Raw genomic sequence first — 57,671 nt, 5'->3', positions numbered from 1 at the left:
TTGAAAAATTTGTACCTCCCAGAAAGGGGAAGACACACGTTTTAAGAATTATTCGAGAAGTGTTATCTTTTGAACCCCAGGGCAACCAAACTAATCTGAAGCAAGCACTTGAATACTTTAATCACACAATCAAGAAAAAAGCAATTGTGTTTCTGATATCCGACTTTATGGATGGCGGTTATGAACAAATAATTAAAATAGTTGGCAAAAAACATGATCTAGTTGGATTGATACTACAGGATGAAAGAGAACATACATTATTTGATGCTGGATTATTAAAAATTCGTGATGCAGAAAGTGGAGCTGTAAGATACATTGACACAAGCGATAGAGAAGTAAGAGAATCTTTACATAAAGAGCAGAGACGACTAAAGCAGTATCGTAATTCTCTTTTTATATCGAGTCATATCGATACTATAGATATTACAGCATCATCATCATACATCAAACCGCTGGTTGATTTTTTTAAGTTACGGGAGAAGAGATGGTGAGAATTTTTAAGATACTTGTCTTCTTTTTATTGTTTGGGAGTTTAAATCTCAATGCTCAGAATATAACCATTTCCGCATCTACAGATACAACTCATTATAAGGTTGGGGATTTTATCCGGTACCAACTAGAAATAAAATATAATAAGTCGATTAGAATAACACCCCCCCCAATCAAGGATAGTATTAAGGTATTAGATTTTATTGAACAGCTTCCTTCAGAAAAAGTTGAGATTGATGGTAAAATTACAGAGAAGTTAAATTTTATTTTTTCAAAGTATGATTCTGCCGAAGTAATTATCCCTTCTATAAAAGTATTTTATAAAGTTGGTGGGGATAGTGCTACCAAGTATCTGGAATCACCCGAAATTAAAATTTTAGTTTCTACTCTGCCTGTTGATATGCAAAAAGATTTCGCGGATATTAAAGCACCACTCACAATTCCTCTTCCATGGTGGTTAATTCTTTTGATAATTCTAATTATTGTAAGTTTAATTTTAGGCGGTTATTTCATTGTTAAATATTATAAAAGGAAGAAACTACTTCAGTCTAATATTTTGCCACAAGTTGAAATCCCTCCTCATGAAATTGCTTTAACTGAACTGAATGAGCTGAAACAGAAAAAATTATGGCAAAGTGGAATGGTGAAAGAATATCATACGGAGATTACCGGGATAGTAAGAAAATATTTTGAGCTTCGATTTAATTTTAATGCGCTGGAGATGACTTCAGCGGAAATAATGGGAGTTATCAGCTATCTCGAAGATTCAAAACCAATAACCGAGACTGCTGATAATTTTTTTAGAAATGCTGATCTGGTTAAGTTCGCGAAATTTGAACCTCTCCCAGAAGTTAACGATGAAATGATGTCACAAGCTTTTGAAATAGTTAATAACACAATTAAGAAGAGGAATACTGAAGTGTCGGGAGAAATTTCAAATGTTTAATGATATTACATTCGCATATTCTTGGATACTTTGGTTTTTAGCTGTTATCCCTCTGCTAGCTTATTGGTATTTCAAGAATCACGATAGAATTTCTCCTAACTTAAATTATTCATCGTTACAGATTTTATCACGGGCGCCAAAAACAATTAAAGAGAAATTAGCTCATATGCCTGCCGTGTTAAGGTTAATGGCTCTGGCATTACTCACAGTCGCGCTCGCTAGACCGCAATCATATTCAAGCGGTCAAAATGTTTTTACCGAGGGAATTGATATTGCGATGGTGCTGGATATTTCCGGAAGTATGCTTGCTGAGGATTTTAAACCAAATCGGCTTGAAGCCGCAAAAAAAGTTACTTCCGATTTTATCAATGGAAGGACAAATGATAAAATTGGATTAGTAATATTTAGCGGAGAAACATTTACTCAATGCCCGTTAACAATTGATTACAGTGTTCTCCAAAATTTATTGCGTGAAGTAAAAAGTGGAATGATTCAGGATGGTACCGCTATCGGTAATGCCGTTGCCAATGGTGTTAATAGACTAAAAGATAGCAAAGCAAAAAGTAAGGTTATTATTTTATTAACTGATGGTGTAAACAATGCCGGGGAAATTGACCCAATAAGTGCGGCACAAATTGCGGAAAAATTTAATATTCGAATCTATGCAATTGGAGTTGGTACAATTGGAGAAGCTCCTTATCCATTTCAAACACCTTTTGGAATAAGATACCAAATGGTTCCCGTGGAAATTGATGAAGTCAGATTAAAAGAGATTTCTTCAATTACGGGTGGAAAGTATTTTAGAGCAACAAACAATAAAAAGCTTGCTCAGATTTATGAAGAAATAAATCAGATGGAAAAAACAAGAGTGGAAGTTACCTCATTCAGAAATGCAACAGAGCTTTATTACGGATGGGCTTTTGCCGGAATATTATTACTACTGTTTGAAGTAGTTTTATCAAAATTATTTCTAAAAAAATTACCATAAATAGATGATTAGATTTGCAAATAGCGATTATCTGTATCTCCTCTACTTCATTCCATTGATCTCGGTGGCGTTTTGGTTTATTGTGCAGAAGCAGAAAAAAGTTCTTGAAAAATTTGCTACCATAAACTTGCACAGTAAACTATTCCCCCAAAGGAGTATTGCAAAAATTTATCTGAAGTTTGTTGTCTTAATTTTTGCTCTTGCTTTGTTAATAATTGCGCTTGCAAATCCACAAATTGGTACAAAGATTGAGGAAGTAAAGCAGGTTGGAATTGATGTGTACATACTTTTGGATGTTTCAAAATCGATGGCGGCTGAGGATATTAAACCAAGCAGAATAGAAAAAGCGAAGTTCGAAATTGGTAGATTGATTCAGCGCTTACAAGGAGATAGAATTGGAATGGTTGTATTCGCCGGTCAAGCTTATATTCAATTTCCATTAACTACGGATTATGCTGCCGCAAATTTACTATTGAATGCAGTGGATCTAAACTCTGTACCACAGCCAGGTACGGCAATTGGTCCGGCAATCGATTTAGCACTCAAATCATTTAGATTTGAGGAGGAGACTAAAAAAGCAATTATAGTTATTACCGATGGTGAAGACCATGAGGGGGAAATCGAATCGGTAATAGATGAAGCGAGTTCAAAAGGTGTTCTAATATATACAATTGGCTTTGGTACTATCGCCGGTGTACCTATTCCATTTTATAACGATAGAGGAAATCAAGCAGGTTATAAAAAAGATAGAGATGGAAATATTGTCCTCACAAAATTAAATGAAGATATCCTGAAACAAATTTCTGATAAAACAAGTGGGAAATATTATAGAGGAAGTAACACTAGAGATGATCTTGAAAATATTTACAATGATCTAGCGAATATTGAGCAAACTGAATATGGATCCAAGCGAATTACTAACTTTGAAGACAGATTTTATTATTTTCTTTTGGCGGGAATTATTTTGTTGATAGGTGAATTTCTAATTTCTTCCAACAAGTCAAAATTTATGAGTATGCTGGAAAGATTGAAAGGAGTGAGGGGATGAAGTTGAGTCCATTTAAATATTGCATTATTCTTTCAGTTTTTATTTCGGGGATTATTGCTGGTCAATCTAACAGATCGTTAAATAATGATGGGGTGGATTTATATTCCAATAAAAAATATTCTGATGCCGAAGTAAAATTCAAAAAGGTACTCGAAAAAGATCCAAAATTATTTGAAGGGCATTTTAATTTAGGCGATGCTTACTATAAACAGGGTCGCTATGATGAAGCGCTCAGTTCTTTCAATAAATCTTTAGAATTTACTGATGATAAAAGCAATCGATCAAAAGTTTATCATAACATGGGAAATTCATTTTTGAAGGGGGAGAAATATAAAGAGGCAATACAATCATATGCGTCAGCATTGAAAAATAATCCGGATGATCTTGAAACTAAGTATAATCTATCCTACGCATTAAATATGATGAAACAAAAACAACAACAGAATCAACAAAACAAAAATGATAAGGATAAAAAGGATCAAAATAAGGATCAGCAGCAAAATCAAAACCAGCAGCAGAATAAAAATGACGATAAAAAGGATGACAAAAAAGAACAGCAGCAACAACAACAACAGCAAAAAAATCAAATTTCGAAAGAAGAGGCTGAGAGAATTTTAGAGGCACTTAAGAATAACGAGAAAGATCTGCAGAAGAAAATTCGAAAAATAGAAGGTAAAGCTAAAACAACAGAAAAAGATTGGTAATATCTTGCACCCGACATCAAAATAATTACGATAAAAATTTATATTAAAATGAAAAGCACCGATAGAAAAAAAGTATTATTAATAATGACCCTTATTCTTGGCTCATTTTTTATGAGTCGGATGAACGCTCAAACATTTTCAGCTTCCGTGGATAAATCTGTTGTTGGACAATATGACAGATTCCAACTGGATTTTGTGTTTGAGGGTGGAGATATAAATAATCTTTCTAATTTTAAACCACCAACTTTAACACAATTTAAAGTTCTAAGCGGGCCCAATCAGTCATCAAGTATGCAGATAATTAATGGAAAAGTATCCGGCTCACTAACTTTAACTTATATTCTTCAACCATCAAATTTAGGTGAATTTACAATTGGCTCGGCAGGAATAGAATATGCTGGCAAAACACATCTCTCTTCACCAATAAAAATAAAAGTTGAAAAGGGAACTCCGCAGCAGCAGAAGGAAAGTACGGGCGGTTATACAGAAGAAGAGCTTAAAAAAAATGTATTCATTGTTGCTGAGGCAAACAAGTCCAGGGCATTTCAAGGTGAACAAATCACTGTTACCTATAAACTTTACACAAAACTAAATATTGCTTCTCCGCAGGTTATAAAGCTTCCTTCATACGAAGGGTTTTGGGCTGAAGAAATTGGACCCATTAAAAACATCAATTTTGATATTGAGATGTATAGAGGCGAAAGGTACAGAGTAGCCAAAATTAAACAAGTTGCATTGTTCCCAAGTAAAACTGGAAGTCTGAGCGTAACTCCTTTTGAATTAAAAATTCCAATAATTATAAAAAAGAGAAGAACCGGCAATGATGTATTCGATGAGTTTTTTAATGATTCTTTTTTTGCCCGAAGTGAAACAATAGAATTTCCCGCTAAATCGAATACATTAAAAGTTGAATCAATTCCGCTGCCTGCAGGTGCACCAGAATCTTTCAGCGGCGCAGTTGGTAATTTTAACTTTAAAGCCGAAGTTGATAAAAAAGATATTACCCAAAATGAGAGTCTAACTTTACGAATGAGTTTAAGTGGAAGCGGTAATATAAAATTGTTGAATATTCCCGAACCAAAGCTTCCTGCAGGATTCGAAAAGTATGAACCAAAAACTATTGAAAATATTTCCCCTGGATCGGTTGTTAGCGGACAAAAAATTATTGACTATCTTGTGGTTGCACGTACTTCAGGAGCTAAAATAATTCCGGCAATTCAATTTAGTTACTTTAATCCGTCAACTAAGAAATATATCACTGTTAACTCGCCCGATTTTAATATAAACGTTCGACCGGGAGTTGGGGGAGAAGTGAGTTCATCTTCGTTTTCAAAAGAGGATATAAAATTGTTAAGTGAGGATATTAGATACATAAAAACATCTAACTTCAAATTGGAGCCGAAACAAAATTCATCATTAATGAAACCATGGTTTTGGATCTCTTTAATTGTTATTACGATAATATTTTCAGGGGTAATCGCATTCAAGAGAAGGCAAGACGCGATTTATAGCAACACCTCATTGCTCAAATATATGAAAGCGGAGAAATCAGCCAGGAAGAGACTCCATACAGCCAAATCGGCTCTAGATTTAAGAGATTATGAAAAATTCTATTCTGAAATTTCATTTGCGCTCTTTGGGTATCTCGAGGATAAGTTAGCAATACAGAAATCAGAATTTACTTTAGAATTAGCTGAGAGCAAACTTATTGAGAGAAATGTTTCTCGCAGTTTAATTGAACGTGTGAAAAAAATTGCTGAAAAGTGTGAATATGCTCGTTTTGCTCCTCAAGGTGAACTTACAGTAGAGTCGCCAATTTTATATGAGGAAACAGTTTCTGTAATTGTTGAAGTTGACGCAGAATTAGCGAGGAAGAAATGAAGATGAATATCATGACTAATAAACTTAACGGGTTAATGCTGATCGCTATAGTTTTTATCTCATTATTTCTAGCTCAAATAACAACGGCACAAACGCCCGATGAATTGATGAATAAAGCGTCTGTTGAATATCAAAACGAAAATTATGCTGGTGCAATTGAGTATTATAAAAATGTTTTGAAGCAGGGATTTGAAAGTGGTGTTCTCTACTACAATCTTGGAAATGCATATTTTAAAAATGGCCAATTGGGTTACGCAATTTTTAGTTTCGAAAAAGCTTTAAAACTTGAGCCGAATGATGAAGATATAAACTATAATTTGAGAATTGCTAACTCTAGAACAATGGATAAAATTGAGGAGGTCCCCTCAATATTTATTTTGAATTGGTGGAACGGATTAGTTACAATTTTCTCATTAAATACATTGGCAATATTTGTGTTATTATTCTATCTAGTATTACTTACAAGTATATTATTTTATTTGTACACCCGATCAGGATTTGTTCAGAAGCTTACTTTCTTTTCGGGTTCTATTTCGCTCTCAGTATTTATTTTATTTATTGTACTGTTCGTGGCGAGGTACAACAGAGAAGCAACAACTAATTACGGAATTTTATTCCAGAAAGTGTATAGTGTAAAAACATCCCCCGATCAAAAAGCGTCCGACGCATTTATTATTCATGAAGGGATAAAATTTACTATCGAGGATCATGTAAATAACTGGACTAAAATTAGATTAAATGATGGGAAAATTGGTTGGATCGAAGATTACTCATTTGGACGGATTTAGTATCATATGAGTGAGGGTAATCTTCCCGGCAGAAATGCCAAAAAGTATAACAATCTAAAATTGCTTATCGGAATTTCTAAAGGTATAATTTCATTCACTTTGTTAACTTTCTTCGTGGTACTGGGTTACAGTTTAGAACTTGAGCAATATTTATCGTCACAAATATCAAATTCGTATCTTCTTTTAATTGCATATACCGCTATTTTACTTTTTACTTTTAAGATAATTTTTTTCCCCGTGGAATACTACACAGAATATCATCTTGAACATAAGTATAGTTTGTCTAATCAGACATTTGGCAAATGGTTGTTTGAGGATTTAAAGGGAGGATTAGTTGGGATTCTAATAGGTCTTCCTTTACTTATAATTTTTTATTGGACTATTAGTTTATTTCAAGATTATTGGTGGATTCCTTTCGCTTTCATAACTTTTATTGTATCTGTAATTCTGGCTCAAATATTCCCAATTTATATTATGCCTTTATTTTATAAAATTTCTCCGGTCGAAGATGAGGAACTGAAACAAAGAATAGTTACCAGATCGATGGAGGCGGGTTTAAATATCAGTAATATTTTTCAATTTGATATGAGCAAAAACACCAAAAAAGCAAATGCCGCATTTACCGGGATTGGAAAAACGAAAAGAATTTTACTGGCTGATACGCTTCTCAGTAATTTCACAATCGATCAAGTTGAAACTGTTATTGCTCACGAATTAGGGCATTACAAAAGAAAGCATATAATCAAAAACATTATTCTTTCAACAATTAATAGTTTTGCGCTGTTTTTTGTAATCTCAATTTTGCATTCAAATTTTGTTACGGTTTTGGGATTTAGTTCTATTACACAAATCTCATCATTCCCTTTAATAGCTCTCTCCGCTATTCTGCTATCATTGGTTGAACAGCCATTCTTTAATGCTCTCTCAAGAAAATTTGAGTATGAGGCAGATGAGTATGCCGTAAAAGTAACCGGCAAAAAAGAAGTATTTATTTCAACACTTGATTATTTGACTGATCATAATTTGGGAGATAGAGAACCGAATCCGATTATTGAGTGGCTGTTTTATAGCCATCCGTCCATCAAAAACAGAGTGAACGCTATTAACATGTTATAGGGTTTCTGATTCACGTTTTTATAATTATATTTGGATTGTTTAATATAATGAAGAGTTAATGAATCATTTAGCCAAAATAGCATTATTGTTTTTTTTTGCAGTAGCAATAATATCTTGTTCGCTGGATTCCTCTTCAAGCCCGGAAGAAATAAATAATAAAACTACGCCAAATTCACCAAGTCCATCCGACAAAGCAACCAACGAACCCATATATCAATCGTTAAAATGGGAAAGTGAAAATGCACAGTCATTCGATGTGTACTTTGGAAAGACAAATCCTCCCACCACGCGGGTTGTTTCTAATTATGATAAAAAATCGTTTGTGATATCAAATTTAGAATATGCAACTGTTTATTATTGGCGTGTAATTTCAAAATTTTCAGATGGTACTCAAAGGGAGGGACCAATTTGGAGTTTTACAACATTAACCAATCCTAATCCTGCCGGTGCCGGCTTCGCAATGAAATTGGTTAAACTAGAAAAGAAACTTCCCGATATTGTGAATGTTTTGTTTCAGGTTGTTGATATGAATAGCATTGGGGTCCCTAATTTAAGTAAAGAAAATTTTGAGTTATTTGAGGATGGGGAACCTGTAACTTCGGAATCAAATATTGAGATTAAAAGAAATGATCAGCTTCCATATAAAATTAGAACTGTATTAATGCTCGATAATTCAACAAGTCTTGACGGCAAATATGATCAGATTAGAAATGCCGCAACTCAATTCATAAGTAATTTAAAACCAAACCAGGAAGTTGCAATCTACCAATTTTCGGAATCTCCCGAATTGATAATTGACTTTACTTCCAACAAGGATTCGTTATTAAAATATCTCGCAAATTATCGTAAAGGTTTTATGACTACGAATCTTTATGGTGCGGTTATTAAAGGTACCTCAAGATGGGAAGATAAATTTGCAGTTGATGATCTACTTCAGGGAGCTATGATTATTTTTACAGATGGTAAGGATACTCAAGGATCAAGCTCACTTGTAGAAGCTATGAATGCGGTGGGGAATAAAACTGTTTACACAGTTGGTTTAGCGGGCGCGGCGGATGGAATTGATGTGCCGGTTCTAACAGCAATTGGTACTAAAGGATTTTATCCCATTTCAGATATAAGTCAATTAACCGAAAATTTTAATAAAATACAGCAGTCAATTTTAAATTTTGCTAATAGTTTTTATCTGCTTACTTATAAGAGTCCTAAACGTGGAAATTTTGACCACTTTTTGACTATAAAAATTAAAGAGAATTCTTATTTGGGCAGTGATTCATACATCACTGGTATTTATAACAGCTCGGGATTTTATTCCGCTAATTGGACAAATTAATTATGTCGGTTACCAAAAAAGATGTTGAGTATATAGCAGCACTCTCTCATTTAAAATTTAATGAAGAAGAGCTGGAAAAATTTACACATCAGTTGAATGATGTATTAACTTATGTAGAAAAACTAAATGAACTGGATACAGAAAATGTTGAGCCTTTGTCTCATCCAATAGAAAATCAAAATGTATTTCGGGATGATAAAGCAAAGAACTCAACACCACGCTCAGAGGCATTAAAAAATGCGCCCGATAAGGATGATGAGCATTTCAGAGTTCCCAAAGTTATTAATCAATAAGCTCTTATATGATAGTTGGAATAATACCCGCAAGATTTGCCTCTACAAGATTAATGGGAAAACCCTTAGCTTCCATTGGTGGCAAACCAATGATTTATCATACTTACCAAAGCGCTAAAAAATCAAAACTGCTGGATAAAGTAGTCATTGCAGTTGATGATGATAAAGTTTTTAGGGTTGTGAAAGATTTTGGCGCGGAAGTTTTTATGACTCCAAAAGATTGCCCCAGCGGTTCGGACCGGATTGCAATTGTCGCAGAACAAATTGAAGAAGCAGACATCATCGTAAATATCCAGGGAGACGAACCATTCATAAAAGGTAAAATGATTGATCAAGCTATTGAGCCAATGTTGTTCGATAAAGATGTACAACTCTCCACTCTAGCCAAAAAAATTGAGAGTGTTGAGGAGATGAAAGCGGCTTCTGTTGTAAAAGTGGTTTTTGATTACAAAAATTTTGCTCTTTATTTCTCCCGTTCACCAATTCCATATGTGAGAGACGCGCGCACAAATTTGGAGAGAATACAATCGGGTGAAATATATAAACATATCGGACTTTATGTTTATCGCCGCCCCGCACTTCTAAAATTCACATCTCTGCGTCCTACCGATCTTGAGCAAATTGAAAAATTAGAACAGCTTAGATTTTTAGAACATGATATGAAAATTAAAATTGTGGTTACCGATTTTGACAGTCTTTCGGTTGATACACCAAAGGATTTGGAGGTTGCGCGTGTTTATTATGAGAAAAATTATAAAAAACATCAATAAATGAGATTCAATGGGTTCACAAAATTGTCTTTAAGATTTTCCATCCCTATTTTTGAGTAAAGAAAAATTCCCTTGAACCAAGGAGATACAATGAGTAGAAAAATTAGAGTTTTAGTTGCGAAAGCCGGGTTGGACGGTCATGATAGGGGGGCTAAAGTAGTCGCTGCCGCCCTTAGAGATGCCGGTATGGAAGTTATTTATACAGGATTGAGACAAACCCCAGAGATGATTGTCGAAGCGGCAATTCAAGAGGATGTGGATGCTGTTGGGATTTCGATTCTTTCCGGTGCTCACATGACTATCTTTCCACGAATTCTTAATCTCATGAAAGAAAAAGAATTGGATGATGTGCTTCTGTTTGGTGGTGGAATCATCCCCGAAGAAGATCTTTCAAAATTGCAGGCAATTGGTGTGGGGCATCTTTTTACCCCAGGCACCTCAACTCAGGAAATCATCAAATTTCTCAATGATTGGGTAGAAAAACATCCGCGTAATTAATTTTGAGGACTGGTTTTTTAAACAAAATCAGTCCGATTTATCCCCAAGCTTCTTTTAAAATATCCTCATCTTTGATTATTTTGTAAACAAAAAAGCCGCTATTATTGGAAAAGAATTCGTCCAGCAGAATTATATTCATTGATTTAATGCGTGCCTTCGCCGTTCTCATGATGGTTCAAGGGCACACGATTGATGCGCTTTTGAGCAATGAATTCAGAGATTATAACCATACCGGATATTATATTTGGCACACATTCAGAGGTTTTACAGCCCCCACATTTATGTTTATTTCCGGAGTGGTTTTTACTTATCTGCTCAGATTAAATCCAAAACCGTTTTTTTATAATCCCAGGGTACAAAAAGGATTTATAAGGTTTTTAACTCTAATCATAATTGGTTATTTATTAAGATTTCCAACTTATAATATTTTTGGTTACTACGAAGTAACTCATGCCCAATGGATGGGATTTTTCAAAGTTGACGCGCTTCATTTGATAGGGTGCGGAATACTTATCATTTTGATTGTAACCTACCTAGCTGAAGAATTTAAAATAAATCATTATATCGCCTACATCTTTAGTTCCTTATTATTATTTAGCATGATTTTTATAACCGAACAAATAAACTGGTCGAATTTTCTGCCCATCCCTTTTGCTGCATATTTTTACACAAAGACCGGTTCATTTTTCCCAATATTTCCATGGGCGGGCTATGTACTGGCGGGTGCCGTGTTCGGGAATTATCTTGTGGTAAATCCTGATTCATTTAGCAAGAGAAAATTCAGCATATTATTAATTTCGATTGGTATTATTTCCATTGTGTTAGCGGAGTTGTTTAATTATTATGTAAAGGTAAATAATTTAAAAACTGCTCTGACTGTTCAATATTACTATATTATTGAACGGACTGGTTATGTGATTTTATTAAATGGGCTAATGAGTTTATTGGCGCAAAGACTTAAGAAAATTCCAGAGATATTTAAACAAATTGGTACTCACACTTTATTGATTTATGCAGTGCATATTGTTATTCTTTATGGAAGTGCATGGATTCCGGGAGTAAGTCTATTTTTGTCAAAATCATTTAGTTTTGGTGTATCAATTTTTGCGGCTGTTTGTTTAATCAGTTTAATGGTTCTGATGGTATTTGTAATTGAAAAGAGAAAATCCAGAAAAAGAGCTGCTACTATTGCATGAAGAGGGAAAAAGTTTGAAACGTAAAAGTGAAAATTTAGATACAGTAATTTCCAAAGAAGATACCAAGCTTGATCAATCGCTCAGGCCAAAATCATTTGCTGATTTTACAGGTCAGAAAAAAATAACTGACAATCTTAAAGTATTTATTGGCGCGGCTAAAAAACGTAATGAAGGACTTGACCATGTGCTTTTAACCGGTCCTCCTGGATTAGGAAAAACAACATTAGCCCATATTATTGCCAATGAATTGGGTGTTAAATTAAAAATTACTTCTGGACCGGTGCTTGAAAAACCGGGGGACCTTGCTGGATTATTGACTAATCTTGAAGAAAAATCGGTGTTATTTATTGATGAAATTCATCGATTAAGCGCCGTAGTAGAGGAATATCTTTATAGCGCAATGGAGGATTATAAATTAGACATTATGATTGACAGCGGTCCCAATGCACGTACAGTTCAAATAAAACTACCTCCTTATACACTAATTGGTGCTACAACAAGAGCTGGATTGCTTACCGCTCCACTGAGAGATCGATTCGGAATTAAACTTAGACTTGATTATTATGACAGTGAATTAATTAAAAAAATAATTCTCAGGTCATCTTCTATATTAAATATCAATGTTGAAGATGATGCCGCATTTGAATTGGCCAAAAGATCGCGCGGTACTCCTCGTATTGCAAACAGATTATTGAGAAGAACACGGGATTTTGCCGATTATGAAAAAAAAATATCTGTTGATATTGATATTACGAAACGGGCTTTAGAATCCCTTGAAGTAGATGAATATGGTCTCGATGAAATGGATAAAGAAATTATTCTCTCCATAATTGAAAAATTTAATGGTGGTCCAGTTGGATTAAATACACTTGCAGTTGCGGTTAATGAGGATCCGGGAACAATTGAAGAAGTTTACGAGCCCTTCCTTATTCAACAAGGATTTATCCAGCGCACTCCGCGTGGAAGAGAAGCAACAGATTTAGCTTATATCCGCTTCAATAAAAAAAGAAGTAAACAGATCAATAGTCAATCATTATTCGACAACTAAAATAGAGAACAATATGGGTCTTCTTAAGAAAATTAAAATGGGTAACGGGGCTCCACTTTTTTTAATTGCCGGACCATGTGTAATTGAGAATGAAAAAATTACATTGTCTACCGCCGAAGCAATAAAAAAAATTACTGATGAACTGGGCATTCAACTAATATTTAAAGCCAGCTACAAAAAAGCTAACAGAACAAATGTGAATAGTTTTGTTGGAATTAATTTTGAAAAAGCGTTGAGAATATTGGAGAAAGTTAAAAAGAATTTCTCCTTACCTATATTAACAGATATACATTCAGAAAATGAAATTGAAGCTGTAGCGTCTGTTGTTGATATATTACAAATACCTGCGTTTTTATGCCGTCAAACTGATCTAATTTTGACAGCTGCAAGAACTCATAAAGCCATCAATGTTAAAAAGGGACAGTTTTTAGCCCCCACTGAAATGAAGCACATCATCGAAAAGATTGAATCTGTAAAGAACAAAAAGATATTATTAACTGAGCGAGGAACAACGTTTGGCTATAATAATCTTATTGTTGATATGCGCAGTTTGGAGTTTATGAAAGAATATGGATACCCGGTTATAATGGATGCTACTCATGCAGTACAAATTCCAGGTGCGGGTAAGGTAACGGGTGGTGAACCACGATTTATTTCGACAATTGCTAAAGCAGCAGCAGCAGTTGGGATCGATGGTTTATTTTTAGAAGTGCATCCATCTCCACATTTAGCATTAAGCGATTCTGCGAGTCAGCTTCACCTCAATAAATTAAAACCACTGCTCGAAAAAGTTAAACTTATTGATGAAGTCGCAAAAAGAGACATTGCGTGAATCCAAAATTCAAACGTATAAAATTATTCCTATTCGATTTAGAAGGTGTTTTATTTAATGATGGAGATTCGCCAAGCGAACTGGTTCTTTTATTAAATGAATATTTCACAGATCCTGTTTTCGAAGAATGCAAATTCGGAATCGTATCCGCTAGAGAAAATGATTCATTGATTGAACGGTTACATAAAACTAAAAATTGTGTGGTTATTTCATCTACATTGGATAAAGTTACTGCGGTCGATAAACTCTTGCGAAAATTAGATTTGAATTATGATTCTGTCTTTTTTATGGGTGATGAATTGCTAGATTTACCATTACTGCGTAAATGTTATATTTCGGCGGCACCATCTAATGCTCGTCGCGAAGTTAAAAGATCAGTTAATATGATCTTTAAATCTAGTGGCGCCGAAAACATTTTAGGCGAATTAAAAAAAATATATATGAAATCGAAGGAGGCACCAAGCCGTGGGACAAAATGCTAAACAGTATCCGCGTAAACTCAATAATTTTGAGTTGAATTGCTTATATGAAGCACTTCCAGAAAACAAATCGGGTTATCTCCAGTATCGTAACATGATTGAGGAATTATTTGTTATTGGTGAAGGCCGATTTGGAAATGGTAATTTTATTTTGGGCGAGGAAGATGATTTTGTTGATCTTGATTCCCCTTCATCACCAATTTTTGCTGTCGCAACTATTACATTGCCCGATTCAAAATATTATGTCGCCATACATGAAGTACATGATGAACAAATCGAAATTGATATCAAAAATATGGAAGGGAAAGAATTCGCGAAAGAGTATAAACCTTTGCAGGTTTGGACATATTCGAATTGGGTCCCGGGTCAAAAAGCACCAAACGATAATTCTATTGTCCGTGAAATTCATCTAATCAAAAATAAAATCGTTCTTGTGATAGCTCCTACACATAAAAAAATATGGGTTTATAATTCTGATAGCGGTATTGTCCATTTTGTACCGGTTACTAATTATTATAATGAAATATTGCTTTACACTAAAAATAAAGATTCTGAAAAAGCTCTCAATCCCGGACTTCTATTCACGAATCTAAATGAATTTTCAGATGAACAATTGATTAATGGTTTCTTGATTTACAATAAAGACTGGGATAGAATAGAGCTAGATCAATCAAAACTGAATTTTAATTCATGAGTAAAAATTAATTTATTTAAAGTAGCGGGTGATGTTTTGACCGAACAAATCATTGATAAAGGTAGAGAAGTAATAAGAGTAGAAGGAAATGCGGTTCTAAATTTAATTGGTTCAATAGATCACAATTTTGCAGATGCTGTAAAATTAATCTTAAACTCATCGGGCAGAGTTGTTTTTACGGGATTAGGCAAATCGGGTTTAGTCGCTCGAAAAATTGTGGCAACTTTAAATTCTACAGGAACACCTGCGATTTTTATGCATCCTACCGATGCTCTTCATGGCGATCTGGGAATGGTAAGATCGGAAGATATTATTATTTTCATTTCTAAGAGTGGTCACACCGAGGAATTGATAAATCTCATTCCTATGTTTAAAAGGATTGGCGTTAAAATTATTGGTTTGCTTGGTGAACCAAATTCAAAACTGGGAAGTTATTGCGATTTAATTATTAATTCATCGGTGAAGGAAGAAGCCTGCCCATATGACCTTGCACCAACGGCCTCTACAACGGCAGCACTTGCATTGGGTGATGCTCTCGCGGTATCACTTTTTGAAATGAGAGGATTTACCGAGGAAGATTTCGCATTGCTTCATCCAGCCGGAAGTTTAGGCAAACGACTTTCACTCAAAATTTCTGAAATAATGATTTCGGGAAATGATATTCCAGTTGTGAGTACCAATACTTCATTGAAGGATTCAATTCTGGAAATAACTTCAAAACGATTGGGTATGACATGTGTTGTTGATGAGAATGGAATATTACAAGGGATTATTACCGATGGTGATTTAAGAAGATTGCTTGAGCGGACTTTAAATTTATCTGAATTAACTGCGAATGATGTAATGGTAAGGAAGCCAAAAACAATTAGTAAAGAACTGCTCGCTTCCTTTGCGCTGCAATCAATGGAAAAATTCAATATAACATCCGTAATTGTAATTGATGAATCGGGGAAACCAGAGGGTGTTGTTCATTTGCATGACTTGGTGAAATTAGGATTGCAGTCAAGATGAAATATTTATTAATTATCTGTCTTGTTTTTTTTATTGTTACTTGTACTGATGATAAGATAAAACCGGTTGTAGATAATAGTGAAATTAAGGGATCTATCCCATCACACGAAAGCTGGAATTCTAAAATTACATTTACTTCTGAAGGAAAAATTAAGGCGGTTCTTTATTCCGAGTATCTAAAAAAATATGATGAGGAACGAATTTCACTTCTTGAAAAAATTAAAATTGATTTCTACAATGCCGATCAGGTAAGAAAATCGGAACTAACAGCCAACCAGGGTAAAGTTGATGATGCAACTCAAGATATGTATGCCATGGATAATGTTATTGCATCTAATGATAGCGGCACTGTCTTGCGTACAGAAGAACTAAAATGGCGAAACAGCGATCAGAAAATAGTTACTGATAAGTTTGTAAAAATAATTTCTCCAAACGAAATTATTGAAGGGTATGGATTTGAATCGGATCAGCATTTAAATCACTATGTCATTTTTAATGTTACTTATTCATCCTCTCCCAAAAAAGAAAATTAAAATGAAAAAGATTTGTATTACTATCTGCTTTCTCTTCGCCGTTCAGATTATAGCGCAAACCGAAGATATGGTTAGAGTAACAGGTGATAGTCTGGTTGGTAAAAGCATTAACGGTGAATCTATTAGGGAAGTTTATGGAAATGTAGTTATTACACAAGGTGATATATTAATTAATTGTAATAAAGCTATACAAAACATCAATAAAAATAATGTTGAACTCACCGGCAATGTTGTTGTTAAGCAGGATAGCATAATTATAAAAACACCGAACGGTTTTTATGATGGTAATAATAAAATTGCTTCTTCGAATTCTGGAGTGAATTTAACTGATGGGCATATAAACTTATCAGCCAAAAATGGGTATTACTATTTCAATGAGAAACGTTCCTCCTTTTTAGGCAATGTAATACTTACTGATGCACTGTCAGTCTTAAAATCAAATTCATTATCATATTATGACGATGAGGATAAAGCTTTCGCAGAAGGGAACATAAGCGTCTCTGACACATCCACTACTCTTTTCACAGACCGGCTTACCTACTTTCGACAAACTAAAGACTCATATGCCAAGGGGAATATTCGGGCTTATGATCCTAAAAATTATTTTGTGATTTTCGGCGATTCTTTAATTGATAAAAAATCGAATAATTACTCGAAGATTATAGGCAATTCATTTCTTGTAAAAATAGATACTTCCTCCATAGCAGAGAACGATACACTTTATATAGCGGCAAACAGCATGGAAGCTTATTCCGATTCTACCGAACTACTTATAGCCTCTGACTCTGTAAAAATTGTTCGCGGTGATTTTTCATCCTTGAACGACAAAACCTACTTTTACAGACATAGCGGATTGATGAAAACTAATAAAGAGGAAAATTCTATAAATCCGCCGATACTTTGGAGCGGAGAAACTCAATTAGTTGGAGATTCGGTTATAATATCCTTGATTGATAAAAAAATAGACAATATTGATATAAAGAATAATTCATCAATAATTACAGTTAGTTTAGATTCACTAAATCGGTATGATCAGATATCTGGAAAAAATATTATCCTTTATTTTTCGGAAGGATCACTCGCACAATCGAAAGTCAACGAAAATACCCTAACTATTTATTATTTATATGAAGATGCTGAGCCCAATGGGTTATTAAAAGCGAGCTCGGAAAATGCTAAAATCTTTTTTGAGGAAAATAAAGTAATAGATGTTCGTTTTTATAAAAATGCAATTAGTGAATATCACCCAGAAAATATGGTAATAGGAAATGAAAAAAGTTTTGTAATCCCATCCTTTAAACTGTATGATGGGAAGCCGACTCTAAATTTTATTTATAATACTTTCAAAAAATATTTCGATCAATTAAAAGAGGATAACCAGTTTAATGTTAAACACTGAAATCCAAACCTTTAGCAGCAGTAATTTGGTGAAGGTTTACAAGAAACGAACGGTAGTGAATAACGTTTCGATTAAGGTGGAACAGGGTGAAATTGTAGGATTATTAGGACCAAACGGCGCGGGCAAAACTACAACCTTTTATATGATGGTTGGAATGATTAGACCTAATGATGGCAGTGTATTCCTTAATTCGAAAGAAGTTACAAATGAGCCTATGTATTTAAGAGCCAAGATGGGGATTGGTTATCTGCCTCAGGAAGCATCCATATTTAGAAAATTGAGTGTTGAAGATAATATTATGGCAATTCTTCAGTTGCTTAAATTAAACAAGGCGGAGAGAGAAGAGAGACTAGAAAAATTGATTGATGAATTGGGAATTAATAAGGTGCGTAAAACTCTCGGTTACCAATTAAGCGGTGGCGAGAGGAGAAGATGTGAGATTGCTAGATCATTGGCTACAAATCCAAGCTTTATATTACTTGATGAACCATTTGCTGGAGTTGATCCGATTGCGGTTGAAGATATCATGAATATCGTTGCCAATTTAAAAAATAAAGGAATTGGAATTTTAATAACCGACCATAACGTACACGAAACGCTAAGTATTGTTGACCGCGCATATATTCTAATAAGTGGTAAAATATTTAAGGAAGGCACGGCAAATGATCTGGCCGAAGATAGTGAGGTCAGAAAATTATATCTAGGCGAAAAGTTTAAGTTGGATAGATATTCTTAAATTCGTGTAAAAACGAAGAATGCCACGGCGGCAACTATTAAAATATAAAACAGAATATAAAAGCCAAGTTTAATTCGTCGCCGAATAATTTGTTTCTTTTGAAAAGACCAGCGGGCAGTTTCATCTCTTTTGTAATCCCCCTGCTCAACACTCCATTTGTAATAATTGTGTTTTTTTTCTTCAGGCATATTTTATTTGATCTCTATGTGAAAAATAGGGCTTCGTAAACTTCATTAAATTGTTTCAAATCACTTGTAAATCTAAACTTTATTTTTGAACTCATTAATTATCTGTTGAATTTCTTTTTCGCTAATTCCACTTCCATAAGTTTTTTGCTCGTTTGAATTAGGTCTTACATAGTTTAATTGTGGATTTCCCGCACGAGCCCTTAATCTCTCCTCAATTATTTTGGTGAAATCGCCTTCATTTGATTTTCTATTATCATTATAAGAATTAAAAGTGTCTATTGAATTTAACGAATTCCCTGAGCTTACTTGATTTATTTCAAATGCAAGAGTTTTTACATTCATTAAATGCACAGCCGAAACATTTTCCGAAATTATTGATCCGCCCCATGTACCGGGTCCTAAAGTTAATGATGGTTGTAACGCCGTAGTGTAACCCACAGCTCCAACGCTTGATGGAGTATTAACTACAATTCTGAATGCGGGCTTTTCCAGGGCGAATTTCATAATTATTTCTTTGTCGTTCGAATGAATTGCCAATGTGTGCCCAATCCCGCCAAACTCAAGCAACTCAATACATTTATGACACCCTTCTAACCAGCCAGTAACTTTATAATATGCAAGTATCGGGGATAGTTTTTCAACGGATAACGGTTCCGATTTCCCAACAGTAGTACATTCGGCAACCAATACTAAAGTATTTTGAGGGACTTTAATGCCTGCATATTCAGCAATCCAAACTGCTGATTTGCCAACAATTTGAGGGTTCAATTTCCCATTTTTTAATAGAGCATTTTCTAATTTTTTCTTTTCATCTCCGCTAACGAAATAGCATCCAATTTTTTTTGCTTCTTCAATAACCTTTTCATGAATTGGGGCATCAACAATCATCGCTTGTTCTGAGGAACATAGAGTTCCATTATCAAAAGTAGTTCCAAAAACAATATCAGCAACCGCTTTTTGGAAATTCGCGCTTCTATCAATATATGCGGGAACGTTACCTGCTCCAACACCAAATGCTGGTTTGCCCGAGCTGTATGCGGCTTTTACCATCTGTGTGCTGCCGGTAGCCAAAATTACAGCAATATTTTTATCTTTCATTAAAGCGTCGGTACCTTCAAGAGTTGGAATGCTCATACAGTTAATAAGATTAGCTGGAGCTCCCGCTTTCATGGCGGCATCAGATATTACTTTTGTTGTTTCTAGAGTACATTTTACAGCATTTGGATGAGGACTTCCCACTATTGCATTTCTACCTTTTAATGATATAATTGCCTTGAACATCATAGTTGATGTGGGGTTGGTGGAGGGGATTAATGCGGCAACTACTCCCATTGGTTCAGCAATCTTGATTATCTTTCCATTTTTTTGAATATCAATTACGCCGACAGATTTTAAATCTTTAATAGATTCCCAAACATTTCTTGTTCCAAACTGATTTTTAATAATTTTATCAGAAACTTTACCGAACCCGGTTTCTTCAACTGCCATTTTGGCTAGTCTTTCGGCCTCATTATAACCTGCATCGGCAATGGATCTAACAACTTTATCAACCTGCTCTTGAGTGAAATACTTGAATTCTTGTTGTGCTTCTTTAGCCTGTGCGGCTAAAGAGCGAGCTTCTTGAATTGATTGGAGATCTCTATCAAAGTTCATTAATTAGCCTATCGTTTGATAATCAAATATAAAGAGTGGCTGCTCAAAGTTCAATTTTATATTCGGGAAATTCAAAACTAGGATAAAAGTTCTTTTAATTTTTGGTATCCGGTTTTGCTTATTGGTAGCTTTGATCCATCCGTTAAAATTAGTTTATAAGATTCCTTTTCAAACAGTTCAATCTGTTTAATAAATAAGCTGTTTATTATGTATGAGCGGTGAATTCTAATAAATTGAGCGGGATCTAGATTTTCTTCAAAATACTTTAGTGTTTGTTTCTTTAAGTATTTTGAATCGTCGGTATAAATCATTACAAAATCATCTTGAGCTTCAAAAAATTTAATTTTTTGGCATTGAACTACTGAAATTTTTTGAGCTGATTTTACCGCAATACGTTCTAAATATTCATCCGGTTTTTCTTTAAAATTGCTCAGTTCTTCAATTTGTTTTTGTGATCCTGGTTCACGATCCAATTTATTTTTAATTCTCGAAAGCGCTTCGGCAAATCTTTCTTCAGAAAATGGTTTCAGTAGATAGTCCGTTGCATTAACCTCAAATGCTTTTATGGCAAATTGGTCGAAAGCTGTAGTGAAAATAATTGCCGGGTAATGATCTATTAACTCAAGCATTTCAAAACCGGTAAGTTTAGGCATCTGAATGTCAAGGAAAACTAAATCCGGTTTTAGTTCGTTAATAGCTTTCACTCCGTCAAATCCATTCGAACACTCTTCAATAAGTACTATTTGTTCATATTTTTTCAAATAGTTTTTAATTATATCTCTTGCCAGAGATTCATCGTCAATAATTATTGTTCTTATTTTTTCACTCATTTTCAAATTTTAGGGATAAATATTGATGCTCTAAAAGTATTTTTTTCTTGTTCTGTTCTTAATAGATTATCATAATTATAAATTAACTTCAATCGGCTGCGAATATTTTTTAATCCAATCCCTTCACCTTTTTTGGGAACCGATTCCGGGTCAAAGTTATTTTCTACTACAATAACAAAGTAGTCATTTTCATCACGGCAATAAAGTTTTATTATAACTTTTGCCAGACTTTCATAAACACCATGTTTAATTGCATTTTCCATTAATGGTTGAAGAATCATTCCCGGAACTTCAATGGCGCCGCACTCCTCACTAATTTCATCATTAAACTCAAATTTATCGGCGAACCTGATTTTTTCAATCTCGAGATAAAGTTTGGCGTTACTTATTTCTTCTCTCAACGGTTTTTTCTGTTTTTCATTCTTTGAGATCGTATTCCTCATAAATGAAGACAATTTAATCGTCATTTCCCGGGCAAGTTTAGGATTGCTGAGAGTAAGTGAACTAATTGAATTTAAGCTATTAAAAATGAAGTGGGGATTAATCTGATACTTTAGCGCACTCAACTCGGCTTCTTTTACTAAAGCATTCAATTCAGATTCTTTCAATAATTTTTCTTGAAAGTTATTGTAGTAAATAATAACATAATAAATAGCGGCAAAGACTGCGTAAAAAAGTATTCCAATCAGAAATCGCCAAATTAATGATGATTCCAGAAAAAGGAGATATGTTTTATTATCTGAGAATACGGGATTCAAAATAAAATAAATTGATAAAATCCAAATTGCAGATGTGAGAATACTGCCGGTAACATGATTAATCAATATTTTATTCGATGAATAATTCTCAATAGAATTAAATTTTACTGTATACCAAATTCCAATACCAATAAATAAATACAAACCATTAGAAATTAGAGAATCCAGAGCGGCGCTCATTAATGAAACGTTTACAAAGTAGCTGAGCAGACTCATATGAATTAAAAATAGGGCAATCCATATTGGGTAATACACAGATAAAATCTTTTTATTTCTAAGAAATGGATTGGACATGATTATCCTAACTCTTCAATTCGCCGCCACCAAAAATGATGGAGCCTTTTATTACAAGTATCGAATTTGTTGTTGCTTGTTGAAAGTTCATAAATCGTTTATCGTCGAAACCGCCAAATACCGATGTAACCGAGGTAATAATTTTCCAATCGGTTGGTACTCGTAATTCGGTAGAGCCAAAAAGTGTTGTAAGTTCTAAAATGTTTTCACCCGGAGCTAATTTACATCTCGTTAAGTCAAGTTCACAGCTTCCGAAAATTGATGTAATTTTACCGCCCCGGAAATTTTGTGAATCAATTGATTTTTCGATGCCCGCAAATATTGCTGATTCATCAATCTGATCACTGATATAAGCACTATTAAATGAATTTATTTTCTGTTCATTACTTTCAGTGGCGCTTGGATTATTTCCTAATGGATCTTGAAACTGAATAGTTTTTCCTTTACCGTTTTTATTAAAAATCAGCCAGAGTCCAGCAATTAATAATAGGATTGGCCAAAGATCAGAAAAATAAATGCCTAACTGGTCGTTTAGAAAATCCTTTGCATATCCCCAACCTCCAATAAAAAGAAATATTATTCCTAAAGTTCTATTCTTATTATTAGCGATAAAAACAATACCCAATATTATTAAAATAGTACGCCACGAAAATATTAATGGCTGAATATCAAAAAAGAAAATATTGAGATTATCAGCTATCAATAAGATTCCTAAACCAATAAATATAGCTCCCAGAATTACTTTTGCATTATTATTATTCATTTTAGTTATCTCCTAATAAGATGTTTTAATTTCACCACCGCCAAATAAAGCTACACCCTTAATAATTAATTTTTTATCATTTATAAACTTTGCATTCGGGTCTTTTATTCTATTGTCACTAAATCCTCCGAATAGAGGTAGTACATCAACTTCAATGTTCCAGTCAGCAGGCATAATTAATGTAGATCCACCGAATATCGAAGTTACCTCAAGCGTATTAACTCCCTCTGCCAATTGGCAATTCTGCATATTAACTTCTGAACCACCGAAAATTGAAATTATACTTCCCCCTTTAAATTGATCAGTTGTTAGGAATTTTTTCCCTCCGCCAAATAAATTTATCTGATCAATATAATTACTCTCGTTTGCATCAATATCATTTAAAGGATGGCGCATTCTTAATACAGAAAGCCGTCTACCCCAAATAATCTTAACGCCTATCAATACAAAAATTAATGGCCATAAACCGGGGTATAACCCAAAAACACCTATTGCTACTAATATAATCCCGGCTGTTTTATTATGCGCAAGTCCCAAGTAAAGTAGTCCTACGATGATCAATAAATATTGCCACCTGATAAAGTGGGATGGTATATAAATTAAATCGTAGTTATCTAAAAAGAAAAATGCGCCGACAAGAATTAAAATAATCCCAGCGATAATTCTTCCGTGCAGTTTTGGAGTATTCATTTTACAATTCCTTTTTGTTCAGTAATTTCGACGGCAAATCTATTGAGATAGTTTACCACTATTAATAGAAAATCGGTGAATGGCGGGTATTTGTCGGTGAATGGCTAAAAATTGTTATTTCAGTTCATTTTATAAGCAAAAAGCTTTTGAATGGTTTAAAATTTATTCAATCAAATTAGTTTGCTCACTAGAAGGTAATTCCTGAACATCGCGTAATCTTCTTTCTATCGCTCTCGATCGAACTTTTGCTGAATCAATCGTATCACTTGCCTGGCGTAATTTTTCTTGTGTTTTTTCAAGAATATCTCCAAACTTTACAAATTCATTTTTTACGGCACCGAGCAGGGTCCAAACTTCACTCGAACGCTTTTCAATGGCTAATGTTTTAAAACCCATTTGGAGACTATTCAAGATTGCAGTCAGAGTTGTAGGTCCGGTTATAATCACCTTATAATCATTTTGCAGCTTTTCAAATAAACCGGGGCGGCGTAAAATTTCCGCGAAAAGTCCCTCAACCGGAAGAAATAAAAGAGCTACGTCTGTTGTATTTGGTGGATCGATATACTTATCATAAATTGATTTAGCTTCCAATTTAATTCTATTTTCCAGTGCTTTCCCGGCCTCTTCGATGAGCAGAACATCAACTAGATCTTGTGCGGTTGCTAGTCTTTGATAATCTTCCATCGGGAATTTAGCGTCAATTGGAAGCCAGCAAAATCCATCTTTATTTTCGCTACGCCCAGGCATCTTGATCGCGAATTCCACTCTATCGTTACTTCCTTTTTTGGTTGAATAATTTTTCACATACTGGTCGGGAGTTAAAATCTGTTCAATTAAATTTTGAAGTTGAATTTCTCCCCAAGTACCTCTGGTTTTTACATTAGTCAATACTTTTTTCAGATCCCCAACACCAACGGCCAAATTTCTCATCTCGCCTAAGCCTTCTCTAACAGCCTCTAAACGTTCACTAACTAATTTGAAAGATTCACCCAATCTTTTTTCTAAAGTAGAATGTAATTTTTCATCAACAGTTTGTCTCATCTCCTCTAATTTTTTGGAATTTTGATCGAGCATTTCTCTCAAATTAAATTCAACTTTCTCCTGAAGCTTATCAAATTTTTGTTCGTTGGTAGTAGTTAATGTATTTAATCTACTCTCGAAAATCTCTAATTGCTCGATTTGACGTTTTGCAAGTTCTCCGATTGTTGAACTGATTTGTTCACCAAGCTTTAAAATAGAAGAATTAATCTCTTCTCTCTGGTCCTTTTGAGAACGGGAATTTTCCTCCCTTGTTCTTGTAATTTCATCTCGGAATGAACGATCTAATCTTTCAAATTCGTTCTTAAGTTCAATTAGTTCAGCAGGACTACTTCTTTTTCGTTGAAGGAGGAGAGAGATGATCAGCAGAACAAGAATGATGAGACTGATAACTAGAATAATTTCATTCATCTTTTAATCACAATTAATTAATATTTATATTTCAACTTAGTTAAATAATATTTTACGGGGCAAATCAAATGTTTATTTTTGAGTACTAATATAGTGGTTTTACGATGAATAAATTTTTAAAGGTATTTATAGGAATAGTAGCATCTGTTGTTGCAATCATTATTGTAATTTTTTCCATTTCATATTGGATGCTAAATAGAACTGTCCCAGAGTATGATGGTGAGACTAACTCTGAATCTCTTAAATCTTCAATTACGGTTTATCGTGATTCTTCAGCCATTCCTCTAATAGTTGCATTAAATGATGAAGATGCCGCATTTGGCATTGGCTATGTTCATGCTCAGGATAGATTATTTCAAATGGATGTTGCCCGCAGAGCAGGCGAGGGAAGATTAAGTGAGATATTTGGTACTTCAACTTTATCATTCGATAAAATGTTTAAAACGATCGGAATTTATAATAATGTAAAGAATAACTACGACCGGCTTAATCCTTTAACAAAAAAAATACTTAAATCATACGCCGATGGAGTGAATCATTTCATAAAAGAAAATAAAGGGAAATATCAACCCGAGTTTGGCATTCTTGGTTACGAACCATATAATTGGAAGCCCGAGCATTCATTGGTAATTGGCAAACTACTAGGTTGGGAGCTTAACATAAGCTGGTGGACGGATGTCGCATTTTCCGCGATCATTCAAAAAATTGGAGAGGAGAAGGCAAGACAGTTGCTACCAGATTTCCCACAGAACGCACCCACTATTATTCCTTCAGAATTTAAAAACATAGCTACTATTAAGACTGAGATTATTAACACAGATAGAAAGTTTAGAGAGTTCACCGGTTTTATTGGGACGCACATAGGTTCGAATAATTGGGTTGTTAATAATTCGATGTCGAGTTCCGCAAAACCAATTGTTGCTAATGATCCGCATCTGGCTTTTTCGGCACCGGGGAAGTGGTTCTTTATAATGGTAAGTTCACCAACATGGAAAGTTGAAGGGTTTTCTCTTCCCGGAATACCTGCCGTGATAATTGGAAAGAATCAAAACATTTCATGGGTGGTAACAAATGTTATGGCAGATGACGCTGATTTTTATGCTGAGCAGATAGATACCTCGGGCACTAAATATTTAATTGATGGCAATTGGAGAAATCTTAAATCTCGTAAAGAAATAATAAAAGTGAAAAATGGAGGGGATGAATTATTAGATATTAGAGAAAATCATCGTGGGCCACTTATTACTGATTCTCATCCCTATAATGTATTGTATCCAGGATCAAAAAATAATGCCGCATTGAGCATGAGGTGGACCGGTCTGGAATTTTCTGATGATTTATTTTCACTATTAATGATAAATAAGGCAAGTAATTGGGAAGAATTTAAACTGGCTCTCTCTCACTTCACAGTACCTGGTCAAAATTTTGTATATGGGGATAATAAAAACAATATTGGTTATATCTGTGCCTCCAAATTACCTGTTCGCTCGAATGCCAGTCCAACATTAGTTTATAATGGAACAACTTCATCAAACGATTGGAAAGGTTTTGTCCCTTACGGAGAGATGCCCATATTGTTTAATCCCGCTCAAAATTTTATTGCATCGGCAAATAATAAAACATTAAAAAATTTTCCTCACCATATTTCAAATTTGTGGGAACCATCTAGCAGAATTGAAAGGATCACGCAGCTATTATCTTCTAAATCAAAACATAATGTTAAAGATTTCAAAACATATCAGAATGATTTGATTTCCCCTTATTCTCAGAAAATTATCGGGTTTATTAAACCCGCATTTCAGAACGTTAGAATTAATGATAATAATTTAAGAGATGTAATAAAATTGCTCGACTCATGGAACTATGAAATGAATTCTGGAAGTCAATTACCCGCTATATATAATGTATTCCTAAAATTCTTAATTAAAAATATTTTTGAAGATGAACTTGGAAAAGAGCTATTCAGTCAATATGTATTTGTTGCTAATGTCCCATACAGAAAATTATTAGAAATATTGGAGGCAAATTCATCCACATTTCTTGATAATATAAATACTGCTGAAATCGAAACTCGGGATGAAATCATCCGGAACAGTTTAAGTGAGGCAACTACTTATCTGGAAAAACATTTTGGAAAAAATATAGCCGATTGGCAATGGGGAAATCTTCATACTGTAACCTTTAAACATATGTTTTCCGGTAAATCAGATTTTTTGGACAAGATTATTAATATTGGTCCTTACCCGATTGGAGGAGATGGTACAACAATTTTTAATACCGAATATTCATTCCGATATCTATCAAATTCTGATGATGAAATTCCAGTTACTACAAAATTTGAAAACATTTTAGGTCCTTCGATGCGGTACATTTATGATTTTGGTGACCCCGAAATTATTCATTTTATTTTGCCAACAGGGCAATCGGGTAATTTTATGAGTAGCCATTATTCCGATATGACAGACAAGTGGCGTAAGGGGAAATATATTAAGCTGGATATAAATGAAAATCGATTTATTCAGAAGAGTAAAAGTAAGATAACAATAACCGCAAATTAAAAAGTACTTTTAATCGTAAAACATTAAATTAAGTGGGCAATAAAAAGGATATATATGAAAGTAATTGAACATCTTGAAAAAGCTAAAGACACGTTAATAAGTTTTGAAATTATTCCTCCCAAAAGGGGTGGTAATGTAAAACAGTTATTAAATTTATTGGAAGATATAGTCGTTTATCATCCTCCATTTATTGATATAACGAGTCATGCCGCAGAAGTAATTTATGAAGAAACAAGTGGCGGACATGTTGAAATGCGAGTTAAGCGAAAGCGTCCGGGTACACTTGGGATATGCGCTTTAATTCAAAATAAATATAATATTGATGCGGTTCCTCATGTTTTATGTGAAGGTTTTACAAGAGAGGAAACGGAAGATTTCCTAATTGAGTTGCACTATCTGGGAATTGATAATGTACTTGCAATCAGAGGAGATGATAATGGTTTCCGTAAACCATTAAAGTTTGGGCGTAGTTTAAATAGATTTGCTGTTGATTTAGTAAGCCAGATTGTTAAAGTAAATAAGGGGAAGTATCTTGAAGATGGATTGCTTGATGCAGATCCGATGGATTTTTGTGTTGGAATAAGCGGATATCCGGAAAAACATTTTGAAGCGCCAAATTTGTTAACCGATATTAAATATACTAAAGCAAAAATTGAAGCCGGCGCATCATATATAGTTACTCAAATGTTTTATGATAACAAATCATTTTTTAATTATTTGGATTTATGCAGGAAAGAGGGGATTACAGCTCCAATAATACCGGGAATAAAAATTATCACCAGTAAACTTCAATTGACTAATATTCCTAAAAACTTTTTTATTGATATTCCGGCTGAATTGGCTGAAGAAATTAACTCTGCAAAAAATGAACATGTTCAGGAAATTGGTGTGAATTGGGCATTAAAGCAAGTTGAAGAATTATTAAACGCAAATGTACCAGCATTACATTTTTACATTATGCAAAATTCAAAACCTATTAATATGTTAATGAAAAAATTAAAACTATAAAATTATGATAACATCAAAATCGTTATTAAGAAAAGCACTGCCAAAAAAAATTAAGTGGGGAATTGCAGGATGCGGAATATTTGCTGAGAATAATTTGTTACCCGCTTTTCAATTTCTGAGAAGAAGTAAAGTAGTTTCTTTGTACAGTGGAGATTTTTATAGAGCGAAAAATCTTTCATCAAAGTATGGAATACCAAATGCATTCGATGATTTTGATAAATTCTTAAAGAGTGGAATTGATGCTGTCTATATTTCAAGCGCTAATGCAAATCATTACTGGCAGGCAATAAAGGCGGCGGAATCAAAGTTAAATATACTTTGTGAAAGGCCAATCGCAATTACTTCAGTTCATGCATCCGAAATGATTGACGCTTGTAAAAAAAATGGTGTGCACTTAATGGTTAATTACTCACACCGATTTCACCCCCTAGTACTTAAAGCAAAAGAATTACTCAATCTCCAAATTCTTGGAAAAATTTTTTCAATCTCAGCATCTTCCAATATTGAAGTATCACCAGGTCAAACTTTTAGATTTAATAAAGAACTCAGCGGCGGTGGAGTATTAATTGATGTTGGTTCTCAAGTTATTGATGGACTTCGTTTTTTGGGAGGTAACATCACAGACTTTAAATCATTTTCAGATAATATTGTACATAATAGCGAAGTAGAAGATTTTTCTGCGGCTATTCTAAAATTTGAAAAGGGAGGATATGGGCAATTCAATGTTTTTTATTCTGATAAAAAACCTCATAGTATAATTGACATCTTTGGCTATAATGGCTCACTCAGTATTGAAAGTATGATGGGAAAGAATGGTGCAATTACTAATTTAGTGATCAACTTTCCGGGTGAAGCCCGTAAAGTTTTTCGGAAAAGAGGAAACCGAACTGTTTATATGCTGAAGGCGGTACAAAAAATGTTCTTAAAAAAGCAACCCGATTATTCAATCGCTCAAGATGCGTTGGAAAGTTTAAAATTGATTGAAAGAATTACTAACTCTAACAAATAAACTCCGGCTAAATTATGTATAAGAATAAGTTAAATATTGCACTACTTGTAGGAGGTACATCTCCGGAAAGGCAAGTCTCAAAAGCTAGTTCCAAATCCATATACATTGCTTTAACTGAACTAGGATATAACGTAAAAGTGTTTGATCCCGGACTTGGAGTTGATCAACTTGCAAATATTGACGATTATTTTGCAGTGGAAGATAAAGGTGTTTTGAATGATGAAAATTATGTAAAGTTAGTTGCCTCTCCATTATTTGATAATATTGACGCTGTTTTTATTGGATTGCATGGAAAGTGGGGTGAGGATGGTGCATTGCAATCGCTACTTGAGTTAAGAGGAATTAAATATACCGGTTCATCAATTCTTGCCAGCGCAATTGCGATGGATAAAATATATTCTAAAATAATGTTCAGACATTTTGGGGTGTTAACTCCAAATTGGATTGATCTGGAAAAAGGTAATTACAATCTATCTGATATAAAATCTTTAATAAAAGAAAAAATATTTTATCCATGTATTGTAAAACCGAATGATTCCGGTTCCACAATTGGATTATCAAAATGCAAAGATGAATCAGAAATTGATTCAGCTGTAGTTGAAGCGTTTAAGTATTCATCAAAAATTTTGATTGAAGAATTTATTCCGGGTAGGGAACTGACAGTCGCAGTAATAAAAAATAAAACATACCCGGTTCTGGAGATAATTCCGCATTCCGGTTTTTATGACTATGAATCAAAATATACTCCCGGAATGACTGACTATATTGTACCAGCAGATATACCTGATGAACTTTCTCAGTATCTTCAGAAGCAAGCTCTCCTCGCGTTCAAAGCTTTAGGTTGTAAAACTTATTCGAGGGTTGATTTCCGGGTTAACGAAAAAAGTGAAGCCTATGTCCTTGAAGTAAATAATTTGCCCGGGATGACTAGTACAAGTCTTGTACCTAAAATGGCAAAATGCGCGGGTTTATCTTTTAATGAATTAATAGATATAATTCTCAAAGACGCACTTTCATAAAAAGATGAAAAAGAATCTTGTTGTAAGAATTGTTATCGGGCTATTATTTCTTCTGGTAATTGGGTACTTGGTATTCAATGACAATGGTTTTATAAAGTTTATGAAACTTAAAAATGAAATTCATGAGCTTCAGATTCGAATTGACAGTGCCGACCAAAAATTGAAATCACTTCAGCAGGAAATTGATTCACTTCAAACCAGCCAAGAAAAAATTGAAAAAGTTGCGAGAGAAAGGTACGACATGAAATTTCCGGATGAAAATGTTATTAAAATTGATGAGAACTGATGCAAAGTGATCCCACAAATAATTATTTACCTTTAGCAGAGAGGTGCCGTCCCAAAAATCTAGAACAATTCTTCGGTCAATCAAAATTGGTTGGAATTGATGAACCGTTGAGAAGAATGATTGAAGCAGATTCAATTCAATCAATGATCTTTTGGGGGCCTCCTGGAAGCGGTAAAACTACACTTGCCAGAATTATCGCTCAAACAACCAATTCTCAATTTTATCAAATCAATGCGGTGTCAGCCGGCGTTAAAGATGTGCGTCAAATTATTGAAAGAGCCAAACTAAACTTAGATCATAATCAGCGCACAATTTTATTTATTGATGAAATTCATAGATTCAATAAATCACAGCAAGATGCTCTTCTCTCGAGTGTTGAATCGGGGGAGTTAGTATTAATCGGCGCTACAACCGAAAATCCATCATTTGAAGTAATTCCGGCTTTAAGATCAAGAGTTCGCATTTTTGTTTTGGAACAGCTTTCAAGCGATGATCTATCTAACATTTTAAAGCATGCACTCGAAAATGATGAATACTTAAAAAATAAAAGAATTAGAATAGATGATGAACAATTTATAATTATCTCTTCCGGCGGAGATGCGCGTGTTCTCCTCAATATTGTTGAAGCGGCCGTTCTTCATGAAAAAGAAAAGGATGAAATAATAATTGATAATCCGCTCATTGAAAAAATTCTTCAACAAAAAAATATTCTTTACGATAAAAGTGGTGAAGAACATTTTAATATAATTTCAGCATTTATTAAAAGTATGCGGGGTTCCGATCCCGATGCTGCTGTTTACTGGCTTGCGAGAATGATAGAAGGGGGAGAAGACCCGCTTTTTATTGCCAGAAGAATGATAATTTTTGCATCAGAAGATATTGGAAATGCCTCTCCTAACGCTTTACTTCTTGCTGTAGCCACTTTTCAAGCTATTGAAAAAATAGGGATGCCCGAATCAAGAATTATTTTATCTCAATGTGCAACTTACTTAGCTAGTTCTGTAAAAAGTAATTCAGCTTACCTTGCAATAGATAAAGCATTGGGTGATGTTAAAGCATTATCCCAATTTCCGGTTCCAATGCACCTTAGGAATGCTCCAACTTCATTAATGAAAAATTTAGATTATGGGAAGAACTATAAATATCCTCACGATTTTGAAAATCATTTTGTGCTCGAGGATTATTTACCAGATCAGATAAAAAATAAACAGTACTATATTCCTACCAGCAATGGTTCGGAAAAAGCTATTTTGGAAAGATTGAAAATGCTGTGGAATGGGAAAAAGAAGTACTAGTTTTTTAAAGGTGATTAAATTAATATTTTAAATTCTTACAAACATTTTCCCCGGAAACTGCTTTACAACTCCCTTAAATTCGAGTGTTAATAAATTTACAAGACAATCAGAAGTTGCCATCTCAGTTTTTTCCGCAATATCGTCAATATAAATTGGCTCATCCGAAAGAACCGATAAAGTTTTTGCTTCGAATAAATTTAGATCTAATTCTGGCTGCAATTTTGAAACTGATTTTTGATCAAGTTTAATATTCAGTTCCTCTAAAATATCATGGACTGATGTTACCAATCTTGCGATATTCTTTTTAATTAAATAATTACAGCCATCACTAAATTGTGAATTGACATTTCCTGGTACTGCAAATACTTCACGATCCTGGTCATAAGCATAATTCGCGGTTTGAATAGCTCCACCATTAATTCTTGTTTCGATAACCAGAGTGGCAATACTTAACCCGCTTATTATTCTATTTCTTTTTGGAAAGTTTTGAGCATCGGGTTTAGTTCCTAATTCATATTCGCTAATTACTAATCCGTTTTCGCAGATTTGCTCGAACAATTTTTTATTCTCTGATGGATAAATTACATCCAGTCCCGAGCCTATTACCGCGAATGTTTGTCCCCCTTTTTTAAGGGCGCTGTTATGAGATGCGGAATCAATTCCTCTAGCCAGCCCACTCACAATTATTAAGTTGTTTTCTACAAGATCAGCGGCAAAATTTTCAGCTTGAATTCTGCCATAGTTAGTAGGCGTTCGGGTTCCCACTATAGCAATTTTGGAACCATAATTTAATTTAGCGCTTCCTTTTAAATATAATAGTATCGGGGGATAGTAAATATTTCTCAATATTGAGGGGTATTCATCTTCCCAATACGTTATTAATCTCGCCCCCTGCTTTTTGAGTTGATCTAGTTCATTGGAGAGAATCTTTTTCGTAGATTCAAAATGGGGTTTGTTTTTAATGATATTCAATGCGGAACTTGTGTGGATTCCTTCAACTTTTATAATTTCGGAAAGAGTTGAAGCGTATATGTTTTCAAATGACTTAAAGTGTGACTTGAGAGCTAGAATTTTTTGAGGACCGATATTTTCTGTTGAACTTAAAAGTTTGAGATAAGCAAGTTCATTTAAATCATTCACGTTTTATTATCTTCATTAATTTCGATATTATCTACAATCGCGATAATCATTGTATTTACCGGTGTGCTTTTATTCCCCAGAATTTGCTGAACGGCATCCCCCTCCTGAGCAATAATTACTCTATCCCCTATACCTGCATCCAAAGTATCCAGTGATATTACATCTTTGTTATCAGTAAATTGCCCATCCAAACTAATTTGCTTACACACCAGAAGTTTGTGACCTTTCAAAAATACATTCTTCTGAGTGGAAACAATATTACCAACAACTTTTGCTAAATACATTTATCGGATTAATCGTTTTTTTTGAGAATTGCAATCGGAATAACGATGATATAAGCAATAAAAAGTAAAATTGGCGCAATATTGAGAGATGAATTACTATCCCAACTTCCTTGCGCCATAAAAATAAATCCCGCTAATATCATCAACATACCAAGGCCTAATAAAGCAAAATTTTTTGTGCCCCAATAATCTCTGAAAACAATCTCTTTCTTTTTTTGTTCTTTAGAACTTGACCGTATTTTCGACATCAACTTACCTTATATTATGTAATTGCGTCCTTAAATTAAACTTCAAAAAATGTAATGTCAAGAAGACTATTTTCCAATATGATACACAATCTTTCTAATTGTGTCTGATTGCAAGTAGGGATAATCGGCACGTATTTTTTCAATTGCCTCAGTAACACTTAATTTAGTTGTTTTTAACTCCATAAATCTTTTACGAATTATATGGTCTCGAAGTGTTTTCTGATTTAGCAGCTTACGAGATTCTAAAATTTCGTAAACATGATCTGGGATCAAGTCTGATAATGGATTCTGGTTCATATTTTTCTCCCGTTATTTGAAACAATGAACTCTTCAACATCAAAAAATTCTTAGAGTTCCCTAAAACAACCAATCAAATATGGTTGGTATTTAACTATTGAGTAAACAAATTTGCACATTACTCGATTTCTGTGGCAACTCACAAAACTTAAATATACTGTGAAGCAAATAGTCCCCGCATTGAGAAAAAAGTAAACAATCACCTCACTTCAGCAGAAAATTAAAGATAGCTAAGCAAAATCCTATCAAGTAAAAGACTTCTGTGAATTTTAAATTTGCATTCTTTAAAAAAATGTATTAGGTTTCATGCCCGTTTTTGAAACGATTGCTCTTTAAAACAATTCAAGAAAAATTCGAAAAAAAAGTATAAGGCTCTTGACAAAACTAAATCTCTGCCTTATATTTGGAATCCTTGTTTAATTATGTTCTTTGATAGAGTGAGTGACTAAAGAATTTCTTTGGGAAAACTTTGTTGATTTATAAAATTTAATAAAACTCTACAACGGAGAGTTTGATCCTGGCTCAGGACGAACGCTGGCGGCGTGCTTAACACATGCAAGTCTAGGAGAATAAAGTAGCAATACTTTTAGTAAACTGGCGCAAGGGTGAGTAATATGTAAGTAATTTACCTGTGGATTCGGAATAACTCGTCGAAAGGCGGGCTAATACCGTATAATGCAGCGGCATCGCATGATGATGTTGTTAAAGTTGCAGCAATGTAACGTCTACAGATAAGCTTGCATCTGATTAGCTAGTTGGCGGGGTAACTGCCCACCAAGGCTACGATCAGTAGCTGGTCTGAGAGGATGATCAGCCACACTGGAACTGAGACACGGTCCAGACTCCTACGGGAGGCAGCAGTGAGGAATATTGGGCAATGGACGCAAGTCTGACCCAGCAACGCCGCGTGGAGGATGAAAGCCGTAAGGTTGTAAACTCCTTTTGAAGGGGACGAAAAATCAAGTTTCGTAAGGGACTTGAACTGACGGTACCCTTAGAAGAAGCCCCGGCTAACTACGTGCCAGCAGCCGCGGTAATACGTAGGGGGCAAGCGTTGTCCGGATTTACTGGGTGTAAAGGGCGCGTAGGCGGGTTTGTAAGTCAGTGGTGAAATCCTGCGGCTTAACCGTAGAACTGCCATTGATACTGCAAATCTTGAGTTTGGAAGAGAGAAGCGGAATTCCAGGTGTAGTGGTGAAATACGTAGATATCTGGAAGAACACCAGTGGCGAAGGCGGCTTCTTGGTCCATAACTGACGCTGAGGCGCGAAAGCGTGGGGATCAAACAGGATTAGATACCCTGGTAGTCCACGCTGTAAACGATGAATACTAGGTGTTGGATGCATTAGTATCCAGTGCCGCAGCTAACGCATTAAGTATTCCACCTGGGGAGTACGATCGCAAGGTTGAAACTCAAAGGAATTGACGGGGGCCCGCACAAGCAGTGGAGCATGTGGTTTAATTCGATGCAACGCGAAGAACCTTACCTAGGCTTGAAAAGCAAGCGACCGAGTGTGAAAGCACTCTTCCAGCAATGGCGCTTGTACAGGTGCTGCATGGCTGTCGTCAGCTCGTGCCGTGAGGTGTTGGGTTAAGTCTCGCAACGAGCGCAACCCCTACCATTAGTTGCCATCAGGTTATGCTGGGCACTTTAATGGGACTGCCTACGCAAGTAGTGAGGAAGGTGGGGATGACGTCAAGTCAGCATGGCCCTTACGTCTAGGGCTACACACGTGCTACAATGGGTGCTACAATGGGTTGCCAAACCGCGAGGTGGAGCCAATCCCATAAAGGCATCCTCAGTTCGGATTGCAGTCTGAAACTCGACTGCATGAAGCTGGAATTGCTAGTAATCGCGTATCAGCACGACGCGGTGAATACGTTCCCGGGCCTTGTACACACCGCCCGTCAAGCCATGGAAGCCGGGGGTACCCGAAGTTAGTGACCTAACCGCAAGGAAGGAGCTACCTAAGGTAAAACTGGTGACTGGGGCTAAGTCGTAACAAGGTAGCCGTACCGGAAGGTGCGGCTGGATCACCTCCTTTCTAAAGAGATCAACATTCTCAAGTTATTCTCGTCACTCACTCTTATTTTTTCTGAGCAGCTAAGGCTGTTGTGATAATATCACGGGCCTGTAGCTCAGATGGTTAGAGCGCACGCCTGATAAGCGTGAGGTCAGTGGTTCAACTCCACTCAGGCCCACATGGGCGATGTGTTAAGTTAGCCCTATTAATTTAGGGGCTATAGCTCAATTGGGAGAGCGCCGCCCTTGCAAGGCGGAGGTTAACGGTTCGATCCCGTTTAGCTCCACACTTTCCGCTTTAGCGGAATGTTCTTTGAAAGATTGAAAGAGTATTGATATAAAATATTAATACTGCAAGAGTCTGTATCAAATATGATTTAAAATATACATCTATCTTGTGATAAATTAAAGATTTTGGCTAAGTTACTAAGGGCATATGGTGGATGCCTTGGTACAAAGAGGCGATGAAGGACGCGATTACCGGCGATACGCCACGGTAAGGTGGAAGTAACCTAGAACCCGTGGATTTCCGAATGGGGCAACCCTTCCAGAGTAATGTCTGGAAATTCTTATCTCAATAAATAGGATAAGTAAAGCTAACCCAGGGAACTGAAACATCTAAGTACCTGGTGGAAGAGAAAACAAAAGTGATTTCCCTAGTAGTGGCGAGCGAAAAGGAATCAGCCTAAACCGTCTAACATGTTAAAGGCTGTAACCGTTGTGTTAGCGGTGTTGTGGGATATTTTTAGACTGAATTACAGTTAAGTCGGGAAGTAAAAAATTATATTGTTAGTCGAATGTTCTGGAAAGTTCAACCATAGAGGGTGATAGTCCCGTAGGTTAAAGCAATATAACTTCTTGAAAAATACTCCCAAGTAGCACGGAATAAGTGGAAGTCTGTGTGAATCTAGCAGAACCATCTGCTAAGGCTAAATACTTCTTTGTAACCGATAGCGCATAGTACCGTGAGGGAAAGGTGAAAAGTACTCCTAACAGGAGAGTGAAATAGTACCTGAAACCATATGCTTACAAGCAGTTGGAGTCTCTTTATGGGATGACAGCGTGCCTTCTGGATAATGAGCCTACGAGTTAGTCGTCTGTTGCAAGGTTAATGGCCTAAGGTCAGAAGCCGTAGCGAAAGCGAGTCTTAATAGGGCGTTTTAGTAACAGGCGCTAGACGCGAAACCGGGTGATCTACCCTCGTCCAGGATGAAGTGAGGGTAAAACCTCATGGAGGTCCGAACCAGTGTGGGTTGAAAACTACTTGGATGAGGTGAGGGTAGGAGCGAAAGACCAATCAAACTCGGAGATAGCTCGTATTCCTCGAAATAGCTTTAGGGCTAGCGTCGAGTAAAAGTGTAAGGGAGGTAGAGCACTGATTGGGCTAGGGCTGTCACAACGGTACCAAACCCAGACAAACTCCGAATTCCCTATACATGTTTCTCGGCAGTCAGGCTATCAGGGATAAGCTTGGTGGCCAAAAGGGAAACAACCCAGACCAACAACTAAGGCCCCCAAATAGTAGTTAATAGAGAAAGGATGTTAAGTTGCTCAGACAACTAGGATGTTGGCTTAGAAGCAGCCATTCATTTAAAGAGTGCGTAATAGCTCACTAGTCAAGCGACTTAGCGCCGACAATACCCGGGACTTAAACTACTTGCCGACGTTTTGGATTCCGAGCAATCGGAATGGTAGAGGAACATTCTATTCTGCACTGAAGGTGTGTCGCGAGGCATGCTGGAGCGAATAGAAACGCAAATGTAGGCATTAGTAACGAGAATGCGGATGAAAAATCCGCACGCCGCAAATCTAAGGTTTCCTGAGCAATGTTAGTCATCTCAGGGTTAGTCGGATCCTAAGCCGAGGCTGAAAGGCGTAGGCGATGGAAAACAGGCAAAAATTCCTGTACCTGGTGTAAATTGTTTGACCATAAGGAGGGACGCAGAAGTGAAAGATCAGCCACCTGTTGGATTAGGTGGTCTAAGTATGTAGGCTTTGGATGTAGGCAAATCCGCATCCATTTAGGCCGAGATACGAACGGGAGGGCTTAGCCCATAAACTGATCCTAATCATACTGCCGAGAAAAGCTTCGTATGGGAAATTTATATCAGTCCGTACCGTAAACCGACACAGGTAGATGGGATGAATATTCTAAGGCGCTCGAGTGAGCCGTGGTTAAGGAACTCGGCAAATTAACCCCGTAAGTTAGCGAGAAGGGGTGCCTCTAGTAGGTGAGATTGTACAAATCAAGCTGAATGAGGCCGCAGATAAATGGCCCAAGCAACTGTTTAACAAAAACACATGTCTCTGCGAAGTCAATTAAGACGAAGTATAGGGACTGACACCTGCCCGGTGCTGGAAGGTTAAGAGGAGAGGTCAGCGCAAGCGAAGCTTTGAATCGAAGCCCCAGTAAACGGCGGCCGTAACTATAACGGTCCTAAGGTAGCGAAATTCCTTGTCGGGTAAGTTCCGACCTGCACGAATGGTGTAATGATTTGGGCACTGTCTCAACCACGGGCTCGGTGAAATTGTGGTACCGGTGAAGACGCCGGTTACCCGCATATGGACGGAAAGACCCCGTGCACCTTTACTGCACCCTAACATTGGGTTCGGGTAAAGCATGTGTAGCATAGGTGGGAGACTTTGAAGCCGGGGCGCTAGCTTCGGTGGAGTCAACGGTGAAATACCACCCTTGTTTTATTTGGATTCTAACCTCTGCCCTTGAATCAGGGCAAGGGACATTGTTAGGCGGGTAGTTTGACTGGGGCGGTCGCCTCCCAAAAAGTAACGGAGGCTCTCAAAGGTTCCCTCAGCATGGTTGGTAATCATGCGTTGAGTGCAAAGGCATAAGGGAGCTTAACTGCAAGACATACAGGTCGAGCAGATGGGAAACCAGGACTTAGTGATCCGGCGGTAGCGTGTGGAAGTGCCGTCGCTCAAAGGATAAAAGGTACGCCGGGGATAACAGGCTGATCTTGCCCAAGAGTTCATATCGACGGCAAGGTTTGGCACCTCGATGTCGGCTCATCGCATCCTGGGGCTGAAGAAGGTCCCAAGGGTTTGGCTGTTCGCCAATTAAAGCGGTACGTGAGCTGGGTTCAGAACGTCGTGAGACAGTTCGGTCCCTATCCTATGCGGGCGCAGGATATTTGAGAAGAGTCGTTTCTAGTACGAGAGGACCGAAATGAACGTACCTCTAGTGTACCAATTGTCACGCCAGTGGCATCGTTGGGTAGCTATGTACGGATGTGATAAGCGCTGAAAGCATCTAAGTGCGAAGCACACTTCAAGATAAGATATCCCTGCCGTAAGGCACTAAAGACTCCTCGGAGATGACGAGGTTGATAGGCTGCAGGTGTAAGTGTAGTAATACATTTAGCCGAGCGGTACTAATAAGTCGTGCGACTTAGCCATTAAATTTATTTCAAGATAGCTGTAAACAGACTCCCCTTTCAATCTTTCATTAATTTTTTGATTGATTAGTTGATTCCGTTAGTTACGGAACAAAGTTTTTCTGGTGGTTATAGCTACGGGGAAACACCTCTTCCCATTTCGAACAGAGTAGTTAAGCCCGTATACGCCGATGGTACTGCATGCGCAGGTGTGTGGGAGAGTAGGTAGCCGCCAGGATTTTTAATTATAACCCTTCAATGCTTTGCGTTGAAGGGTTTCTTGTTTTAAAAAAGCAAAAATGATTGGGTTGTAGTAATTCGTTAATTGATGATTGATTCTGTAGAGAGGGTTAAGTCCGGAGCTAGTAGCAGCTAACGCTCCTTCGGCGGGTGAAGATTTTTAATATAACCCTTCGATACTTTGCTTTGAAGGACTATTTATGAAAAAATATTTACTTCTTTTGGTATTAAACTGTTAAGTAATCAAACAGTCCCTTCCCAACTTAAACAAGAAATCTTTTCTGATAATATATCAAGCTTTCTGGATTAATTTGTTTGATGAATCCTTTTCATTCATTTACACAATAACCTGTAAAATCTCAATATTCTTTTTCAATATTAAATTTGTGGACTAAAACAGAAAGTGTATTTGTTAGATTATTCAATTTATCCGCTGAGGAAGCCACATTTTTAATTTTCTCACTTGTTTCGTCTGTTAGATTTTTTATCAAATCAATGTTTTTAGTAATTTCTTCAGATGTACTCGTCTGTTCTTCACTGGCGGCTGCTATTTGAGATACTATTTCGGATAAATTTTTATTTGATTTTGAAATATCTTCAAATAGAGTTTCTATTTCTTCAATCATTTCTAGACCAACATTAACCAGTTTGCCTGATTCAATCATCGAAGAATCAGCACTTTGAGCTTCACCTTGAACTGTTTTAATAGTCAACGAAATTTCCTTTGTTGCTTTAGTTGTTCTTTCTGCAAGTTTTCTAACTTCATCTGCAACGACTGCAAATCCTCTTCCTTGTTCACCGGCTCTGGCAGCTTCTATAGCGGCATTAAGTGCTAACAAATTAGTTTGATCAGCGATATCATTAATAACTTGAGTGATTTCACCGATTTGTTCCGTTTTTGAAGCCAACGAAGATATAATTTTATATGTATCCTGGGCTGAATGAATTATCCTATTCATTCCAAATTTTGTTTCAATAATTTTCATCTTCCCAATAGAAGTATTTTTGTCAGCTTCTTTCGCATCGAATTCCGCTTTGTGTAGGTTTCTTGTTGTTTCAATAATTGTTTTACTCATTTCTTCCATTGCACCGGCAATTTCAGTTGTTTGGTGGGTTTGTAATTGTGCACTGTGTGCAATTAATTCGGATACTTCTGCGATCTGACTTGAAGTTTGAGACACAGAACTAGTGGCTTGAGAAACTTCATGAACCAAACGCTGTATTTTCGATACAGCTTCATTAAAACCAGAAAAAAGCTTTCCCATCTCGTCGTTATTAACTTGATTAATTGATACAGTTAAATCGCCATGGGAAAACTTTTTCATTTCTGTGAGCAATTGATCTACACTGTTAACCAAATACTGATGTTGCCTTTCTGCAATTTCATGCTCTTGCTTAATCAATTCTGATGCTTTTTGAGTCTCTTTTTCCTTTAAATTTGCTTTCGATAATGCATTTCGAATTGTATCCAACATTTTCGATAATGCAAGTGTAAGCCTACCAACTTCGTCGTTTCTATCGATGATTTCTACTTTTTCATTAACTTCGCCAGCGGCAATTTGATCAGCAGTTTTAACCAACTTGTTGATTGGCTTTGATAAAATGTGAGAATTAATAAAACCAAGCCCAACAGCAATAATAAAACCTAAAATAGTCCAGAGATAAGATTCATTTTTTGAATCAGTATAAATTTCATTAGCAGTAACTATTTTTTTCTGAATCTCATTTTGGTTTGAAGAAATCATTTTTTTCAATTCACCAGAGCATTTCAAGTACTTTTGTCTGGAAAGCAATGAAACATCCACTGCAGATTGTTCAAGTTGTTGAACTAATTGTCTATCAACTTTTTCTACATTGTTAAGAAGGAGATCCTTTTCCTTAACCAGATCAATTGCCTTTTGGTGAGCCAGTTTCCATTCATTCAAAAACAATTCAACATTTTTCCATTTTTCTTTGATTGAATCGCTCAATTCAACATTATTTTTATTTATTAATATTGCATCTATAACAGCAAAAGCTTTTTGAATGTTCTCAAAAAATTTCATTCTCATTTCTTGATCTTTAACATTTGGATTTACAAGTGATCTTTCGTTTATCGTGATGTCCCGTATAGACATACTAATAGTATAGATATTTTCTATATGAGGAATTGTATGGTTATCAGTTTGCTCAAGCATTTTCATGATTACATCCATTTTTTGATTAGCTTGATACCCAATTAGAAGGGCAAAAAAAGCTACCAATATGAATGATAGAATTATTTTATTCCGAATTTTCATGTTCATAAAAAACTTCATCCAAACCTCAATTTTTTAATTTGGTCAAAATTTACTTAATGAGAATGGTTAATTATCGAGTCAATTTATGAATTGTTTATGTCGAAAAGGTAATAGATTGGTATTATTGGATTTCGCTACAAAAGAAACGATAGTTTAATTATTTTGAATTGATATTTTTTTAAAGGAAAAATCCTTCGCCGGAAGAGCATGATGTGAAAATAGGATTGAATGTATAAATCCCTTAAACCATGAGCGAGGATCCATTCTTGCCCCGATTGAAATCTGGCCATTATTAATCCGATTCATGTTAAATTCAATACTACCGCTAAGCTCTAATTTACCATTAACAAAATGTTTCATAGCCCCATTCGAGTAGCTAAGAGCAACATGATACCACTTCCCAATTTCATGACTTATTGTTGAATCATAAAGTGTTAAGCGAGAATTATCACATTTTAAAAAAGTATCGAGAGACCAACGATTATTTTTCAAATATCGTAATTCAATCAGTATTCTGCTATTATCATCTTCCAAATTCCGAAGATGAAAATAGCGTTGTTCATGATTTTGAATTTGATCAGCTGAATCAGGTTTAATAATTATCTCGATAGTAAATGAAGATGCTCTATCAAGAGGATTATCTTTAATTAAAAAACCATCATTAATTCCATCAAAATAAAATGATTTTCCAATTTCAGTTTCTCTCAATTGAGGAATGTCTGTTCCTCCACTATTGGTAATTGGTAAAATTTTTAAATAACCTATGGAATCTCTATTCTCGAAATTCCAAATAACTTTTGATTGAGGATAAATGCAATTGGCGAGGGAAAAAAATAAAAAAATAAAATTCGTTAATAGTGAATTTCTAATCATTAATTAATTCAACAATAGTTAGTAAGCTAACGATTAATTACTTCTTCAATTCTTTTGCGCCCAATTCAGTAATAAGTGAATTAATCAAAGGGCTTTCTTCGGAATCAATTTTCATTTCAGCACCAGTTGAACTACTCTTTTTCTTTTTTGTAGTGGATTTTGAAGAGTTCAGTAAGATTTTTTTACCGAAAAACTCTTTTGTTTTTTTATCGAGATAATTTTTTTGGTCAATTATTAAATCCCAATCTTCGGGATGTTCAACTTCTATACTAATTGAATCCTCTTCAAAATTCACCGGTTTTGAATTGTTGAGTATCGTACCGAAAATAATTTTATCAGATTTGACCTGCTCAACAAATTGCTGCCATTTTCCGGCAATCTCATCTAAATCTGAGGTCTCGTTAACCATCGGAGAAATAAATTTCTGAATAACCGGCAAAACCACTTCTCTTTTTTCGATAGGAATTACATTATTAAGCGAATCTTTAACCAATTCCACTTTTGGATTGGTAGATGATTTGTATATCGAATCTGAAGATTGAGAGAAATTAACTGGATCGGCAGAATTTAGTTTATTGATAATTTCACTAATAGTAGACGATTGCTCAAGCCCGATTAAGTGAAGAAGAGAAACCTCTATTTTAAGTCTCTGGTTCGATGACGATTTCAATTCATACTGAACTTTATTTAAAAAAGCCAATATTCTTAGAACATCCCCTTCCGTGAATTTATTAATATAACTAAGATACTTTGATTTGTACTCTTCCGCTTCTTCTATCAAATCGGTTTTATTCGTAATAACCACAGCCATAATATTTCTGAAATGCTCAATTAATCCATTCAAGAAATCAATGAAATTCCAGCCATTATCGTAAATCAACTTTGTTATTGAAAAAGCTGAAGTGAAATTTTTGCTTATTATCGAATCGGAAATAGTAAAAAATACTTCCTCATCGATCAGGTTTAGCATGCTAGAAATTAATGCCGGATCAACAATATTACCGCTGAATGAAATTACTTGGTCAAATAAACTTTGAGCATCGCGCAGAGCACCATCAGCTTTTTTGGCAATTAAGGTTAATGATTTATCATCAATCTGGATATTCTCTTTTTCAGCGATCGATTTTAACAATCCTTTAATAAGAATTAAGTCAATTCGTTTAAAGTCGAAACGCTGACATCTTGAAATAATGGTGAGCGGTACTTTATGAACATCTGTAGTTGCGAAAATAAAAATAGTATGACTTGGGGGTTCTTCTAAAGTCTTTAAAAGTGCATTAAAAGATTCGGTCGTAAGCATGTGTACTTCATCTATAATGTAAACTTTATAAGTACCATGTGTGGGAGCATATTTTACCGATTCACGCAGAGTACGAATTTCCTCAATCCTTCTGTTAGATGCGCCATCTATTTCAATTATATCTAAACTCTGAGAATTATGAAATGATTTGCACATATCGCAAACATTGCACGGTTCACCTTTTGAAGGATTCAAGCAATTCAAACTTTTGGCTAAGATACGGGCAGTTGTAGTTTTTCCGCATCCTCTTGGACCTGCGAACAAATACGCATGAGCGATACGGTTATTTAGAATTGCATTCTTTAATGTAGTTGTTATGTGCTGTTGTCCAACTACTTCTTCAAATCTCTGTGGTCGCCATTTTCGAGCAGTAACTATAAAATCCATATTCACACTTAGTTAAATTATTATTGTCTCTTTTAAACTTAATTTCAGTTTTAGAACAATTGATTCACATATTTTTTCAAGATAAAATTTGTCGGTTTCACAGAATGAAGAATAGTTGTAACTATCTAAATCTAAAACTCCAAAGATTTTATCTCCGTCCATGATTGGCACAACTATTTCTGATTTGGAAAGGGAGTCACAAGCAATGTGTCCAGGAAATTTATCAACATCATCAACAATTATCGATTCTCTCTTTTGCGCAGAAGTACCGCATACTCCTTTTCCAATCTCAATAACAGTACATGCAATATTTCCTTGAAACGGACCCAGATAAAGTTTATTGCCATTTAATAGATAAAAGCCAACCCAACTTATTTTATTGAAAGAGCTTTTTAACACAGCAGTAATATTAGCCATACTAGAAATGATCGGCTCGTCAGGATTGATTAAACTATTTATCTGAGGCAGTAAAGCCTCATAAATTTTATCATCAGATAAATTTTTATCAACAAAGATACTTTCAGACATATCTAAATTTACTTTGTTTTATTTTTAGAAGAAATAAAAACATAGGGAACGGCTTCAATAATTGTTGATACTGGAATTATCTTTAAACCATTTTTCACTTCATCCTTAATCTCAATTAAATCTTTTTCATTATCCTTTGGAATTAGAACAGTTTTAATTCCACTTCTCTGAGCCGCGAGTAATTTTTCATTAAGTCCGCCGATCGCAAGAATTTTTCCTCTTAATGTTATTTCACCGGTCATCGCAACATCACTCCGTGCCTGTTTACTGCTGAATGCTGAGTATAGCGCAAGTGTCATTGTAATTCCGGCCGAGGGACCATCCTTAGGTATTGCACCCTCCGGAAGATGAATATGAATTTCTTTTCCTTTATAAAAATTTGATGGTAATTTAAAAGCCTTCGCGTTCGATCGTAAATAACTTAATGCCGCTTGCGCAGATTCCTTCATTACATTTCCCAATTGACCGGTAAGTGTTAATTTCTCAGAACCGTTCATAACTGTAGCATCCACTTGAAGTATTTCTCCCCCTACACTCGTCCATGCCAAACCTGTAATACTTCCAATTCCAAGTTCACGCTCAGCTTTTTGTGATCTAAATTTTGATACCCCTAAAAACTTTTCAACTTTATCATTATCAATTACATATTTCTTAATAGTCTTCTTTTTTCCATTTGTAGATTGACTCATAACAATATCACGCGCGGTCTTTCTGAGCACTGAAGCAATTTCCCGTTCAAGATTTCTAACGCCTGCTTCTCTGGTATAATCTCTATTAAGCTTGTTAATTACTTCATCATCAAATAATATCTCAAATTTTTCAAGTCCATGCGCCTTTATTTGTTTTGGGATTATATGTTTTTTGGCTATCTGAATTTTTTCATGCTCAAGATATCCGGGAAGTTCAATAATTTCCATTCTGTCCTGTAAAGGAAGAGGAATATTATATCTAACATTTGCTGTTGTAATAAACATTACTTGAGAAAGATCATAATCAACATCGAGATAATGATCATTAAATGTATGGTTTTGTTCAGGATCAAGCACTTCTAACATTGCCGATGATGGATCTCCCCTAAAATCCATACTCATTTTATCAATTTCATCAAGTAAAATAACGGGATTAATAGTTTTTGCTTTTTTCATTGATTGAACAATTTTTCCGGGCATCGAACCAATGTAAGTTCTGCGGTGCCCTCTAATTTCAGCTTCATCACGAACGCCGCCGAGTGAAATGCGTACAAAATTTCTTCCGAGTGAACGTGCGATTGATTTACCAAGACTAGTTTTTCCCACACCTGGAGGGCCAACAAAACAAAGTATTTGCCCCCGCATATTCTTTACCAAATTTAATACAGCTATGTGCTCAACAATTCTTTCTTTCGGTTTATCTAATCCATAATGATCTTCATCAAGAATTTTTCTTACATTTTTTAAGTCCAGGTTATCTTTAGTTTTTTTATACCAGGGTACGTCAACCATCCAATCGAGATAATTTCTAATAACAGTAGATTCGGGTGAACTGGTGGGAGTTTTTTTCAATTTATTAAATTCTTCCAAAGCTTTTTCAAGTATTGCTTTGGGCATTTTTGCCTTTAAAATTCGGTCTCGTAATTTTAAAAATTCGGGAGAAGTTTCTTCCTCTTCGCCTAGTTCATCCTGCAATATTCTTATCTGTTCTTGAATAATAAACTTTCTCTGAGTCTTGGCAATATTTTCGTGAACTTTTCCTTCAATCTCTTTTTCGATGCGCAATATCTCGATTTCAGAATTCAGAATTCTTATTACTTCATAAAGCTGTTCTTTAATCGAAAATTTTTGCAGAATCTTTTGTTTAACTTCAATTGATTGATTGATATTTGCGGCAACGTAAAAAAGCTTTCGGTCAATCTCATCCATGTTTTCGAAAGCGTTTGCGGCTTCGGGAGGTACAGCTTTATTTATTTTGACATATTCTTTAAACAATTGTGTGAGCTGACGAACAAGAGCTTTCATTTCTCGAGGATCTTCATGAACCGGGGCAATAACCTCGATCTCAGCCTCAAAAAAATTAGACCGCTCTGTGAACGATATAATTTTACCTTGAATTACTCCATCGACCAATATTTTGAGAAGACCATTAGGAAGTTTTAATATTTGAATTATTTTGGCAATTGTTCCTTCAGTAAAAATATCATCTGTGGTTGGTTCTTCTACATTCGGCCTTTTTTGAGCCGCTAGAAAAATATATTTAGAGCCATCGAGAGCGAAGTTTGCGGCACGTATTGATTGTTCTCTTCCGACGAGAACAGGAAAAATCATATAGGGAAAAATTACGTTATCTCTCAAGGGCAGTACCGGTAAAACCGGGGGAATATTTTCAACTAAGGCATAATCATTTGCCGGTTTGGGAAGTAAATCACTCATTACTTAAAGTACCTTTTTATTTGTGGCAAATATACCAATTATAAAAAGGGCTATCAAGAAATAGAATTTTTACCTTTAATAAGATTATTTATTTGTTAACAGTTTAAAGTTTAGCGCAATAGATTGTAAATTTGGGATAGAAAAAGGGAGAATTATGTTAAATAAAGTAGTAGAAATTGCCGAACATGCCGGTGAAATAATAAAAGAAGGATTCGGTAAAAATTTTTTGGTTGAATACAAAACCAATTCATCTAATTTAGTTACAGAGTATGATACAAAATCGGAAGCAGCAATTATTTCATTTATAAAAAAAGAATTTCCAGCCCACTCAATTTTAGCCGAGGAAAGCGGTACTTATGAGAGACAAAATGAGTATTTATGGGTTATTGATCCGATAGATGGAACAACTAATTATGCCCATGGATTACCAATATTTTCTGTTTGTATCGGTGTTCAAAAAAATGGGGAAACTATTTGCGGCGTTGTTTATGATGTGATGAGAAACGCGATGTACAAATCGGAAAAGGGGAGCGGAGCTTTCTGCAACGACCGAAAATTAAAAGTAAGTACGAATGATGATTTACGTCAGAGTGTGCTGGTTACGGGATTTCCATACGATGTAGCGGATAACCCCGATTTCGCGCTCGAAAGGTTCAATGCATTTTTGAAAAACTCTCGCGCGGTGCGACGGCTTGGCTCTGCCGCAATTGATATGTGCTATGTTGCTGAAGGAGTGTTTGATGGTTTTTGGGAGGTTTCGTTAAATCCTTGGGATGTTTGCGCCGCTAAATTAATTGTTGAAGAAGCGGGGGGATTAGTAACCGACTTCTCCGGAAAAAGGAGTGATATTTTTATGAGGCAGTTCCTTGCTACAAATGTAAAGGTTCATCAAAAAATGATTGACGTATTAGAGGTATAAAAAGAAATTATGGGCGGGATTATTATTACTAATCTATACCGGTTTATTCTCACAAACTATTGACATGTTAAATTTTTATCCCTTGCACGTTGGTGATGTCTGGCAGTATGAAATTATCTACCAACCGGAAACAGGGTGCCCCAAGTTTCTATTTTATCGAAAAAGTAAATTTGAATTTTAGGCTGTTGCGGAAAATCAGTTCTACAAAAATTATTGTAATTTTTTGCACTCTTTCTAAAAGTTTATTGTTTATAGAACATTAATTGAGCATTCACGTCCTAATTATACAAAACTTAAAGCTTGTGTTGAAGAATTGATTTAGTTAGTTTGGACAACTTTTAAGGGCATATCAAAAGAATTTTCAAATATGACATACTGGTGGCACAACCATTTTTTTAATTAGTATGTCAGATTTTTAAAATAATCTGAATAATAGATAGGAATTTATGGAAACTAAAAATGCTGATTTATCTTCATTAAGGATTGACAGAAAAGAGAAAAATGTAAATCCAGAGAAGAAACAGAAATATGCCAATATGCTGATGGGAATTGTTGGATTGGCTCTTCTGATTTTTTTAATTTTTTACGGATACAACAAATTATTCTCCGCTTCAATTGAGGTTGAATTGACTGCTGTAACACTACAATCCCCTTCACAAACAAATGCGGTATTAAACGCAAGCGGTTATGTAGTTGCCCAGCGTAAAGCGGCGGTTGCATCAAAAGGTATGGGCAGATTAATCTATCTTGGCGTAGTTGAAGGGGACCGGGTTTTTAATAATCAAATTATCGCAAGATTGGATGACAGTGATATTAAAGCACAGTATGAGCAGGCTAAGGCAAATTTAAAGTTTAGCGAGGCAGATTTAAATGACGCTGAGAATAGTTATCGTAGAGCTAAAAGTCTGCTTGAATCGGGCGCAACTAGTCAAATGGAAGTTGATGCCGCCGAATCCCGTTACAAAAGAGTATTAGCCTCAATTGATGTGGCAAGAGCTCAGATTTTATCAGCCGAAGTTGCAATTGAAAATATGCTGGTTCGCGCCCCATTCGATGGAACAGTATTAACTAAAAACGCGGATGTTGGTGAAATTGTTGCGCCTATGGCAGGAGGATTAAATTCTAAAGCCGCAGTTGTTACCATTGCCGATATGAATTCGCTTCAAGTTGAGGCAGATGTAAATGAATCGAATATTGAAAAAATTGTAATTGATCAGAATTGTGAAATAAGATTAGATGCATACCCTGATCAAAGTTACCCTGGATATGTGGCAAAAATTGTCCCAACCGCCGATCGCTCGAAAGCAACAGTAATGGTCAAAATTGGTTTTAAATCTTATGATAAAAGAGTACTTCCCGAAATGAGCGCTAAAGTATTATTCATGAAAAACCAAACTGAGAATCTTGAAATAGAGGATGCTAAACAGTTTATGGTAGTACCCGAAACCTCGGTTCGTAAAAAAAATGAAACCAGTGTTGTATTTGTAATTAATGATGACACAGCTGTTGAACTGCCGGTAACTACCGGAAAGCAAATTGGGAGTTATGTTGAAATCATATCCGGTTTAGAAGTTGGTGATAGGGTTATTGAGAATTTGACCGATAAAATTCAAAATGGAATTAAAGTATCAATTAAATAAAGCGTTATAAGTTAGGAGTAAATATGTCATCACTTATCGAAGTTAAAAGTTTATCAAAATCTTATTGGCGAAATAATATTGAGATTCCGGTTTTGCATAATATTACGCTGGATGTAAACGAAGGAGAGTTTTTAGCTTTAATGGGTCCTTCGGGATCAGGCAAAACTACATTGCTAAATTTAATTGCCGGTATCGATCGTCCGACAAATGGAGAAATTCATGTTGCCGGTACCGATATCGCAAAATTAGGTGAATCGGCGCTAGCAAAGTGGAGATCATCCAACATAGGATTCATATTTCAATTTTATAATTTGATACCTGTATTAACCGCTTACGAAAATGTTGAGCTTCCCCTTCTTCTTACAAAACTATCCAAAGCTGAAAGAAAAAAACATGTTGAAACAGCGTTATCAATTGTTGGACTTGGTGATCGAATGAGCCATTATCCTAAACAATTATCGGGAGGGCAGGAGCAGAGAGTAGCAATCGCCAGAGCTATTGTAACAGATCCACAGATCATAGTTGCCGATGAACCCACAGGCGATCTTGATAAAGTTTCAGCCACAGAAATTCTAACATTGATGGAGAGACTGAATAAAGAATATAAAAAGACGATTGTAATGGTAACACACGATCCACATGCCGCAGAAAAAGCAACAATCACCCGGCATCTGGATAAAGGCGATTTGGTATAAGGAGATTATATGAAAGTATTAAAACTAATATTTAAAAATGCGTTGAGGCACAAACTTCGAACTGCACTCACGATTTTTGGAATAGCTATCGCAGTTATAGCGTTCGGAATTTTGAGAACGGTTTATACTGCATGGAATTTCGGTGTTGATGCTGCTGCTGCCGACAGATTAATTACTCGTCACTCAGTATCATTTATATTTCCTCTTCCCTATGCCTACCGGGATAAAATTGCCGCTGTTGAAGGAGTTAAAGCGGTTTCCTTTGCTAATTGGTTCCAAGGTGTTTATAAAGATAAAAATCAATTCTTTACCCGGCTAGCCGTCGATGCAGAAACTCTATTTGATGTTTACCCGGAGTTTTTATTGACGAAGGAAGAAAAAGAAAATTTTATGAGGGAGAAGAATTCCTGCGTAATTGGTATTTCAATTGCAGAGCAATACAATTTAAAAATTGGTGACATGATGACACTGGAGGGGGATATATATCCGGGTAGATGGGATTTTGTAATCAGAGGAATATATAAACCAAAACATAAATACACCGATGCAACTGGAATGTATTTTCATTGGTCAACGCTTGATGAGAGGATGAGAGCAGAGTCCCCCGATCGAGCCGGTTTAATCGGCTGGTATGCGGTTCAAATTGAGGATCCAAATAAAGCCGCGCAAGTTTCCGCAAAGATTGATGCTATTTTTAAAAATAGTTCTTACGAAACTAAAACCGAAACCGAGCGGGCATTCACTCAAGGATTTTTACAATCCACGAGTGCAATTATTACTTCAATGAATGTAATGTCATTTGTGATTGTTGGAATAATTATGCTAGTATTAGGTAATACAATGATTATGTCTGCGAGGGAAAGAACTCGTGAGTATGCGGTTTTTAAAACTCTCGGATTTTCGGCAAAACATTTATTTGGATTAATACTCGGAGAATCGATGCTAATTTCATTTCTTGGAGGAGGAATTGGATTACTGATAACATTTCCGGTTATTGCAGGATTTGAGGCAGTGATTCCAAAAGGATTCTTTCCGGTTTTTCAATTAGAAAATATTACGATAATTCTTGCAGTGAGTTCAGCATTGCTGATCGGTATAATCGCCGCAATATTCCCGATTATCAAAGCGATAAATACAAAAATTGTAGATGGTTTTAGATTTGTAGGTTAAAAATAGTGATAGTGTGAATTGATCAAGGATCAACTAATCCTAATTTGAGTTATTCACTTCACAGAATTTAAAAGAGGATCAATATGAAAATACCATTAAAATATACTATAAAAAGTCTGATGACCCGAAAATTGACTACGATAATTACGGTAAGTGGTGTTGCGATGGTTGTATTTGTATTTGCCGCAGTTCTCATGATGTCGTACGGTGTGCAGAAAACACTCGTATCTACCGGTGAGGTTGATAATGTTATGATACTTAGGAAATCATCACAGAGTGAAATCTCGAGTATAATAGGCGGTGATACTCAAAATATAATTAGAACTTTGCCTCATATAGCAAAGACTTCAAATAATCAACAAATAATTTCTACTGAGCCGGTTGTGATCATAAATTTAGAGATTAAATCGGGAGGAGTAAGCAATTTAACAGTTAGAGGTGTTTCGCCGGTTATTCAGGAAGTTAGACCAAAGATGAAAATAATTAGTGGAAGGATGTTTAATCCAGCTTTAAGAGAACTTATTGTTGGAGAAAAATTAATTTCCCGATTTGAGGGAGCTCAAGTTGGTAAAAAAATTAGATTTGCAGCAGATGATTGGACAGTAGTTGGGGTATTTACTACAGATGGAAGTGGTTTCGATTCCGAATTTTGGGGAGACGCAAATCAGTTGTTAGAGGCTTTCAATCGATCAAATTCTGTTTCAACAATGACTATTAAATTAGATAATCTTGCAAATTATGATAATTTTAAGAGAGCTTTTGAAACAGATCGAAGATTACAGCAATTTGAGGTTAAGCCAGAACAGAAATTTTTTGAGGAACAATCTCAATTTCTTTCTGGATTTATCTCTATCCTTGGTACCTTTATTACAATAGTGTTTAGTTTTGGTGCAACAATTGGTGCCGCAATTACGATGTATGCCGCGGTAGCTAATAGAACAGTTGAGATCGGTACACTAAGATCACTCGGATTTGCCAGAAGAAGTATTTTATCCTCCTTTTTATTTGAATCAATAATAATTGCAATGACCGGTGCAATTTTAGGATTATTCTTAGCATCATTTTTACAGTTCTTTTCTATCTCTACTCTAAATTTCAATTCCTTTTCGGAACTCTCATTCTCGTTTGCATTGAGTACGGAGATATTTATTTCATCATTAATATTTGCCCTTATCATGGGATTAATAGGTGGTTTTGCGCCGGCGGTAAGAGCATCCCGGCTCAATATTGTATCGGCGCTTCGAGGATTATAAATTTAATTTTTGGGGGAGTCATTAGTTTGGCTCCCTTATCCTCTCCCAATTTCCTTCATATATAAATCTTCCTTTCGCAACAAATAGTTTGACTTCAATCTTTTTTTTATGAATAATAGGGAAGGGAAAATCAGGTTAATCGCTATTTGTAATTTATTCAATAATACAAATAAGTGAAAAAGGGTGAAGATACGGGGGAGTATAAAGTATAATAAAACATAAAAAATATACGAATTTGAACGAGTGATAAATTGAAAACACTATTGATTATAGAGGATGAGGAGATGATAGTTGATATCTTTTCCCTCGTTCTGAGAAATCATTTTAACATACTAAGGGCAAAAGATGGTGAAGAAGTTACAGAGGTTATAAGAAATAACAGTATTGATGTTTTCATCGTTGATATCTCTTTAAAAAGTGAAAAAGATGGTATTCAAATTATAAAGGAGCTGAGGGCTACCGAAAAATATTCGTTAACCCCCATTATTGTTATAACTGCTCATGCATTTAAAAAAGATGAAATTTCAGCCATGCAGGCTGGGGCAACAAGATTTTTACGAAAGCCCGTTGAAAACGAAAAATTACTTAGTGAATTACTTAGATACGAATAATAAAATATTTAAATTTAAGTTGTAAATCGTTCCGATAAATGGGGTTATTTTGTAATAGAATTTGCGGTAAATCGTTCTATTACATATTTTTGCAAGCCTATGTCAAAAAAGATAATTATAGCAATAGACGGTCCTGCAGGATCGGGGAAGAGTACAGCCGCAAAAAATCTTGCCTCAAAGCTGGGTTATATTTATTTAGATACAGGCGCTATGTATCGCGCAATAACCTATTGTGCCCTCAGAGATAATTCTATTGATCAGCCTGAAAAAATTATTGAGATTGCCCGATCTGTAACTCTCAAATTAAAATATGAAAATGGTGTTACACGCGTCTTCGCTAATGATGAAGAGGTAACAGAGCAAATTCGGTCGGCTGAGGTTAACTCTAAGGTTAGTGAAGTAAGTACAATTCCGGAAGTCAGATCTGAAATGGTTAAAATTCAGAAAAATATAGGGGAACAGGGAAGTATTGTTACCGAAGGAAGAGATGTTACAACGGTTGTATTTCCCAATGCTGATATAAAATTTTTTATTACGGCATCAATTGATGAAAGAGCGAAAAGAAGATTTTTAGAGTATCAAAAGAAAAATATTGATATAACAATTGAAGAAGTAAAAAGTAATCTCGAAAAAAGAGATAGGATTGATAGCGGCAGAGAAGTATCGCCGTTAAAACAGGCGGAAGATGCAATCCTTTTTGATAATACCGGATTAACTCCTGAACAGGATTTAGAAATTTTATATAATAAAGTTCAAGAGAAATTAGGAAACTTGTAAGCCATCAGAAAAAACTAATGTACAACTAAATAACTGCTGCCTTGAACTTATTGATGGCATAAATTCAAAGCGGTGTATTTTTTAATTAGGAGGACAAATGTCCGATAGAAGAAAAGATAGTATCAAAAAAGTTGCTACTATCGTAACAGAAGGCAAGTTCATTAATAGTGATGAGTATACTCCAGAAGAAATGGAACAGCTTTCTAAATTATATTCGGAGTCATTTCGCGATATTAAAGAAGGCGAAATAATTGCCGGAAGAATCGTTGGTATTAATGCTGATAACGTTGTCGTGGATGTTGGTTTTAAATCTGACGGCACTATTTCTAAATCTGAATTTAACGCTACTGAAGAAATTAAAATTGGTGATACTATTGATGTGGTAATTGAAAGCGTTGAAGATGAAGATGGTAATTTAGTTCTATCTAAGAAAAGAGCCGATTTCCTCAAGATCTGGAGCAGAATTATGGATGCTTTCGAAAATGAGAAAATTATTGTTGGGAAAATTCTTAAGAGAATTAAAGGTGGAATGGTTGTTGACTTAATGGGAATTGAAGCTTTCTTACCTGGTTCACAGATTGATATTCGCCCGGTTCGCGACTTCGATGCTTTTGTTGGTCAAACTATGGATTTCAAAATTGTTAAAGTTAATATACCAACCGAAAATATTGTGGTTTCACATAAAGTGCTTATTGAAGAAACAATTTCCGATCAGCGTAAAGAAATTCTTGATAAACTTGAAAAAGGCCAAATTCTTGAAGGTACAGTTAAAGCTATTACAGATTTCGGCGTGTTTATCGATTTAGGCGGCGTAGATGGTTTAATTCATATTACAGACCTTAGCTGGGGCAGAATTAATCACCCGAGTGAAGTTGTTCGACTTGATGAAAAAATTAAAGTGGTTGTTACCGATTTCGAAAAAGAAAGAAAGAGAATTTCTCTTAGCTTAAAACAATTATTACCTCATCCATGGGAAAAAATTGAAGAGAAATATAAACTCAACGATAAAGTTTCTGGACGCGTAGTTTCTCTAACAGATTACGGCGCATTCATCGAAATTGAAAAAGGTATTGAAGGTTTAATTCATATTTCAGAAATGAGCTGGACTCAACATATCAGTCATCCCTCTCAATTTGTTTCAATGGGACAAGTAGTTGAAGCGGTTATTTTAAGTCTTGATAAAGGTGAGAAGAAAATTTCCCTCGGCATGAAACAGTTAACACCTGATCCATGGCAAGATTTATTGGGTAAATATCCCGTTGGTTCACAGCATTCAGGTATTGCCCGCAACTTAACCAACTTTGGAGTTTTCGTAGAACTTGAGCCTGGAATTGATGGATTAGTACATATCTCCGATTTATCATGGACAAAGAAAATTAGACACCCCGGTGAAGTAATTAAGAAAGGGGAAAAAATTGATGTTGTTGTATTGGGCGTTGATACCGAATCAAGAAAAATTTCTCTAGGCCACAAACAAATTAACCCTAATCCTTGGGATAATTTTGAGAAAGAATACGCTGTAGGCAAAACATCTGAAGGAAAAATTGTTCGAGTTATCGAAAAAGGATTGATTGCTGAATTACCATTAAATGTTGATGGTTTTATTCCAGCTACTCAATTATCAACCTCAAAGATTAAGAACCTATCATTCTGTTTCCCATTAGGTACTAAATTAGAATTGAAGGTTGTTGAGTTCGATAAAGAGAATAAGAAAATTGTATTGAGCGCAATTGCCGCATTACAGGATAAATCGGATGAGGATATTGTTCAATTTATAAGTACATATAAATTAGAAAAAGTATCTGTTGCCGATATTAGACAAGCTGATGCAGGTAAATTCGACTCTTCCGATTTTAATCTTTATGATGATAAAAGTCCTGCGGTTATGATTCCAAATACTCCAGCAGATAATAATTAATTTAGTAATGCAATAAAAAGCAAATTACTAAATTGAGCTAAAATATTCGGGCTGTATTTATTCAAGATTGTTTGTACATTTGAATTAGATACAGCCCTTATTTTATATATTAATATTAACATTATTCGAAAGTAAGAAACAATTTTTATGAAAGCGGCATTCTATACATTAGGTTGTAAATTAAATTATTCAGAAACATCAGCCATTGGAACTCAATTCAAGGAAAATGGATTTGAGATTATTGATTATGATTCTAAAGCTGACGTTTACGTAATAAATACATGTACAGTAACCGAGAATGCTGAGAAAGATTGCAGGCAAATTGTTCGAAGAGCACTAAAAAATAATCCCGAAGCATTTATTATAGTAACTGGATGCTACGCACAATTGCGTCCTGATGAAATTGCCGATATTGAGGGTGTTGATCTGATTGTGGGAAGTGACGAAAAATTTAACATTTTTTCTTTTATAAATTCTTTTGAGAAAAATAAACTGTCATGTATTCATGTTTCACCAACAGAAGAGTTGAATGCATTTAATCTTTCATTTTCAACTGACACAGACAGCAGAACCCGCGCTTTTTTAAAGATACAGGATGGATGCGATTATAAATGTTCATTTTGTACTATCCCTTTAGCTCGTGGAAAAAGCCGGAGCGCTGAACATGAATTAATTATTGACCAATTTAAAAAATTACTCGATTCAGGTTA

General features: G+C 35.4%; 52 protein-coding genes, 2 tRNA genes and 3 rRNA genes (2 of these 57 running past the window's edge). 41 read left to right on the top strand and 16 right to left on the bottom strand.

Features of this window, described 5'->3' with window-relative positions:
* From KF816_13165 to lptB, 21 genes are all read left to right on the top strand, one after another.
* On the top strand, positions 1-491 hold the 3' portion of the coding sequence (locus KF816_13165) for a DUF58 domain-containing protein (protein MBX3008961.1). The gene continues 385 nt to the left of window position 1, outside the view; 491 of the gene's 876 nt are visible here — the last part of the coding sequence; its start codon lies beyond the left edge, outside the window; it ends in the stop codon at positions 489-491.
* Complete coding sequence (locus KF816_13160) at positions 485-1,435, top strand: hypothetical protein (protein MBX3008960.1); 951 nt, start codon at positions 485-487, stop codon at positions 1,433-1,435. The genes KF816_13165 and KF816_13160 overlap by 7 nt, the downstream gene beginning before the upstream one ends.
* A complete protein-coding gene (locus KF816_13155) occupies positions 1,428-2,423 on the top strand; it encodes a VWA domain-containing protein (GenBank protein MBX3008959.1) in 996 nt (331 codons plus the stop codon). The genes KF816_13160 and KF816_13155 overlap by 8 nt, the downstream gene beginning before the upstream one ends.
* A 4-nt stretch (positions 2,424-2,427) precedes the next feature.
* The gene (locus KF816_13150) at positions 2,428-3,471 is read left to right on the top strand and encodes a VWA domain-containing protein (GenBank protein MBX3008958.1); all 1,044 of its coding nucleotides are present in this window, start codon (positions 2,428-2,430) and stop codon (positions 3,469-3,471) included.
* Complete coding sequence (locus KF816_13145; protein MBX3008957.1) at positions 3,468-4,175, top strand: tetratricopeptide repeat protein; 708 nt, start codon at positions 3,468-3,470, stop codon at positions 4,173-4,175. Before KF816_13150 ends, KF816_13145 begins: the two co-directional genes overlap by 4 nt.
* A gap of 48 nt (positions 4,176-4,223) precedes the next feature.
* Positions 4,224-6,056, top strand: coding sequence for a protein BatD (locus KF816_13140; protein ID MBX3008956.1), 1,833 nt, complete (start codon positions 4,224-4,226; stop codon positions 6,054-6,056).
* Complete coding sequence (locus KF816_13135; protein MBX3008955.1) at positions 6,053-6,844, top strand: tetratricopeptide repeat protein; 792 nt, start codon at positions 6,053-6,055, stop codon at positions 6,842-6,844. The genes KF816_13140 and KF816_13135 overlap by 4 nt, the downstream gene beginning before the upstream one ends.
* A gap of 6 nt (positions 6,845-6,850) precedes the next feature.
* A complete protein-coding gene (locus KF816_13130; protein MBX3008954.1) occupies positions 6,851-7,960 on the top strand; it encodes a M48 family metallopeptidase in 1,110 nt (369 codons plus the stop codon).
* 58 nt (positions 7,961-8,018) lie between these two features.
* Positions 8,019-9,293: a VWA domain-containing protein gene (locus KF816_13125; GenBank protein MBX3008953.1), complete on the top strand. Its 1,275-nt coding sequence runs from the start codon at positions 8,019-8,021 to the stop codon at positions 9,291-9,293.
* A gap of 2 nt (positions 9,294-9,295) precedes the next feature.
* Positions 9,296-9,586, top strand: coding sequence for an Asp-tRNA(Asn)/Glu-tRNA(Gln) amidotransferase subunit GatC (gatC, locus tag KF816_13120; protein MBX3008952.1), 291 nt, complete (start codon positions 9,296-9,298; stop codon positions 9,584-9,586).
* 8 nt (positions 9,587-9,594) lie between these two features.
* On the top strand, positions 9,595-10,356 hold the full coding sequence (gene kdsB, locus KF816_13115; protein ID MBX3008951.1) for a 3-deoxy-manno-octulosonate cytidylyltransferase: 762 nt from the start codon (positions 9,595-9,597) through the stop codon (positions 10,354-10,356).
* A gap of 90 nt (positions 10,357-10,446) precedes the next feature.
* Positions 10,447-10,854, top strand: a complete 408-nt coding sequence (locus tag KF816_13110) for a cobalamin B12-binding domain-containing protein (GenBank protein MBX3008950.1) — start codon at positions 10,447-10,449, stop codon at positions 10,852-10,854.
* A 104-nt stretch (positions 10,855-10,958) separates the two neighbouring features.
* Positions 10,959-12,050, top strand: coding sequence for a DUF1624 domain-containing protein (locus KF816_13105; protein MBX3008949.1), 1,092 nt, complete (start codon positions 10,959-10,961; stop codon positions 12,048-12,050).
* Between the two features lie 13 nt (positions 12,051-12,063).
* The gene (gene ruvB, locus KF816_13100) at positions 12,064-13,098 is read left to right on the top strand and encodes a Holliday junction branch migration DNA helicase RuvB (GenBank protein ID MBX3008948.1); all 1,035 of its coding nucleotides are present in this window, start codon (positions 12,064-12,066) and stop codon (positions 13,096-13,098) included.
* Positions 13,099-13,111: 13 nt separating this feature from the next.
* A complete protein-coding gene (gene kdsA / locus KF816_13095; protein MBX3008947.1) occupies positions 13,112-13,930 on the top strand; it encodes a 3-deoxy-8-phosphooctulonate synthase in 819 nt (272 codons plus the stop codon).
* A complete protein-coding gene (locus KF816_13090) occupies positions 13,927-14,412 on the top strand; it encodes an HAD hydrolase family protein (GenBank protein ID MBX3008946.1) in 486 nt (161 codons plus the stop codon). The genes kdsA and KF816_13090 overlap by 4 nt, the downstream gene beginning before the upstream one ends.
* Positions 14,396-15,103, top strand: a complete 708-nt coding sequence (locus KF816_13085; GenBank protein ID MBX3008945.1) for a hypothetical protein — start codon at positions 14,396-14,398, stop codon at positions 15,101-15,103. Before KF816_13090 ends, KF816_13085 begins: the two co-directional genes overlap by 17 nt.
* Before the next feature lie 6 nt (positions 15,104-15,109).
* Entirely contained in the window at positions 15,110-16,114 is a 1,005-nt protein-coding gene (locus KF816_13080) for a KpsF/GutQ family sugar-phosphate isomerase (protein ID MBX3008944.1), read from the top strand.
* Positions 16,111-16,647, top strand: coding sequence for an LPS export ABC transporter periplasmic protein LptC (gene lptC, locus KF816_13075; protein ID MBX3008943.1), 537 nt, complete (start codon positions 16,111-16,113; stop codon positions 16,645-16,647). Before KF816_13080 ends, lptC (KF816_13075) begins: the two co-directional genes overlap by 4 nt.
* A 1-nt stretch (position 16,648) precedes the next feature.
* A complete protein-coding gene (gene lptC / locus KF816_13070) occupies positions 16,649-18,046 on the top strand; it encodes an LPS export ABC transporter periplasmic protein LptC (GenBank protein MBX3008942.1) in 1,398 nt (465 codons plus the stop codon).
* Entirely contained in the window at positions 18,033-18,782 is a 750-nt protein-coding gene (lptB, locus tag KF816_13065) for an LPS export ABC transporter ATP-binding protein (protein MBX3008941.1), read from the top strand. The genes lptC (KF816_13070) and lptB overlap by 14 nt, the downstream gene beginning before the upstream one ends.
* On the opposite strand, the gene KF816_13060 is transcribed toward lptB, so the two are convergent.
* The 7 genes from KF816_13060 to rmuC all read right to left on the bottom strand — a co-directional run bounded on the left by KF816_13060 (position 18,779) and on the right by rmuC (position 25,407).
* Positions 18,779-18,970 carry a hypothetical protein gene (locus KF816_13060; protein ID MBX3008940.1) on the bottom strand — a complete coding sequence of 64 codons (192 nt, stop codon included), beginning with the start codon at positions 18,968-18,970 and terminating at the stop codon, positions 18,779-18,781. The genes lptB and KF816_13060 overlap by 4 nt on opposite strands.
* Positions 18,971-19,042: 72 nt before the next feature.
* Positions 19,043-20,623, bottom strand: a complete 1,581-nt coding sequence (locus KF816_13055; protein MBX3008939.1) for an acetaldehyde dehydrogenase (acetylating) — start codon at positions 20,621-20,623, stop codon at positions 19,043-19,045.
* 77 nt (positions 20,624-20,700) lie between these two features.
* Positions 20,701-21,453 (bottom strand): LytTR family transcriptional regulator DNA-binding domain-containing protein, encoded by a 753-nt coding sequence (locus KF816_13050; GenBank protein ID MBX3008938.1) that lies wholly within the window; start codon positions 21,451-21,453, stop codon positions 20,701-20,703.
* 2 nt (positions 21,454-21,455) lie between these two features.
* On the bottom strand, positions 21,456-22,505 hold the full coding sequence (locus KF816_13045) for a histidine kinase (protein MBX3008937.1): 1,050 nt from the start codon (positions 22,503-22,505) through the stop codon (positions 21,456-21,458).
* 7 nt (positions 22,506-22,512) lie between these two features.
* On the bottom strand, positions 22,513-23,268 hold the full coding sequence (locus KF816_13040; protein ID MBX3008936.1) for a hypothetical protein: 756 nt from the start codon (positions 23,266-23,268) through the stop codon (positions 22,513-22,515).
* A gap of 12 nt (positions 23,269-23,280) precedes the next feature.
* The gene (locus tag KF816_13035; protein MBX3008935.1) at positions 23,281-23,958 is read right to left on the bottom strand and encodes a hypothetical protein; all 678 of its coding nucleotides are present in this window, start codon (positions 23,956-23,958) and stop codon (positions 23,281-23,283) included.
* A gap of 162 nt (positions 23,959-24,120) precedes the next feature.
* Positions 24,121-25,407 (bottom strand): DNA recombination protein RmuC, encoded by a 1,287-nt coding sequence (gene rmuC, locus KF816_13030; protein MBX3008934.1) that lies wholly within the window; start codon positions 25,405-25,407, stop codon positions 24,121-24,123.
* A 104-nt stretch (positions 25,408-25,511) separates the two neighbouring features.
* Between rmuC and KF816_13025 the strand changes: the two genes are divergently transcribed.
* The 6 genes from KF816_13025 to KF816_13000 are packed head-to-tail and all read left to right on the top strand — an operon-like array spanning position 25,512 to position 32,582.
* Positions 25,512-27,965 carry a penicillin acylase family protein gene (locus KF816_13025; protein MBX3008933.1) on the top strand — a complete coding sequence of 818 codons (2,454 nt, stop codon included), beginning with the start codon at positions 25,512-25,514 and terminating at the stop codon, positions 27,963-27,965.
* A gap of 54 nt (positions 27,966-28,019) precedes the next feature.
* Complete coding sequence (locus KF816_13020) at positions 28,020-28,973, top strand: methylenetetrahydrofolate reductase (GenBank protein ID MBX3008932.1); 954 nt, start codon at positions 28,020-28,022, stop codon at positions 28,971-28,973.
* 4 nt (positions 28,974-28,977) lie between these two features.
* Positions 28,978-29,982, top strand: coding sequence for a Gfo/Idh/MocA family oxidoreductase (locus tag KF816_13015; GenBank protein ID MBX3008931.1), 1,005 nt, complete (start codon positions 28,978-28,980; stop codon positions 29,980-29,982).
* Positions 29,983-29,996: 14 nt separating this feature from the next.
* Positions 29,997-31,001, top strand: a complete 1,005-nt coding sequence (locus tag KF816_13010; protein MBX3008930.1) for a D-alanine--D-alanine ligase — start codon at positions 29,997-29,999, stop codon at positions 30,999-31,001.
* A gap of 4 nt (positions 31,002-31,005) precedes the next feature.
* A complete protein-coding gene (locus tag KF816_13005) occupies positions 31,006-31,287 on the top strand; it encodes a septum formation initiator family protein (GenBank protein ID MBX3008929.1) in 282 nt (93 codons plus the stop codon).
* A complete protein-coding gene (locus KF816_13000; GenBank protein ID MBX3008928.1) occupies positions 31,287-32,582 on the top strand; it encodes a replication-associated recombination protein A in 1,296 nt (431 codons plus the stop codon). Before KF816_13005 ends, KF816_13000 begins: the two co-directional genes overlap by 1 nt.
* A 27-nt stretch (positions 32,583-32,609) precedes the next feature.
* Here the strand turns inward: KF816_13000 and dprA are convergent, their stop codons facing one another.
* From dprA to KF816_12980, 4 genes are all read right to left on the bottom strand, one after another.
* Positions 32,610-33,722, bottom strand: coding sequence for a DNA-processing protein DprA (gene dprA, locus KF816_12995; GenBank protein ID MBX3008927.1), 1,113 nt, complete (start codon positions 33,720-33,722; stop codon positions 32,610-32,612).
* The gene (locus KF816_12990) at positions 33,719-34,006 is read right to left on the bottom strand and encodes a EutN/CcmL family microcompartment protein (GenBank protein ID MBX3008926.1); all 288 of its coding nucleotides are present in this window, start codon (positions 34,004-34,006) and stop codon (positions 33,719-33,721) included. Before KF816_12990 ends, dprA begins: the two co-directional genes overlap by 4 nt.
* Before the next feature lie 8 nt (positions 34,007-34,014).
* The gene (locus KF816_12985; protein ID MBX3008925.1) at positions 34,015-34,254 is read right to left on the bottom strand and encodes a hypothetical protein; all 240 of its coding nucleotides are present in this window, start codon (positions 34,252-34,254) and stop codon (positions 34,015-34,017) included.
* A gap of 66 nt (positions 34,255-34,320) precedes the next feature.
* Positions 34,321-34,551 carry a hypothetical protein gene (locus tag KF816_12980; GenBank protein MBX3008924.1) on the bottom strand — a complete coding sequence of 77 codons (231 nt, stop codon included), beginning with the start codon at positions 34,549-34,551 and terminating at the stop codon, positions 34,321-34,323.
* Positions 34,552-35,050: 499 nt separating this feature from the next.
* Between KF816_12980 and KF816_12975 the strand changes: the two genes are divergently transcribed.
* The 5 genes from KF816_12975 to rrf all read left to right on the top strand — a co-directional run bounded on the left by KF816_12975 (position 35,051) and on the right by rrf (position 40,204).
* Positions 35,051-36,596 (top strand): 16S ribosomal RNA (locus tag KF816_12975).
* 83 nt (positions 36,597-36,679) lie between these two features.
* Positions 36,680-36,753, top strand: a tRNA-Ile gene (locus tag KF816_12970).
* 35 nt (positions 36,754-36,788) lie between these two features.
* Positions 36,789-36,861: transfer RNA gene (locus KF816_12965), tRNA-Ala, on the top strand.
* 129 nt (positions 36,862-36,990) lie between these two features.
* A 23S ribosomal RNA gene (locus tag KF816_12960) occupies positions 36,991-39,988 on the top strand.
* 99 nt (positions 39,989-40,087) lie between these two features.
* A 5S ribosomal RNA gene (gene rrf, locus KF816_12955) occupies positions 40,088-40,204 on the top strand.
* The 16S, 23S and 5S rRNA genes sit together here with 2 tRNA genes alongside, the layout of an rRNA operon.
* A gap of 361 nt (positions 40,205-40,565) precedes the next feature.
* On the opposite strand, the gene KF816_12950 is transcribed toward rrf, so the two are convergent.
* The 5 genes from KF816_12950 to lon form a co-directional block, all read right to left on the bottom strand.
* A complete protein-coding gene (locus KF816_12950; GenBank protein ID MBX3008923.1) occupies positions 40,566-42,491 on the bottom strand; it encodes a HAMP domain-containing protein in 1,926 nt (641 codons plus the stop codon).
* Positions 42,492-42,638: 147 nt separating this feature from the next.
* Positions 42,639-43,358 (bottom strand): LamG domain-containing protein, encoded by a 720-nt coding sequence (locus KF816_12945; protein MBX3008922.1) that lies wholly within the window; start codon positions 43,356-43,358, stop codon positions 42,639-42,641.
* A gap of 37 nt (positions 43,359-43,395) precedes the next feature.
* On the bottom strand, positions 43,396-45,045 hold the full coding sequence (gene dnaX / locus KF816_12940; GenBank protein ID MBX3008921.1) for a DNA polymerase III subunit gamma/tau: 1,650 nt from the start codon (positions 45,043-45,045) through the stop codon (positions 43,396-43,398).
* A 12-nt stretch (positions 45,046-45,057) separates the two neighbouring features.
* A complete protein-coding gene (locus tag KF816_12935; GenBank protein MBX3008920.1) occupies positions 45,058-45,573 on the bottom strand; it encodes a GAF domain-containing protein in 516 nt (171 codons plus the stop codon).
* 8 nt (positions 45,574-45,581) lie between these two features.
* The gene (gene lon, locus KF816_12930) at positions 45,582-47,978 is read right to left on the bottom strand and encodes an endopeptidase La (GenBank protein MBX3008919.1); all 2,397 of its coding nucleotides are present in this window, start codon (positions 47,976-47,978) and stop codon (positions 45,582-45,584) included.
* Between the two features lie 154 nt (positions 47,979-48,132).
* Between lon and KF816_12925 the strand changes: the two genes are divergently transcribed.
* From KF816_12925 to mtaB, 9 genes are all read left to right on the top strand, one after another.
* Positions 48,133-48,897 (top strand): inositol monophosphatase, encoded by a 765-nt coding sequence (locus tag KF816_12925; protein ID MBX3008918.1) that lies wholly within the window; start codon positions 48,133-48,135, stop codon positions 48,895-48,897.
* Positions 48,898-49,343: 446 nt separating this feature from the next.
* Positions 49,344-50,537 carry an efflux RND transporter periplasmic adaptor subunit gene (locus tag KF816_12920; GenBank protein MBX3008917.1) on the top strand — a complete coding sequence of 398 codons (1,194 nt, stop codon included), beginning with the start codon at positions 49,344-49,346 and terminating at the stop codon, positions 50,535-50,537.
* Positions 50,538-50,560: 23 nt separating this feature from the next.
* The gene (locus KF816_12915; protein ID MBX3008916.1) at positions 50,561-51,232 is read left to right on the top strand and encodes an ABC transporter ATP-binding protein; all 672 of its coding nucleotides are present in this window, start codon (positions 50,561-50,563) and stop codon (positions 51,230-51,232) included.
* A gap of 9 nt (positions 51,233-51,241) precedes the next feature.
* On the top strand, positions 51,242-52,402 hold the full coding sequence (locus tag KF816_12910) for an ABC transporter permease (GenBank protein ID MBX3008915.1): 1,161 nt from the start codon (positions 51,242-51,244) through the stop codon (positions 52,400-52,402).
* An 83-nt stretch (positions 52,403-52,485) separates the two neighbouring features.
* A complete protein-coding gene (locus KF816_12905; protein MBX3008914.1) occupies positions 52,486-53,655 on the top strand; it encodes an ABC transporter permease in 1,170 nt (389 codons plus the stop codon).
* 251 nt (positions 53,656-53,906) lie between these two features.
* Positions 53,907-54,266 carry a response regulator gene (locus KF816_12900; protein ID MBX3008913.1) on the top strand — a complete coding sequence of 120 codons (360 nt, stop codon included), beginning with the start codon at positions 53,907-53,909 and terminating at the stop codon, positions 54,264-54,266.
* Positions 54,267-54,365: 99 nt separating this feature from the next.
* Positions 54,366-55,043: a (d)CMP kinase gene (gene cmk, locus KF816_12895; protein ID MBX3008912.1), complete on the top strand. Its 678-nt coding sequence runs from the start codon at positions 54,366-54,368 to the stop codon at positions 55,041-55,043.
* A 97-nt stretch (positions 55,044-55,140) separates the two neighbouring features.
* The gene (rpsA, locus tag KF816_12890; GenBank protein ID MBX3008911.1) at positions 55,141-56,961 is read left to right on the top strand and encodes a 30S ribosomal protein S1; all 1,821 of its coding nucleotides are present in this window, start codon (positions 55,141-55,143) and stop codon (positions 56,959-56,961) included.
* Positions 56,962-57,108: 147 nt separating this feature from the next.
* On the top strand, positions 57,109-57,671 hold the start of the coding sequence (gene mtaB, locus KF816_12885; GenBank protein MBX3008910.1) for a tRNA (N(6)-L-threonylcarbamoyladenosine(37)-C(2))-methylthiotransferase MtaB. 760 nt of this gene lie beyond the right edge of the window; 563 of the gene's 1,323 nt are visible here — the first part of the coding sequence; its start codon is at positions 57,109-57,111; the stop codon falls past the right edge of the window.

The organism is Melioribacteraceae bacterium (assembly GCA_019638015.1).
Classification (GTDB): domain Bacteria; phylum Bacteroidota; class Ignavibacteria; order Ignavibacteriales; family Melioribacteraceae; genus JAHBUP01.
Note: the sequence above shows the minus strand (reverse complement) of the source record. Positions and strands in the feature narration are given on the sequence as shown.

What these genes read in the sequence shown, in the direction of transcription:
- lptC (MBX3008942.1), top strand. Translation starts at nt 16,649, where the DNA reads ATGAAAAAGATTTGTATTACTATCTGCTTTCTCTTCGCCGTTCAGATT.
- KF816_13035 (MBX3008935.1), bottom strand. Translation starts at nt 23,958, where the DNA reads ATGAATACTCCAAAACTGCACGGAAGAATTATCGCTGGGATTATTTTA.
- rpsA (MBX3008911.1), top strand. Translation starts at nt 55,141, where the DNA reads ATGTCCGATAGAAGAAAAGATAGTATCAAAAAAGTTGCTACTATCGTA.
- KF816_13045 (MBX3008937.1), bottom strand. Translation starts at nt 22,505, where the DNA reads ATGTCCAATCCATTTCTTAGAAATAAAAAGATTTTATCTGTGTATTAC.
- lptC (MBX3008943.1), top strand. Translation starts at nt 16,111, where the DNA reads ATGAAATATTTATTAATTATCTGTCTTGTTTTTTTTATTGTTACTTGT.
- KF816_13050 (MBX3008938.1), bottom strand. Translation starts at nt 21,453, where the DNA reads ATGAGTGAAAAAATAAGAACAATAATTATTGACGATGAATCTCTGGCA.
- KF816_13015 (MBX3008931.1), top strand. Translation starts at nt 28,978, where the DNA reads ATGATAACATCAAAATCGTTATTAAGAAAAGCACTGCCAAAAAAAATT.
- KF816_12985 (MBX3008925.1), bottom strand. Translation starts at nt 34,254, where the DNA reads ATGTCGAAAATACGGTCAAGTTCTAAAGAACAAAAAAAGAAAGAGATT.
- KF816_13145 (MBX3008957.1), top strand. Translation starts at nt 3,468, where the DNA reads ATGAAGTTGAGTCCATTTAAATATTGCATTATTCTTTCAGTTTTTATT.
- KF816_13000 (MBX3008928.1), top strand. Translation starts at nt 31,287, where the DNA reads ATGCAAAGTGATCCCACAAATAATTATTTACCTTTAGCAGAGAGGTGC.
- KF816_13025 (MBX3008933.1), top strand. Translation starts at nt 25,512, where the DNA reads ATGAATAAATTTTTAAAGGTATTTATAGGAATAGTAGCATCTGTTGTT.
- kdsB (MBX3008951.1), top strand. Translation starts at nt 9,595, where the DNA reads ATGATAGTTGGAATAATACCCGCAAGATTTGCCTCTACAAGATTAATG.
- KF816_13130 (MBX3008954.1), top strand. Translation starts at nt 6,851, where the DNA reads ATGAGTGAGGGTAATCTTCCCGGCAGAAATGCCAAAAAGTATAACAAT.
- cmk (MBX3008912.1), top strand. Translation starts at nt 54,366, where the DNA reads ATGTCAAAAAAGATAATTATAGCAATAGACGGTCCTGCAGGATCGGGG.
- KF816_12910 (MBX3008915.1), top strand. Translation starts at nt 51,242, where the DNA reads ATGAAAGTATTAAAACTAATATTTAAAAATGCGTTGAGGCACAAACTT.
- lptB (MBX3008941.1), top strand. Translation starts at nt 18,033, where the DNA reads ATGTTAAACACTGAAATCCAAACCTTTAGCAGCAGTAATTTGGTGAAG.
- KF816_13005 (MBX3008929.1), top strand. Translation starts at nt 31,006, where the DNA reads ATGAAAAAGAATCTTGTTGTAAGAATTGTTATCGGGCTATTATTTCTT.
- KF816_13020 (MBX3008932.1), top strand. Translation starts at nt 28,020, where the DNA reads ATGAAAGTAATTGAACATCTTGAAAAAGCTAAAGACACGTTAATAAGT.
- KF816_13060 (MBX3008940.1), bottom strand. Translation starts at nt 18,970, where the DNA reads ATGCCTGAAGAAAAAAAACACAATTATTACAAATGGAGTGTTGAGCAG.
- gatC (MBX3008952.1), top strand. Translation starts at nt 9,296, where the DNA reads ATGTCGGTTACCAAAAAAGATGTTGAGTATATAGCAGCACTCTCTCAT.
- KF816_12980 (MBX3008924.1), bottom strand. Translation starts at nt 34,551, where the DNA reads ATGAACCAGAATCCATTATCAGACTTGATCCCAGATCATGTTTACGAA.
- dnaX (MBX3008921.1), bottom strand. Translation starts at nt 45,045, where the DNA reads ATGGATTTTATAGTTACTGCTCGAAAATGGCGACCACAGAGATTTGAA.
- KF816_13140 (MBX3008956.1), top strand. Translation starts at nt 4,224, where the DNA reads ATGAAAAGCACCGATAGAAAAAAAGTATTATTAATAATGACCCTTATT.
- KF816_12925 (MBX3008918.1), top strand. Translation starts at nt 48,133, where the DNA reads ATGTTAAATAAAGTAGTAGAAATTGCCGAACATGCCGGTGAAATAATA.
- KF816_12915 (MBX3008916.1), top strand. Translation starts at nt 50,561, where the DNA reads ATGTCATCACTTATCGAAGTTAAAAGTTTATCAAAATCTTATTGGCGA.
- KF816_12950 (MBX3008923.1), bottom strand. Translation starts at nt 42,491, where the DNA reads ATGAACATGAAAATTCGGAATAAAATAATTCTATCATTCATATTGGTA.
- KF816_13160 (MBX3008960.1), top strand. Translation starts at nt 485, where the DNA reads ATGGTGAGAATTTTTAAGATACTTGTCTTCTTTTTATTGTTTGGGAGT.
- KF816_12905 (MBX3008914.1), top strand. Translation starts at nt 52,486, where the DNA reads ATGAAAATACCATTAAAATATACTATAAAAAGTCTGATGACCCGAAAA.
- KF816_13110 (MBX3008950.1), top strand. Translation starts at nt 10,447, where the DNA reads ATGAGTAGAAAAATTAGAGTTTTAGTTGCGAAAGCCGGGTTGGACGGT.
- KF816_13010 (MBX3008930.1), top strand. Translation starts at nt 29,997, where the DNA reads ATGTATAAGAATAAGTTAAATATTGCACTACTTGTAGGAGGTACATCT.
- KF816_12920 (MBX3008917.1), top strand. Translation starts at nt 49,344, where the DNA reads ATGGAAACTAAAAATGCTGATTTATCTTCATTAAGGATTGACAGAAAA.
- lon (MBX3008919.1), bottom strand. Translation starts at nt 47,978, where the DNA reads ATGAGTGATTTACTTCCCAAACCGGCAAATGATTATGCCTTAGTTGAA.
- KF816_12935 (MBX3008920.1), bottom strand. Translation starts at nt 45,573, where the DNA reads ATGTCTGAAAGTATCTTTGTTGATAAAAATTTATCTGATGATAAAATT.
- KF816_13135 (MBX3008955.1), top strand. Translation starts at nt 6,053, where the DNA reads ATGAAGATGAATATCATGACTAATAAACTTAACGGGTTAATGCTGATC.
- KF816_13055 (MBX3008939.1), bottom strand. Translation starts at nt 20,623, where the DNA reads ATGAACTTTGATAGAGATCTCCAATCAATTCAAGAAGCTCGCTCTTTA.
- kdsA (MBX3008947.1), top strand. Translation starts at nt 13,112, where the DNA reads ATGGGTCTTCTTAAGAAAATTAAAATGGGTAACGGGGCTCCACTTTTT.
- KF816_12990 (MBX3008926.1), bottom strand. Translation starts at nt 34,006, where the DNA reads ATGTATTTAGCAAAAGTTGTTGGTAATATTGTTTCCACTCAGAAGAAT.
- KF816_12945 (MBX3008922.1), bottom strand. Translation starts at nt 43,358, where the DNA reads ATGATTAGAAATTCACTATTAACGAATTTTATTTTTTTATTTTTTTCC.
- rmuC (MBX3008934.1), bottom strand. Translation starts at nt 25,407, where the DNA reads ATGAATGAAATTATTCTAGTTATCAGTCTCATCATTCTTGTTCTGCTG.
- KF816_13155 (MBX3008959.1), top strand. Translation starts at nt 1,428, where the DNA reads ATGTTTAATGATATTACATTCGCATATTCTTGGATACTTTGGTTTTTA.
- KF816_13125 (MBX3008953.1), top strand. Translation starts at nt 8,019, where the DNA reads ATGAATCATTTAGCCAAAATAGCATTATTGTTTTTTTTTGCAGTAGCA.
- KF816_13040 (MBX3008936.1), bottom strand. Translation starts at nt 23,268, where the DNA reads ATGAATAATAATAATGCAAAAGTAATTCTGGGAGCTATATTTATTGGT.
- KF816_13150 (MBX3008958.1), top strand. Translation starts at nt 2,428, where the DNA reads ATGATTAGATTTGCAAATAGCGATTATCTGTATCTCCTCTACTTCATT.